The sequence below is a fragment of the Epilithonimonas arachidiradicis genome, assembly GCF_003610695.1.
GTDB lineage: Bacteria > Bacteroidota > Bacteroidia > Flavobacteriales > Weeksellaceae > Epilithonimonas > Epilithonimonas arachidiradicis.
In genome coordinates this window covers 230,687-288,357 of record NZ_RAQH01000002.1, presented here as the reverse complement: position 1 = coordinate 288,357, position 57,671 = coordinate 230,687, and the positions used below count along the sequence as shown (strand labels likewise).

The window sequence follows — 57,671 nt, the reverse complement described above, 5'->3', positions numbered from 1 at the left end:
TTCGGGCATCGTAAAGGTTAATTTCAAAGCACCTTTGATCGAGAAGTATGAATTGATCGACTCGCCTTACATCGAAACAAAAAAAGGAATCTATCTGGAGTTTTTTGACAAAAAATCCAAAGATCCCGGAAAAATATGGGCTAAGTATGCCAAATATAACGAGAAAAAAGATTTTTATTTTGCTAAAGGCAGGGTGAAAATCATCACGACCGAAGGACAAACCTTTGTAACGGAGACCATCAATTGGGATAAAAAAAGCCAAAAAATGTACACCAAAGACACGGTATTTGTGTCTGATAAAGACGGGAACATTTTGGTTGGATCTCACGGCATGGTTGCTAAAGATGACTTTACGGAATATACCTTCTTCAATAATTCGGGAAGTTTCAATTCTACAAATCTCCCTGCAACCAGCAAGTAAATGGGACAGCAAACTTTTTTTGCAATCGGTCTGATGTCCGGAACAAGCCTTGACGGATTGGATATTTGCTACGCAAAATTTACCAGGAAAGAATCAACCTGGAATTTCGAAATTCTAAAATGTAACACACTTCCCTATTCTTCTGAGCTTGAAAATATCTTGAGAAATGCTATTTATCTTTCCAGTGAAGAACTTTTGAAACTGAATTCGGAGTACGGATTCTATCTTGGTGACCAAGTTTCTGAATTTATTTCAAAACATCATATTTCTGAACTCGACCTGATCGCTTCGCACGGACACACTGTTTTTCATCAGCCTCAGAAGCTTTTTACTTTACAGATCGGCGACGGAAGAGCCATCAAATCAAAAATCAATAAAACCGTTATCTACGATTTCCGAAGTCAGGATGTCATTTTGGGTGGAAACGCCGCACCTTTGGTACCGATTGGAGATGAACTATTATTTTCAGAATTTGATGCGTGTCTTAATCTCGGCGGATTTTCTAATATTTCATTGAATCGGGATGGAGAAAGAATCGCTTTCGATATTTGCCCTGTCAATATTCTTCTCAATGATTTCGCTCTCCAGTTAGGAAAGAAATATGATGAGAACGGCGATCTGGCAAAAGCAGGAATGGTTGATGAAAGGCTTTTAGACGAATTAAACCAATTAAGTTTTTATTCCGAAAAGCATCCGAAATCTCTTGGAGTGGAATGGATTAATAACAACATTCAACCATTAATCCAAAATCAAAAAGTCGAAGATTTGCTGGCGACTTTTACAGAACATTCAGCCTTTCAGATTGCTAAAATTTTGGATGAGTACGAAATCCAGAATGTGTTAATAACAGGTGGTGGAGCTTATAACAGTTATCTTATAGAAAAGATAAAAGCAAAGACCAAAACCGAAATCCACATTCCCGAAAAGGAAATTATTGAATATAAGGAAGCTTTGATTTTTGCTTTTATGGGTGTTTTGAGATCACTTGGTCTCAACAATATTTTGTCGTCCGCAACAGGAAGTTCAGGAGATCATTCTTCCGGATTGATTTGCTGATTACAATTGCTCGATCTTATCAGTCAAAGAATTGATAAAATTCTGAAGCGGTTTTTCTACCATCATTTTGATAAACGGATTGAATTTCCCTTCGAATAATAACTGAACTTCAGTCTGATTATCGCTCACAGGATTCATTGTTCCGGTTAAAGCAAAATCAAGACTGGAGCTTGCAGACTTCAGAACAACTTCTTTATCAGAAACATTATCTATTTTAAGTGCAATTTCCGGCATCCCTTTCAGCCCGAATTTGAAACCGTCTTCTCTCGCTTCAAAATTCTGGAGACTGTCCGGCATCAGATCTTTGTAATCCTGAGGATTTTTAAGCATCCCTGCCAATTCTGATGAAGATTTATTTACAATTATTTTTCGTCCTTCTAAATTCATTTTTATATTTTTGTATTAATATTAAAAGCCTTACAAATGTATAAAGTTTTTATCAATGAGAAAAAATTAATTTTGAGTTCTGAGCCTCAAAACAGTCCTAAAACACTGAATTACGATGGAACGCATAGCTTTGATTTCGCCATTGATCTGCTTGAAAATACTGCATCGCAAGGCTTGAATATTTATCATAATGACATTGATCAACTCTGGGCAGATTTTGGCAATTATTTTAAGAAGATTGACGCAGCCGGCGGAATTGTTATGAATCTGGAAAACAAAATCCTATTCATCCACAGGTTGGGAAAATGGGATTTGCCAAAAGGCAAAATTGAGCCCGGCGAATCCAGAGAAGTGGCTGCTGTAAGGGAAGTTGAAGAAGAATGCGGGATTTTTGATCTCCAGCTCAAAGATTTCATTAATTCCACCTACCATATTTATACAGACAGAGACGGCAAAAAAATCCTAAAGACAACCTATTGGTTCGAAATGTTTTATGCAGGAACCGAAACACCAATTCCTCAGATAGAAGAAGGTATCAATGAGGTTGGCTGGAAAAACGAAGAACAAATCGAATCTGAGATTTTACCTTCGACATTTCAAAATATCAAGTTGATTCTGAACGATTTCAAAAGTAAAAATCCTCAATAATTTGAGGATTTTGTGTTATATATAATCAATGATTTTTTCGAGCGCAATTCCGCGTGAAGCTTTCAGAAGAATATTATCTTTTTTAATGGGATTAGCTTTTAAAACCTCTATCAGTTCTGATGTATTTTCAAAAGCATTTCCGGTTTGATTGACTTTTTTAAAATTCGGCCCAACCGTTATGATCTCATCAAAGCCACAAGACTTAGCAAAATCCAGAATATTCTGATGCTCTTTCAGGCTTTCGTCGCCCAATTCCAACATATCACCAATGATAATCAGTTTACTTCCTTCGAAGGTTTTAAAATTCTCCAGAGAAACCTGCATACTGCTTGGATTGGCATTATACGTATCCAAAACCAAAGTTATATTATCTTTTTTCTGGATCTGAGAACGCATATTGGAAGGGAAATAATTTTCTATCGCATTCTTGATTTCAAAAATATCTAGACCGAAATGAAGCCCTAAAGCCACAGCTGCAGAGATGTTATCATAGTTATACTTCCCCGTAAGATTGGAAAATATATCTGTTCCATTATAATCAACACCAACAAAATGATCTTTGAAAACCGGTTCAAAATTATAATCAGAATCCGGAGTTCCGAAGGTTATTTTATCATGATAATCTTCAGTTTTTTCTACCTGGATCTTATCATTATGATTCACCAAGATCTTCTGCTGATTTTCCTTAAGATAATTATAAAGTTCGGATTTGCCTTTGATCACACCTTCAAATCCGCCAAAACCTTCGAGATGGGCTTTACCAAAATTAGTAATATAACCGATGTTGGGTTTTGCAATTTTGCAAAGGGATTCAATCTCTTTCTGATGATTGGCGCCCATTTCTATGACAGCAATCTCGTGTTCCTCTCTTATTGAAAGCAGTGTCAATGGAACACCAATGTGATTGTTAAGATTCCCAAAAGTATATTGAACTTTGAATTTTTCTGCCAGGACATTGCTAATCAACTCCTTAGTTGTAGTTTTCCCGTTACTTCCAGTTAATCCAATAAATGGAATTGTTAATTGATCTCTATGGAAGATTGCGAGATTTTGCAGGAATTCTAAAGTAGAAGAAACATAAAAAATATTGTTTTCCGGATCAGAATATTTTTCATCTTCGATAATGACAGCCAGAGCGCCATTTTCAATGGCTTCTTTTGCTTTTTCTGCAGCATTATAACTTTCTCCAGAGAAAGCAAAAAACAGACTCCCTTTTTCAATCTTTCTGCTATCTATAACCACATTTTTGCTCTGCAAAAAAACCGGATAAAACTCATTGATATTCATAGATCAAAAATATTAAAATGCTACAATATAAAAACAAAAAAACAGCAGAAAAATCTGCTGTTTTTTAATTTATAATATTTATATATGATATTATCTTTTTGTTCTTCCGGATTTGCTGTTCTTCGCATCTTGTGCAACACGGAAACCGATCCAACCATAACCTTTCATTTGGTTTTTGAATCTTCTTTGTCCCGGATCCAACCAATATGCTGAATCTAACCAAGAACCTCCTTTCACCACTCTACTGTAATCATTGATTTGAGAAGTTGCTTTGTTTTTATCTTTTTGCAAAACTACATTTCCGTTTTTATCTACGATAAATGTTGGTTTCACAGAGTTGTACATATTAAAATCTGCACTATCGCTAGGAGGCGTTCCACCGGCATCCAAAGATGACTGGTAGTCACCGTCTCTATAGTTTCTGTTATCTTCTACAACTTTTCTTTCAAACTCCCCAGGCAAGCCTTTGTAAACCAGACGTCCGTCAGCAAGCGTATCATATTTGATCTCTGTATTTCCTACTTTTTTATAAGAACCATCTTGGTTCTTAACAGCCTGAACCACAACATTACCTCTATAGTAATTGAAATCACTGAATTCTTCATCAATCATTGGTCTGTAGATGTCAGCTACCCACTCTGCAACGTTACCATACATCCCGTAGATCCCTAGATCATTAGAAGGATATTGTTTAACGTCAGCAGTTGTAGGAGATCCGTCGTTTTTCCAACCTGCAACCCCAGAGTAATCTCCACGGCCCATTTTGAAGTTTTCCAGATACATTCCTCTGTTTCTACCTTTTGTACCTTTGATTTTATCGATCTGAGTATTTTTACCAAGATAGTTGTTATACTCTCTTTCTTTTTGAAGTCCTAAAGCTGCGAATTCCCATTCAACCTCTGTTGGAAGTCTGAATTTTTCCACAACTCCCGAAGCTGCATTTCTGTTAGCTGCTGCTATTCTTTCGTTAGAAGTTTTGATGCCACTTCTCTGTTGAAGCTTTTTCTTATCAACATAAGCATCCATCTCCGCATCATTGGATTTGAACTTATCCATATTGAAAGTTGCTCCAGCAGTAGCTGCCTTGTCTGCTGTGTAAACATCCTTAGAAATAACACCTTGTCTCATCAAAGCCTTTTCATTCGCTCTGTCTGTCAACCAGTCACAGTATTTTGTAGCCTGTAACCAAGAAACACCTACAACCGGATAATAATCATACTCAGGTGATCTAAAGTAGGTCTCGGCATAGTCGTTACGAGATAATTTGTTATTCCAAACCAATGTGTCTGGCAAAGCACCAGTATAGATATGTTTGAAGCTTGGATCTGAAGAAGGGAAAACAAACTTAAGCCAAGTCGTATATTCTCTATATTCAGAGTTTGTAATTTCTGTATCTCCAATGAAGAAAGAACTTACCTGCATTCTTCTTGGCGTGTTATTCCAATCATGCATCACATTGTCTTCCACCAATCCCATAGTAAAAGTACCACCTTCTACATAGACCATTCCTGGCCAAGCTTTTGGCTTTTGCTGCTTACCAGAGAAGAACCACCCGTCTTTTTCATTGGGCTTCCATCCGGTTTTGCTCACAAAGCCTTTTGTGCCACCACCTTTCTTCGAGTTTCCTCCGCCGCCACAGCTTACCAATAGTAATGTGGTGCTTAAAGTGATTATCGAAAACAACCTAATTTTTTTCATAATTTATATAGAAATTTTCAAAGTACAAAGAAAAAGTAAATTCTTTAATTAATCAAATATTGTTTACCTTTTTTTGATAAAACGAGATTAAATTAATTTTATTATATACCATTTTTTTAAAAAAATCGTTTATTTTGTAATCTTAATAAATAACATTGATGAAATTCAAATTTTATATTATCTCATTCTGTCTTTTTTCGATCTTAAACTTTGCTCAAAAAACCGTTTTGAACTGGGAAGGTACAAAGGAAATGGATTATGGTTTAGAAAAAGTAACATATCCTTATTTTACAAATTATAATTATCTGGTTGATGCTAATTCAATCTATGCTAATATAAATATAAAGACAGATAATCAAGTCCAATTAGATCAGTTTCAGTGGCAAGAATTATCCGGAAAGGATATCCACGATCTTAAAATCAATTCTATCTCATCCAATCCTTCTGTCAACATCAGTTATTATTATAACGAAACTGACAAGGCTCAAAGTGCTAATCTAAGAGTTGAAGCTGTAAAAGTTGAAAATAATAAAATCTACAAGCTAATTTCTTTCAATATCAGCCAAACTAATATTAAAAACTCTGTTTTAAAAGGTAATAATAGGCTTGGTACATCTGATAACCCTCTCAAATCAGGGACTTTTTATAAAATAAAAGTTGATAAATCCGGAATATTTAAAATCACCAAACAGTTTCTGCAACAAAACGGTATCAATCCAGCGGGTATCAACCCGAAGAATTTCCGAATCTATGGAAACGGGGGATTAATGCTTCCAGAGGTGAATTATGACAGCCGTTATGATGCATTGCAAGAAAACGCAATACAGGTGGTTGGTGAAGAAGACGGTATCTGGAATGATAATGATTATGCGTTATTCTATGCACAAGGGCCTAACGGTTATAACCTTTTCGACAAAAGCAATGGCAGAGGAAAAAAAAGAACAGAATATAGAAGAATTGACACTCCAAACAATTTAGTCAATATCTATGACGACTATGCTTATTATTTTATAAATTTTGATAACGGTCCAGGAAAAAGAGTTCAAATTATAGACAACAACCTTCCCTCGGAACTGATTACACGTTATGATGATTATCAGGTCATCAATGAAGAAAAATTTAATCTTGTTAAACTTGGAAGAACATGGACGGGAGATATCATTTCAGGAAGTAAGGAAATAACATTTAATACAAGATCGGCTATACAACCTGACGACGCTATACGTTTCAGAACGCAGGTTATCGCCTTCAATGCTCAATCAGGAAAAGTTACCATTGATGTTAATGGATCAAAACGTGATCAAGGTCTGGCTAGCAATTCAGAAAGCTATGTTCCGCTAAGGCACGAAGGTGTGCTATTTACTCAAACAGGAAATAATATAAAATTCAATTATACAACGGATATAAGCGGTAATCCGAATGCTACTTTTTATTTTGATTATGCGGAAGTACAGTACAAGGAAGATTTAAGTTTTAATAATACTCAGATGAATTTCCGTGATTTTGATATTATTACAGGATCTGGAGAATTATATGGTTTTTCTGTAAAAAATGCAGCTGAGATTGAGCAAATTTGGGATGTGTCCGATATTACCAATGCAAAAAGAGTGACAAATAAAAACACTCAAAACTCAACTTTCAACTTCGGATATATAGCTAACAGTGAAAATTTTAACAATGAATTTACAGCATTCAAAAATTCAGCAGCTTTTGAACCAAGTTTCGTGGGAAGAATCGAAAATCAAGATCTCGCTTCTCTTACCGGTGTTCAATATCTTATGATTGCACAACAATCCTATCTGTCCCAAGCACAAAGACTGGCAGATTATCACATGTCAAAAAATCATTATAACGTAAAAGTCATTGATGTTAATAAAATCTATAATGAATTCAGCAGCGGTAGCAAAGATATTACTGCAATCAGAGATTTTATAACAAAGTTGAATAACCCGGCTGGTAGTTTAAAATATGTTTTTTTACTAGGAGACACGTCATATGATTTCAAAAATAGAGTTGCAAACAATACAGATATTATCCCAAGTTATCAAAGCGAATATAGTGCTGATGTGAAGGCATCCTATGTGACAGATGATTATTTTGTAATGACTACGAAACCACAAGCCTCTACTGATTTAACTCAAATCCTACCCAATATTCCCATAGGAAGGTTACCCGCAGATAATGTTCAGGAAGCTAAAATAATGATTGATAAAACGTTAGCATACTACAATGCGCTTCCCGGACAATCAAATCCTTTTGGTGAATGGAGAATGAAGTTAGATTTTGTTGCCGATGATGATTTTGAAGGAAGTGGTCCAAATGGCGTTGAACCTCCATTTCATTATCTTGTAGATTATACCATTAATCAAAATTTCACAAGTAGCAATAAACCGGAGTATAACATACGAAAACTATATCTTGACGCTTTCCCTGCTGTTACAAGTGCTGGAGGTCAAAGATATCCTCAAATCAACCAAGCAATTACCAATGATGTAGGTAATTCCTTATACCTATTTTATTTTGGTCACGGAGGAATCAATGGCTGGGCCCAGGAAAGAGTCTTAACATCTACAGAAGTACAGGGTTTTAATAATTTCACAGCTGTTTATAGTAGATTTCCGCTCGTATCCACTATAACTTGCGAGTTCACTCTTTGGGATGAGCCAGGAACAAACTCCACAGGTGAACAAATGATAAAACATACAACTGGAGGAGCGGCAACCATGATAACTTCAAGCCGCGCTATCTCCGTAGATTATGGAAGAAAATTTACACCATTATTTACTGATAAATTATTTGCATTAACTGGTGACAGTTTTTCGAGTTTAGGTGACGCATACCTTGCTGCAAAACAACAATACAATCCTACCTATAATCCATCAAGTCCTCTTGCGGCTGTTCCGGACCATTTAAGAGTTAATTTTTTAGGCGATCCTGCCATGAAAATGAGTAGACCGAAAAGACTACTAACAATTGACAATATAGAAACGCCCGTTCCAGACCAGATAAGAGCACTAGATTTTGTTAAGGTAACAGGTAAAGTGCTGAAGGCGGACGGCTCAACTACCGACAATACATTTAATGGTCGTGTAGTGATTAATATTTTTGATAAGAAAATTGAAAAAACAACTTTAAATAATGACAATGTTTCACAATTGACTAATAAGATGAAATATTTTGAGGAGCCAAGCGCCATCGTAAAAGCTTCTGGTAAGGTTGAAAATGGAATTTACACGGTTGAATTTTATGTACCGAAAGATATCAATTATACAGTAGGCGAAGGAAGAATGCTTGCTTACGCAGAGAACTTCGTAAATGCTAAAGAAAATGCTTATGATGTTTTCACAAACAAAGTACAGAAAGTCGGAGATATTAATCCAGCGGGAATAAATGATGCAGAGCCTCCTGTAGCCAATCTTTATATGAACAATACTAATTTTGCCAATGGCGGTATCACTGACCAAAATCCAATGTTATTAGCTTGTATTAAAGATAATATAGGTATTAACTCCACGGGAGCAGGAATCGGTCATGATATAACAGTTGTTTTGGATGGAGATATCATTAATACAACTGCTTTAAATGATTACTTCTCTTCCGGCGAAAATAACGGATGTACATTCACAGGACTACAAGACTATCAAATAGGTTCTGTCACATTCCCTTTCAGAAATTTAGCACCCGGAGAACATCAATTGGTTTTTAAAGTTTGGGATATCAACAATAATTCAACAAGCTCTACGTTAAACTTTGTAGTAAAAGATGAATCGGAAAAGAAACTGGCTGTAAACAGACTTCTTAATTGGCCAAATCCATTTACTAATAAAACCTATGTTCAGTTTGAGCATAATTGTGATGATATCTTGGATGTCAATGTTCAGATCTATACAATTACAGGAAAGATCGTCAGAACATTATCGACAAGCATCTCGGCAGAGCCATTTTTAGAAGGCTTCAGAACACCGAGACAGGCCATAGAATGGGACGGCAAAGACGATTTTGGAGATACCGTTGCAAAAGGTACTTATATTTTTAAGATATTTGCACGCAGCCAAAATCAGGAAAAATGCTCCGGAAGTGCAACAGCTGTAGAGAAAATGGTGTTATTAAAATAAAAAAATTAATATATTGGTAAACTTTTACCTTAAAAGAAAAACAATGAATTTAACAAAAAGATTATTTTTAGGATTAGGAATCGGTGTGAGTGCCTTTGCCTTTTCTCAAAGCAATGTTCAGCCTGTATTGACAGGCGCTCCATTCTTGAGAATATCTCCGGATGCAAGAGCAGGTGGTATGGGAGATCAGGGTGTTGTGACGTCTACAGATGTTTTCTCACAGTTTTGGAATGCTGCAAAATATCCTTTCGCAAAAGTTTCTTCGGGTGTAGGCGTTAACTACACACCATATATGAGCAAGCTTACAAGTGATGTATTTTTACTCTACGGATCTTTCTATACTTTCTTAGGAGACGAGGAACGTTCTACTTTGAGTGCGAGTATCTATTATTTCAATATGGGTGATGTTGACTTGACAGATTTTGTAGGTAATGAAGTCATCCAGGGTGGAACTGCAAAACCAAACGAATTCTCAATCGACCTTGCTTATGGTTTGAAATTAACGGACAACTACTCTATGGCTGTTACCGGTAGATTCATCAGATCAGACATTGGCGGTGGCTTCAACTCCAATAGCACATTGAAAGCGGCGAACACCTTCGCAGTAGATGTTTCCGGATATTATATGTCGCCGAAGCACGAGAGTATCAGTGGATACGAAGGTCGTGTAAAAGCGGGGTGGGCTGTTCAGAATCTTGGTCCTAGGCTAGACTATACAGGTGATGAAGAATCAAGATCTTATCTTCCTACGATGGCGAGACTAGGTTTGGGTTACGATTTATTAATTGATGATCAGAACCGTTTCAGTCTGAGTGGTGAAGCTTCAAAGATTTTAGTTCCTGGACCGGATGATACAGGTAACGTTCCAAACGTTGGTGTAATGGAAGGAATCGGGAAATCATTCAGTAATAAGAAAAGTATCATGTTCAGTGGAGCTGCGGAGTATTCTTATGATGAGACTTTTGCTTTGAGAGCAGGTTATTTTACAGAAGCACCGGAACAAGGTGCTAGACAATATGCAACCGTTGGTGTTGGATTCAAATATGCTTCTTTTGGCTTGGATCTTTCTTATCTGATCAACACATCTAAAATTAATTCTGCTTTGGATAACACCTTAAGATTTGGATTAACCTGGAATATTGGTAGCGAAACCTACAATGCACAAGATTATTAATATTTTATTTATTAACTATAATTTTAAAATGCCTCTATTCCAAAAGAGGCATTTTTATTTTTAAATTTGTAGTATGAACTACCGCGCCGAGCTCAAAAAATTCCTGACCAGCCAATACATCTACTCCGGAGTACGGATTGCTCTCGCGATTGTGATTCCCAGCATCATACTGGCACAGTTGGGCTTACTAAAGGAATTTTTTCTCTTCCCGCTCGGAACCAGTTTCGTAGGTCTAACTGATCAGCAAGGTCCGTTTATTAGACGGCGTAATACATTGATCATTTCTGTCTTCACGTTTTCCTTCGTGGCGCTTATTGCCAGTATGCTAAAAGATTTCCCAGTGGCTGTCTATCTGGAAATTATCATTTTTGGCTTTTTCTTTTCGATGGTCGGTGTTTACGGACAGCGATTGGCTGTTTTTGGAAGTATTGCATTGGTTGTCTTAAGTATCTTTATCGATGGACATCTCACTGGCGACAATATCTTCAAGGGTTCATTCATATTCTTTCTGGGTTGTCTTTGGTTTTTCATTGTGTTTATGATTGTCACCAGGCTCCAGCCTTATAAGCTGGCAAGTCAGGTGGTAGGTGAAAATTACATTGAATTGGCTGATTATCTCAGAATCAAAGCTAAATATTATGGCAAAAATCCGGATTTTGACGCCCTTCTCAATCAGCTGATTACGCAACAGGTCAAGATCAAAAACCATCAGGAAGACACCCGCGAAATTGTTTTCCGTACAAGGCAGATCGTCAACGAGTCCACAACGCAGAGCCGGATTCTGATGCTGATGTTTCTTAATTCCATCGATCTTTACGATAAATTGCTGACCTCCGAAAATGATTACAAACGGATGCATGAAGTCTTTGGCGAAACGGCCTTACTCAGAAACATCCACAATTACCTGATGAGAATGGCAGACGAAATTACCAATCTTGGCATTGCACTGCAAGGTGGTTTGGATTTCAAACCGTTAATCCATTTTGATGAAGAACTTAAGAATCTTTATGACGATTTTTTTGAACTCAGGGCTGAGATGTTTTCTCCGGAAAGGTTGGAAGATTTTATGATGATGCGCCAGGTACTGATGAGAATCACCGAAATCACGGACGAGGTGACAACCATTTTCAAAGTTAATGCGCAGGATGTGAAATTAGCCAAAAGTCTTTCCACAGGCTTGGATTATACCAAATTCTTACCAAAAGAGGAAAAACTAAACCACAAAGTGCTGATGTCTAATTTCTCTCTCAATTCAGGGCATTTCCGGCATGCCGTCCGCGTTACCATTGCTTTACTGATCGGTTATATCGTTTCAAGATTTGCAATCTTGGGAATCGGACATTCGTATTGGATTCTTATTACGATTATTGCTATCCTAAAACCGGCCTACTCCACAACCAAACACCGGAATCTATTGAGACTCTACGGAACTGTAGCCGGCGCCATTATCGCATATATTCTATTGCATTTCATCAGCGAGCCAACGGCGCTTCTGGTAATTTTGCTGGCCAGTATGATTATGTGTTTTAGCTTGTTGAAGTTCCATTATTCCTGGGCAGTTCTTTTTATGACGGTTTACATTTTCTTATCTTTCAATTTTTTGAATCCGGGTAATGTCAATCTTATCTTCAAGGACAGACTTCTTGACACGATTATTGGCGGAGCTGTGACGTTGCTGGTAGCTTATTTTATTCTTCCGGTTTGGGAACATACCCAGAATCTGGCACTGATGAAAAAATCCTCTAAAAGCAACCTTGACTATTTCAGATTGGTGATGAATCATTTTCTGAAAAAGGACGAAGTGGACGATCAGGACTTCAGGCTCAAAAGAAAAAATGCCATTATCGACCTTGCCAATCTTTCGGATAATTTTCAACGGATGATTTCTGATCCCAAAAATCAGCAAAGAAAGCTGGAAACGGTTCATCAGTTCGTTACCACCACGCATCTGATTACGGCTTATACCGCATCCTTATCACAGTATGCGAAGTCTGACCATCAGTTTCCGGAAATTGACTTTGAGAATTGGAAAATCAAGATTTCTGCCGAGATGCTGAGAACATCTTCCCTGCTCTACCAGAAGGATCTGGACGAACAGATCAAAACCGAAAGCCACATCAAGCCGGAAGATCACGTTTTGGATCTCTTGGAAAAAAGACGAGCAGAAATTGAACAACAGGAAATCTCCAACGAAAGAAAACCCTTCACCGTGAGCCACCTGACAGAAATTAAAAACATCAAGGAACTACTGGAACTGATCTATGACGTAGCCAAAGATCAGCGGAAAATCATCGAAGAATATTTGATTCATCAGGCCAAAACAAATGCTTAAAAAAGCAACTTGTCATTTCAAGTTGCTTTGTGATATTAGTAAAAACATTTTTATTTTTTTATGATCTTGAAGGTCTGCAGAATTCCATTCTCTAATTTTATATTGACCAAATAGATTCCTGAAGCCAGTGCTGAAACGTCCATCTGATGACTTTTTGGTTGAATCGAGCTTAATAATGTTTGTCCGGTCAAACTTAGTATTGATATTTCCTTGATTTGTTTTTTAGAAGAAACATTCAAAGTATGGTGTACAGGATTAGGATAAAGACTGATAGATTCTGTTTCTATATCATCAACACCTAATTTGCTACAATCGGAAATAAAGGACCAATTGCCCTCCAATCCTGGATCTTCTTCCCAAGTTGTTGTAATCCAAGATTCTTTATTGTCCAAGCTTTGGAAAGTAGGATTCGTCGCCCATCCTTGGATGCGCTGAAAATTGGTTATAAAAATGTTTTGCCCCGTTTTGGACCAGACTTGTAATGTGAGCCAATATCTTGTATTTTCATCTTTATTAACGGGGATTTCCAAACCACTATCAGGAATTGTCAGGCTAGCCCAAAAGGTTGGATAAATTACAAAATCCTCACTATGTCTAGTGACTTCTGTAGGAACAAGATTTTCATAAGACGCAATCACATCTCCTGGAGAGTTGTTGTTATCTTTTCGAACTTCAATAGAGAATTTTTCAAAATCATCGTTTTCTGCCAATGGCAACAACAGAAATTTCAAAGATTTCAGCTTAAAGGCTTCCGAATCTTTAGGTACAAAAAAATCATCTGCTGTCAAGTATCCAGTATCTCCACTTACAGAACAAGCTGCCCAAAATGGACCTTGGTAATCCTGGTTACAGCCATAAGCTGGTTCCGCAGGAATATCGCCACATCTAATGTATTTTTTAACCAAATCATTATTGGTACCACATTGGTCATCTGCATGTACATAGTATCTTACAACTTCATCTTTGGTAGCCGTCCATTTGATTGTATCATACCCCGATGCATATACCGTTGTTCCTTCTTCATCTGAAATAGTAATGTAGGACGTTTTAGTAGTTGTATTTTCTGAATAAATAATAAACGTATATTCAACCCCGGCAGTAACATTTACATTAGAGTAAGATCCATACATAACCGCTGTATGGATCTGCTCATTTCTCCCTTGGCAACTTGGAGTGAAGAGTTCCTCAGGAAAATAATATCCGGCAGCTAAGCAACCAGCTCCATCAGTTTTAGATTTAGCAATTTGGTTATACGAGATTCGGCTTTCGAAGTTTTTTGATTGTTGCGAGTAGCTCAATTGATAAATAAATACCAATAATAAAAAAACAATTTTTTTCATGTCATAATAAATTTTGTTGATTGGTAACAAATGTTGAAAAAAACAATAATGTCTCCAAATATTTGGATACACTATAAATGCTCAACGATTATTTTGAGATACTCATTCAACACTCACCCAAACGTAAAAACCTATTTATCAAAATATTACAAATCAGACAAATACTTATTTAAATCAGTTTTACTGTTGGTTAATCCTAATTTTTTTCTAAGACGTGTGCGGATATTTTCTACGGATCTAAGTGAGGATTTGGTAATATTCATAATCTCTTTTGTGGAGAGATTGAGTTTTATCAACGCACAAATCCGCTTATCCATTAGGCTCAGATCCGGATGTTTAGCATTGAGTTTTTCATAAAAAGATTCGTAAACATTAGAAAACCGAAGTTCAAACTCTTCCCAGTTATTGTGAACCAAATTATGATTCATCATATTAATTACAAGATTAACAGATTGTTTCACGTTGCTTTCTCCTGCGGTCGATTGGATTTTTTTAAGATCGTCTACCAAAACATGAAACAACTCTTTCTGTTCCGCTTCCTTGATCGTTTTGATTGTAAGTTCCTTATTCCGTTTTTCCAATTCTTGTTTCAATTGGATTTCTTTGTATTCCTTCAGCTCATGTTCTAGTTTGATTTTCAATAACCGACTTTTGTAACGAATCATGAAAATCGATAAAATCAACAGCAGAATAACCAGAATGCAAATGGTAAGAATCAGCGTGAATTTTTTTTGATTATAATCCAGTTTTTGTTGTTGCGATTTGATTTTGCTGGCATATTCCAGCTTCGTTTTTTCTACATTAACCGCTTTTTCCTCGATTTTGAGACTATCACGCACACTATCATAAGATGAAAAATATTTAGCTGAGTTTTCGTAATCTTTTTTTAGCAGGTAAGCTTTATACAATGCTTCTAACACGTTTTTCTGTGCAAAGGTGTTTGTTGTAGACTCATATTTTTCGGCTTCGTGCGCGTAGAAAACAGCTTGATTAGCATCGCCAATTTTCCGATAAAAATGGGATGAAACAAGATATATCCAACTTTTTGTTGAGTCATCTGTGGTTTTGTTTATAGATGATCTTGCCTTGTCTAGAAAAATTTTGGCTTTTTCATAATCTTGCAGATGGATATAAGCTTCTCCGATATTGGTATTGAGTATGATCAGCAGTTTTTCATCTGGCTTTTTTTTGAGATACGCAGCGGCTTCCTGGTAATATTTCAAAGCCAATTTCGGAGTGCCATATTGGAAATTCAATCGACCAATATTGATTTTGGTTTGCGCCATGTAATAATAATCTTTCACACTATTATAGTGTTTCCAAAGCTTATTAAAATATAGTAAAGCCAAATTTTTGTCATTGAGTCTGGCGTACAAAATCGCCAATTTGGTCTCCAATTTATACCTCCTCGGTTCTGACGAATTTTTGTAAAAATCATATTCTTTTAGAAGCGCATTGGCAAAAAGATCTACTGCATCTACAGCCGAATAAATCTCTGCCGTTTGTCTGTAATATTTAACCCAAGCTGTATCTGTATTGATTTTTTTTGTAGATTCCTCGGCAACACCAATATAATAATTCATTCGTTCCACATCTTCGAATTTTATTTTCGAAGCTATTTTCAAACTCAAATCAACTGTTTGTTGCTTACTTTTGCTCAAAACCAAACTATCTAATAATCTGGAAATATTCTTTTGAGCAACGAAAAAAAATGGAAACAAAAAAAATAATATAAGCAGACTCTTTCTCGGGACTATCATTCTCATTAATATAATTAGAACATAAAAATACACCAAATTACCGCAGTAATTTTCACAATCTGAACCCTAATTCATAATCAATCCACAATGGCTAAACAGTAATCCTCGAAAAAAGAAACTCTTGCCTTGAAGAAATCTTCATTTTCGATGTCATAAACTCTGCTTTTCGCCGTGAATGCTTCCTTCAGTTCAAAAGGCAAAACATCGTAATGCTTTTTCAGTGACCAGTGTTTACTGTGATGGATTTTGTAAAGCGCTTCTTTCACGCACCAGATCGCAGTCAGGTAATCCACTTCCTCATTATTGTCGATAAAAAGATCCTCATGAAGAATGAATTTGTGGCGGATTTTTTTAATTTTCTCCTTGCGTTTTTCCAGGTCGATTCCAACCTTTTTTTTAGAAATTGCCAAAGCGACCAATGGATAAGAATGACTGATGGAAATATGGAAATCCTGTGGAAAAAGATAAGGCTCCCCATTCTCTCTATACAGGATTTTGTGGTTGGGCAGAACGGTTTTCAATAATTTCCTCACCATAAGAACTTCGGCAATTTTATTGGGATGATAACCGAGAATCTTATGTTGGTTTTCCGGTTCCAACAATTCATTAGAATCAAGTACCTCGTTCTCATCATATTCCCACATCAGAACTTTTGCAACATCATCGGAAAGGTCTTTATAAAAAGGCATTAATAATTATTTTGAGTCCTTAAAATTAATAAAAAAACATAAGCAGGAAATTACAAACCTGATTTCCAGAACTTAAAAATGCCTTAAAAATGATGCTTTAAGATTATTTTAACACTTATCCGATGTAAATTTGCAGTATCAAAATGAGAAATGTAATTGTATATATTCTAATGTTTATCTTTCTGCTTTTTACAGCAGAGAATAAGCAGACGCTTGATTTCCAGCCAGATTTTGGGAATCAGAATATATCTCTGCACATACTATCGTTTGCTAAAAAACATCACCTCAACCATTCTCTAGAAAAAGCATCTTTGCAGCAAATGAGTGACTCTCTGGACTCTCCCGAGGAAATGACTCTTAATTTTTCCGATGTTCTCAATTTTATAGCAATTGCTGCAACTTTCGGGATTGGTTATCTTCTACACCTATATTTTAGACGCAGAAACTTAAAATTCTACGAGGCGAAAGGGATTTTTCCGTCCGTTAAAAGGTTCATCTTACTGCGCACAATCCGTATTTAAACTTCGATTTTTCAACAACTGCATTACCCTTATTCCAAAGTGGTAACAATCACCGTTGCTTGAAATTCCCAAACTCAACATTCTGAGTAATCATTAGTTATAATTTAATTCTAGAATTCAATTTCCAGAGCTTATCTTCTAATAGTTATTCATCCTATACTCTATAAAAAAATAAAATTTATTGAAAATGAAACCGACAACGTTGGTAAATCGCTTTACAAAAACATCAAAAATTATGAAAAACAAAATTGTTATCAGTCTTCTTCTCAGTAGCTTTTTGCTGGCGTTCAGCTGCAAAGACAAAAAGGAAGAAAAGGAAGAAGCTGTTATCTATCCCACCACTTCACCGGTAAAAATGGATACGGTCATTACTAAAGAATTTGTATCCCAGATACGCTCTCAAAAAAATATCGAAATCCGTGCACAGGAAAAAGGATTTCTGGAAAAAGTCTTTGTAGACGAAGGTCAGCACGTGCAGGCCGGACAGGTTTTGTTCCGAATTATGCCTCAACTTTATCAGGCTGATGTTCTAAAAGCTAAAGCTGAAGTGGCACAAGCAGAAATTGAATTACAAAACTCTAGCACATTAGCCAATAACAATGTTGTTTCCATTAATGAAAAAAGAATGGCTAAAGCTAAATTAGACGCAGCAAAAGCTGAATTGAACTTAGCTCAAACGCATTTATCTTTCACTACAATCAAAGCACCTTTTTCCGGAATTATTGATCGCCTTCCTCTTAAATTAGGAAGTTTAGTAGATGAAGGCGACCTATTGACAAGTCTTTCTGATAATGGAGGAATCTATGCTTACTTCAACGTTTCCGAACCGGAATATCTTAACTATCAGATGCATTCAGCAGAACGTGGCAATAATCTCGTTTCCTTGGTAATGGCCAACGGCGAAACCTTTCCGGACAAAGGAATCATTGAAACCATTGAAGGTGAATTCGACAACGAAACGGGAAACATCGCTTTCCGAGCAAAATTCCCGAATTCAAACCAATTATTGAGAAATGGAGAAACTGGAAAAATCCAAATGACCCTTCCGCTTAAAAATGCCTTGATTATTCCTCAAAAAGCAACTTACGAAATCCAGGATCAGAAATATGTTTTTGTAGTTGGAAAAGATGGGGTTGCCAGATCAAAAAATATCAAGGTTGCTTACGAACTTCCTGATATCTATGTTGTTTCTGAAGGACTTAATCCTGATGACAAAATCTTGTTAGAAGGGGTACAAAAAGTAAAAGACGACCAGAAAGTGGAGACCAAATTCCAAGACCCGAAAAAAGTCCTGAGCTCATTAAAATTACAAGCAAACTAAAACTTAAGGATTAATTGTTAGTGGTTAATTATCAATCTGTTTGTGAAAATATACTATGTTTTCATTAATCATTAACAATTCATAATTAATAATTAAAAAATTATGTTTAAGAAATTCATTCGCAGACCTGTTCTGTCGATCGTGATCTCCTTGATCATCGTATTTATGGGAGTCTTGTCTTTGGTAAAACTTCCTATCACGCAATTCCCTTCTATTTCTCCACCAAAAGTGAACATCACTGCGGAATATCCAGGAGCTAATAACGAGTTGCTAATTAAATCTGTTGTAATTCCGTTGGAACGCGGACTAAATGGTGTTCCGGGAATGAAATATTTGACTTCCGACGCCGGAAACGACGGTGAATGTTCGATCCAAATCGTTTTTGATTTGGGAACTGACCCGAATGTTGCTGCTGTTAACGTTCAAAACCGTGTGTCGTCTGTTGTTAACAAATTACCTCCGTTGGTAGTTCGTGAAGGTGTGAAAATCACGCGTGAAGAACCGAATATGCTAATGTATATCAACCTTTACAGTGATGACCCGAAAGCGGACCAAAAATTCCTTTTCAACTATGCGGATATCAACGTAATGTCGGAATTGAGAAGGGTTAGCGGTGTTGGTTTTGCCGACATCTTAGGTACTCGTGAATATGCAATGCGTATTTGGTTAAAGCCTGATAGAATGACAGCTTACGGAATTTCAGCTGACGAAGTGATGGAATCTTTGAATGCGCAAAGTTTGGAAGCTTCTCCAGGAAAAACGGGAGAAAGTTCAGGAAAACGTTCTCAGTCATTTGAATATATTTTGAAATATCCAGGTCGTTTCAATAACGAAAAAGACTATGGCAATATCATTCTGAAAGCTAAAACAGATGGCGAATTTGTAAGACTGAAAGATGTTGCTGATATAGAATTCGGTTCATCAATGTATGACATCTACTCTACTTTGAATGGAAAACCATCAGCCGCAATCACATTGAAACAATCTTACGGTTCTAATGCAAGTGACGTAATCAAGAATGTAAAAGTGTTGATGTCTGATTTGCAGAAAACCTTCCCAAAAGGAATGCATTACGAAATCAGTTATGACGTTTCCAGATTCCTGGATGCATCGATTGAGAAAGTAGTTCATACATTATTCGAAGCGTTTATATTAGTAGCAATCGTGGTTTTCTTATTCTTGGGAGATTGGCGTTCTACCTTGATTCCAACAATTGCAGTTCCGGTTTCTTTGGTAGGAACATTTGCAGTAATGTCCGCCTTCGGAATTACTTTGAACTTGATTTCACTCTTTGCCTTGGTAATGGCAATTGGGATTGTCGTTGATGATGCGATTGTAGTGATAGAAGCCGTCCACGCCAAGATGGAAGAAAAACATCTGTCGCCACTCAAGGCAACGGAAGAAGCAATGCACGAAATTAGTGGGGCAATTATCGCAATCACTTTAGTAATGGCTTCGGTTTTCATTCCGGTTGCTTTTATGTCCGGTCCGGTTGGGGTTTTCTATCGTCAGTTTTCGATTACGATGGTTTCATCCATTATTTTATCCGGAGTTGTCGCTTTGACATTGACACCTGCTTTGTGTGCATTAATCCTGAAAAACAACCACGGAAAAGAAAAAAAGAAAACTCCGGTTACAAGATTTTTGGATGGTTTTAATAACTTATTTACAGTTGGAGCAGGAAAATACCACAACTTATTAACTAAAGTTGTTACGAGAAAAATGGTAACACTTCCGTTATTAGTTCTTTTCTGTATCGGAACATTTTTCTTGAGTAACAAATTACCTTCCGGATTTATTCCAAGTGAAGACCAAGGGATGATTTATGCAATTATCCAAACGCCTCCGGGTTCAACTTTAGAAAGAACCAATCAGATTGCATTACAACTTCAAAAAGCGTCTGAAGATATTGATGGGGTTTCGTCTGTTTCATCTTTGGCAGGTTATGAGATTCTGACTGAGGGTACAGGTTCTAACTCTGGAACTTGTTTGATTAACCTTAAAAATTGGGACGAAAGAAAAGAATCAGCCACGGAAATCATTGAACAATTAGAACAAAAAGCCAAGGAAATACCTGGAGCAAACATCGAATTCTTCCAACCACCTTCAATTCCCGGTTATGGAGCTGCAGGAGGGTTTGAATTAAGACTTCTTGACAAAGCTGGAAGTGGTGATTATCACAAGATGGAACAAGTCAGCAATGATTTTGTGAAAGAATTGAAAAAACGTCCGGAATTGGGTTCTGCTTTCACATTCTATTCTTCGAGTTTCCCTCAGTATATGTTGAAAGTGGATAACGATTTAGCAGAACAAAAAGGTGTGACAATAGAGAAAGCAATGGACAACCTTTCTACTTTGATTGGTTCCAATTACGAAACAAGTTTCATCCGATTCGACAGACCTTATAAGGTGATTGTTCAGGCCGGTCCCCAATATCGTGCTTTGCCAAGTGATTTATTGAAGCTTTACGTGAAAAATGATAAAGACCAAATGGTTCCTTATTCAGATTTTATGCATCTTGAAAAAGTGTATGGATTGTCAGAAATCACAAGACATAATATGTACAACTCTTCCGAAGTGAGCGGAACACCGGCTCCCGGATATAGTTCAGGAGACGCCATTAAAGCCATTCAGGAAGTTGCTGATAAAACTTTGCCTAGAGGTTTCGGAATCGACTGGGCAGGGATTTCTAAAGACGAAGTTTCCAGAGGTAATGAAGCAATTTACATTTTCTTGGTTTGTCTTGGCTTCGTTTATCTGATTCTTTCTGCACAATACGAAAGTTTCATCTTGCCGCTTCCAATTATTTTGTCTTTACCAACAGGGATTTTCGGAGCATTTTTATGTTTAACACTTTTCGGATTAGAAAATAATATCTATGCACAGGTGGCAATGGTAATGCTCATAGGATTACTCGGAAAGAACGCTGTATTGATTGTCGAATTTGCAGTTCAGAAAAAAGCAGAAGAAGGACTTTCTACAAAAGAAGCGGCGTTACAAGGAGCATCTTTAAGATTCCGTCCGATTTTGATGACCTCGTTCGCATTCATCGCCGGATTGATTCCTTTGGCTTTGGCAACAGGACCTGGAGCCGTTGGTAACAGAACCATCGGAACCGCAGCTGCAGGAGGAATGCTCATCGGAACTATTTTCGGATTAATGATAATTCCAGGATTGTATTACATTTTTGCCAACATTGCAGCTAAGTCCAAACTGACTTACTATGAAGAAGAAAATCCTTTAACTGAACAAACTGAACCTTACCAACACGATGGAAAATTTGAAGATAAATAAAAATATAATAGCTGGAGCATTCATTTCATTAGCATTGATTGGATGTAAAGCACCAATGGCGACCAAAATTCAGGATAGAGTAAAAGAAACAATCCCTCAGAACTTTGAAAACCAAGCCGTTTCCGAAAACAACTCGGGAATTACACCCTGGAAACAATTTTTTACAGATCCGAATCTTGTGAATCTGATTGATGAAGCTTTGAAAAACAATCAGGAATTAATGATTACGCTTCAGCAAATCGAAATTGCGAAAAGCGATGTTATGTACAAGAACGGAAAGCTAAGTCCGACGGTTGCAGCAAGATTAGGAGCCGGAATAGAAAAAGTTGGCCGCTACACAAGCACAGGAGCTGGTGATGCTTCAACTGATATAACCGATGGAAAAGAAGTTCCTGAAAACCTGACCAATTTTGAAGGCGGATTAGTTGCCAACTGGGAAGTTGATATCTGGCATAAATTGAGAACCGAAAAACAGGCTGCTGTTGCGCATTATCTGTCAACGGTCGAAGGAAAGAATTTTGTTCTTTCAAGTTTGATTGCAGAAGTGGCTGATAATTATTACGAATTATTGTCGCTGGACAATCAACTGGATATCATCCATCAGTATATGGATTTGCAGAAAAAAGCGCTTGAAGTTGCCAAAATCCAAAAACAGGCAATGGCTGCAACGGAATTGGCCGTTAAAAAATTCGAAGCTGAACTGGCAAAATCCAATGCGACAGAATACGACTTGAAACAGCAAATCACGGAAAAGGAAAACCAAATCAATGCTTTGCTTGGTCGTTATCCGCAACCGATTGTGAGAACCAAAGAAAGCTTTATGTCGATTGTTCCGCAAACGGTTTACACAGGGATTCCGTCTCAGTTATTAGCAAATCGTCCAGATATTAAGCAAGCTGAATTGGAATTACAATCTGCCAAATTGGATGTAGAAGCAGCAAGAAAAGAATTCTATCCAAGCTTGGAAATCAACGCTGCTCTTGGTTTAGAAGCTTTCAAGCCCAATTATCTTGTGAAAATGCCGGAATCAATTGCATACAGCCTAGTTGGAGAACTGGCTGGTCCGCTGATTAACAAAAGTGCTATTCAAGCGCAGTTCAAATCAGCTGATGCGAAACAAATCCAGGCTTTGTACGAATATGACAAAACCATTTTGAGCGCTTATCTTGATATTACCAATCAAATGTCGGCAATCAAAAACCTTGACCAATATTACGAAATGAAATCGCAGGAAGTCCAGGCACTTGACCAGGGAATCGATATTGCCAATCAGCTATTCAGAAATATGAGAGCCGATTATCTCGAAGTTCTGATGAATCAGCGTGATGCATTGGACGCAAAAATGGAACTCATCGAAGCTAAAGAAAGACAGCTAAGCACAGTTGTCAACATCTACAAAAGCTTAGGTGGCGGCTGGAAATAAACATTCATTATTCTCTCTATACGCGATGCTCTCGGATTTTTTTTCGGGAGCATTTTTTTTGCGACATATTCAATATTGGAAATGAAAAAGATATTTTTTTGAAAAAATATTTACATAAATTTACTGGTTTATAAGCAATCAGACCTATTTCGTTTTGAAATTAATTTTAGCAATTTTTCTCGCATTCGGTACAATCATCAAAGCACAAAATAGCCGAGATGCGGAAACTTTGTTCTTAGAATGCAAGGATTTACTTTATAAAAAACCTTCGGAATCTGCTGTTATTTCAGAATTTCTTTCCAAAAACAGTTCGGATGATAATGATAAAATAAAAGCGCTTTTACTTCTTGCCGAAAGTTATCTATTAAGAGGCGATTACAATTCTGCGAGTGAAAAATTATTTCAATGTCTGGAACTTTCAAAAAAATCCAGTCGTCCGGAAAATGAATTTCAAATCAACTTTCTACTGGCAAGACTTTGTGATGAATTGGGAATTGATTTTTCTCAATTATATCTTATCAAAGATGAAAAGGAAATCACTCAGAATTATTATGAAAAAGCGATAAAATCTTATTCAAATTCTAATTGGAATCAGACTATTAAGAATTTAAAGTTATTCGAAAAGCAAAAAAATAAATCTTTTCCGGAGCTTAGCAATTTCTATTACGCGCTTTCCTATTCTAATCTTGGAAAGTTGGATTCAGCACAATATTTCTCACATAAAATTCAGAATGACACACCTTATTATTTTTATGCAAAGGCTAAAATTCCATCTTCAGGAAAAGAATTTGATAAGAATATTGATTATCTCGAACTTTTAAAACCAATTGAAAAGAAAGCTCAGGATATTTGGTTGCGAGAAGAGATTTATCAATTGGCAATCAACAATTACGAATCCAAAGACCAGGAAAAATATCGGGAATTCTGTCAACTTCAAACCGCTTTGCAGGATTCTTTGAAGTCTGTAAAAGAAAATGCCAGAATTTTTTTTCTTACCAAAATCAGTCAGAAACAGGATGAAATTTTAGAATCCAAATCTGAACAGCAGAAAAGAATTATTTATTTTATTTCGATTGCGATTTTACTTGTATTGATTATTGGTTATTTCATCAATCGGAAATTAAATCAAAAACAAAACGAGTACGAAAAAGCAATAAAAGAAGCGGAAGAAAGAGAAAAATTCATTGCGGAAAACAAAGCGCAGGAAAGTGCCGGAAAAATTGTAATTCCTGATAAAACCATTAGTTTTTTGCTGGAAAAACTGGAAAAATTCGAGTCAAACAATGACTATCTTGACCCAGCGATTTCACTCAATCTTTTGGCTGAAAATCTAAATACAAATACTAAATATCTATCCGAAATCATCAATACTTATAAGAATAAAAATTTCCACACTTATATCAATGAATTGAGAATCAATTATATCATCAATCAACTAAGAAATAATCCTGTCTATTTAAAATATAAAGTTAGTCATCTGGCTGAAGAAGCTGGATTTTCTTCACATAGTTTGTTTTCTACTGTATTCAAACAGGTTACGGGACATTCGCCTGCCTCATTTATCAAAACCATTAAAAGTGAATAAAATGAGAGCATTGAGAATTTTTTTGGTGATGATTTTATCCATTTCAACAAGTTTGGTTTTTGCTCAGGAAGGCAATAAAGAACTTGACAGTCTGATAAGTTCTGCTAATTCATTTATTTTCAAAAATCCACAGAAAACCATTGATATTGGAAAGGACATTTTGAAGAAAAAAAACATTGAATCTTCTTACAAAATCTCGTCTTATATCTTGATTTCCAACGGCTATTCTGGTTTGAATGATTATCAAAAATCCATTGAATTCGCTTTGAAAGCCAACGAATTATCTGAACAAACTAAAGATATTGCCAACCAAATCAGGACTTTGGGGCTCATTGGAAATCAATACATTAGGATAGAAATGCGTGACGAAGCCTGGCATTATCTGGATAAAGCAGACAAGCTTTCGCAGTCGGTTTCTTTGCCTGGGTCTAAAAAATATTTGATTGGAAATATCAATCTCCTGAAAGGGTTTCTGTACAAAAGAAGTCTGGATTGTGGTTATGCGATTAAGCATTTTGACAAAGCGATTAACGAGTTCAAAAAAGACAAAGACAACGGATTTGCGAAAGCGAATCTCGGGCAGGCTTATAACCAGAAAGCTTATTGCTACCTCAACATCAACAAAGATTCTGCCCAGGTCAGTTTTGAAAATGGATTAGCCGACGCCAGAAAAAATGGTGCAAAATCTCTGGAATGTAATGCGTTGATTGGTTTATCTGAAATCAAAAGCTCCAGAAAAGATTTTAATAGTTCTAATGAAACTTTGTTATCTGCACTTCCTCTTTCTAAAGAAGCTCAGCAAATCGAAATGGAAAGTCGAATTTACAAACTCTTGGCAGAAAATTTCATCGAGCTTAATGACTTTGAAAATCATCAGAAATACCAAAAACTATTTGATTCGACTCAATCCAAATTTGCGCTGGAAGATGTAAAATCTCTGAATGAATTAATTCAAAAACGAAACGAATTCAAGCAGAAAAATTTTGAATCCGAACAAAAAAAATCTGTGATTATCATTTATGTTCTTCTTGGTATTTTAATTTTATCAGGTTTGACCTTATCTTATTTTCTAGTAAAAAAGTCGAAAAAAATCAATCAAAACATCAAAAATAAAATTTCTTAATCTAAAATTAATTCAGTAAAAATAATCTGATTTTCAATTAATTAAAATTAAAAAACTTTTGTTTTCTTGAAATTTTCGGATATCTAATAGCATATCTCTACGCATTCTGAAATTAAGGCTCTAATTTTACTTAAAAGAAATTATTTATATGAAGAGTAAATTTATCCTTGCGGCATTATTGGTATCATTTTTAGAAATCAATGCTCAGCAGACGCCAGTCTTTAAAATGGTCAAAGACATCAATCCGACGGGCGATTCTTTTCCGGAAAATCTCATCAAAGTAGATTCAAAAATATATTTTTCTGCAGATGACGGCGAACACGGAAAAGAACTTTGGGTCACAGACGGTACGGAAACCAAACTGGTCAAAGACATCAATCCAGGAAGCAATGGTTCTGATATTTATAACTTTAAAGTTCTGAATGGAAAACTTTTTTTTACCGCGACTGATGAAGCTAACGGAAACGAGCTTTGGACGTCAGACGGGACAGAAGCTGGAACAGTCCTTGTAAAAGATATGTATCCGGGTAGCGGTGGTTCTTATGCTTTTGAATTCGTGGAGTTCAACAATGCTTTATACTTTAGGTCAGAAGATGGTGTTCACGGAACCGAGCTTTGGAAAACCGACGGAACAACGGAAGGAACCGTAATGGTGACAGATTTGCGCGAAGGTGAATTTGGTTCTAATCCTTCTTATTTTACAGTTCTCAATGATAAACTTTACTTCAACGCGCTAGATGGATTTGATTTTGATAACGGTCAGCACGGCTTTGAACTTTGGGTAACAGACGGCACTGCGGCCGGAACGCAAATGGTAAAAGATATCCATGCAGAAAGTTCCAATCCTTCTAACCTGAAAGCGTTTGGCAATAAAATCTATTTCAATGCCGATGATGGCACAAACGGCATCGAACTTTGGGCTACAGACGGAACCAGCGCCGGAACTTATATGGTTAAAAATATCAATACTGGTGGTAATGGAAACGCTATTCCTGCAGATTTTATTGACTTTAATGGAAAGTTATTTTTCACAGCATATAGTAGCGACACAGGAAGAGAAATATGGACGACAGACGGTACCGAAGCTGGTACTAAAATCCTGAAAGATGTTTACGAAGGAACTGAAAATGGCGTAATTCCACAGTTTAAATATATCATTTATAACAACAAGTTATTTATGACATTAAGAGATGCTGAGCACGGCGGAGAGATCTGGTCAACCGACGGAACACCGGAAGGTACTCAATTATTTATAGATGTTTTGCCAGGTCCTGGCGATTCTATGGGCATTACTATTTCGCCAATGTTTTTCCAGGTGATGGGTGGTAAGCTATACTTCCGAGCTGTCAATAGTGAAGAATATTATCAGTTATGGAAATCCGACGGAACATTGGCGGGAACTCAAAAGATAATGGCTGACCCACAGAATCCGTCACAGGATGCCCTAAGTTACACTCCTTATTTTACGGCGATGGGAGACAAATTATATTTCACGGCAAAATATAATGACAGCGGTTATGAACTATGGAGTGTAGCTGCTGATGAGGCAATGGCTGTAACGGATATTAGTAAAAATCAATTTTCAGTGTATCCAAACCCGGTTGCTGATGTCATCCATATTTCCGGAGATTCTCAGATTTCTTCTGTTCAGGTTTATGATTATTCCGGGAAATTATTATTAAGTAATCCTGCCAATTCGAAAAAGCTTCAACTTGATGTTTCTTCTTTACCAAAAGGGAATTATGTGGTTAAAGTTTTATCTGAGCAGAAAAGCAGTTCGTATAAAATCATCAAAAAGTAATATTTTCAATTTCAAATTTAACCCGGGAGTTTTTACTTCCGGGTTTTATTTTTAAATAAATTCATAAAATATACCAATTGGTATATAATTTGTTTATCTTTGCATCGTCAATTCAGATTTAAAATGTCAAAAGCAGAAAAAACAAGACAGTTCATTATTGAACAAACCGCAGAACTTTTCAATAAGAAAGGTTATGCCGGTACGTCTCTGTCAGACATTACAACTGCAACCGGATTAACAAAAGGCAGCATTTATGGTAACTTCGAAAATAAAGACGAGGTGGCAAAAGAAGTTTATCTCTACAATTCCAAAAGGTTGCAAACCAGCTTTATCAATCAGCTGAACAACGAAATGACAGCGCGTGAAAAACTATTCACAATTATAGATTATTACAGAAAGACTTGGGAAATCAATTTCTCTCGTGGTGGCTGTCCTCACTTGAATACAGCTGTAGAAGCAGACGATACAATGCCTTTTCTTAAAGCGGAAGTGGCTAAGAATTTTGAAAATTGGGGCAACCAATGGAGTCGAATTTTAGAAAAAGGGAAAACTCAAAAAGAAATCGTAGAAACTGCAGATTCTTTACAATATGCTTTTCAATTTATTGCTTTGATAGAAGGCGGAATCCTGCTTTCAAAAACAATGAACAACAAAACTTATCTTTTCAATGCATTAGAAAGAATCGAAACAATCATCGATAACGAATTAATCAAATAATTTTTTTTAATTAAAAATATACCAATCGGTATTAAACATCATTATGAAAACATCCAACAACACGGTATTAATCTCAGGCGGTTCAGCCGGAATCGGATTAGAAATCGCAAAATTATTATCAGAAAAAGGTAATAAGGTCATCATCACAGGCAGAAATGAAGCACGTTTACAGCAAGCCGCTTCGCAACTGAAAAATGTCAGCACCATCGTTTCGGACGTCAGTAATGCAGAAGATGTAGACAATCTGGTCAGCCAAATCAAATCCGAATTTCCAGATTTGAATATGGTCATCAACAATGCCGGTCGCGCGCTCGTTTACGACATTACAGAAGAAAACGTCAACGCTTTCGAAAAAGCAGAAGACGAAATGCTAACCAATTATCTCTCTATCATCCGATTAAACGAAAAACTACTCCCGATTCTGAAAACTAACGACAATCCAACCATCGTGAACGTATCTTCTGTCGTAGCCTTCGTTCCGGGCGCTTTGGCGACCTATTCTGCGAGCAAAGCCGCCTTGCATTCTTACACCAGATATTTACGTTTAGCTTTAAAAAATGCTAACGTCAAAGTTTTTGAACTGATGCCACCTTTGGTAGACACCGAATTCTCCGCGCCAATTGGTGGAAAAAACGGCGTTCCAGCGTCCTTTGTTGCCGAGCAGTTGATTGCCGGATTGGAACAGGATAACTACGAAATCCGCGTTGGGCAGACGGAAGATATCTACAGATTATATTTGTCATCACCCGAAGATGCTTTGCTGGCAATGAATCAAAGAAGAACGCAGGAAGTTGGTGAGTAGATTAAGTCTTATGGGACTCTCGAAGAATCCGCTCTTGACAGTCTGCGAAAGTAATACTCAATCAAATTAAGTAAATAATATTATGGATAGACTAGCACATTTGCAATCATTAACGGGAAAAGAATTCAAAGATTCACCCTCGCCGTTTATGCGCTGGCTGAAACCGATTGTCCTATCCGCGGAAAAAGGTCATTTGGAATTCCAGTACACTATTCGTCCGGAATGGTTGAACCCGATCGGGAATCTCCACGGCGGTGTGACAGCTGCAATAATTGATGACGTTTTGGGAGCCACAATGTTTTCTCTTAATGAACCTACTTTTTACACGACGATTAATAATGTTATCGATTATTTCTCCATCGGGAAAGAAGGCGAAAATATCATTGCCGAAACACACATCACCAAATTAGGGAAACAATTCATCAACGCCACTTGCGAAATCTGGAATGCAGACAAAACCAGACTGATTGCAAAAGGCACATCCAACTTATTCAAAACACAAATCACAAGATAATGAAACGAGTCGTAATTACAGGAATGGGAGCCGTAACGCCTTTGGGAAATGATGTTGAAACCTTCTGGAATAATATTCTAAAAGGTGAAAGTGGCGCTGACAAAATCACTCATTTTGACCCGGAAAAATTCAAAGTTCAGTTTGCTGCCGAGGTAAAAAATTTTGCGCCTGAAAAATATCTGGACAGAAACGAAATCAAGCGCAGTGACCTTTTCACACAATATGCTATTTATGCAGCCGCTCAGGCGATGGAAGATTCCGGATTGAATTTTAAGGACTTCGATCCTTTTGACATTGGCGTCATTTGGGGAACCGGGCAAGGCGGAATGGAAACTTTTGAAAATGAAGTCACAGACTATGTTTCAGGAGATGGAACACCGAGATTCAGTCCGTTTTTTGTTCCGAAACTGATTGCCAATATGGCTTCCGGAATGATTTCTATGAAATACGGATTGCGAGGAATTAATTATACCACGGTTTCAGCTTGTGCAACTTCTAATACTGCTTTTATGGATGCCTTCAATTACATCCGCTGGGGAAAAGCAAAAGTGATTGTGAGTGGTGGCTCGGAAGCGCCAATTACGCCAGCTTCATTAGGTGGGTTTTCATCAATGAAAGCAATGTCCACAAGAAATGATAATCCGAAAGTTGCGAGCCGGCCTTATGATGTGGAACGTGATGGTTTTATAATGGGCGAAGGCGCAGGCTCATTAGTTTTGGAAGAATATGAACACGCCAAAGCCCGAGGTGCAAAAATCTACGCGGAACTAATTGGCGCAGCAATGACAGCCGACGCTTATCATATGACTGCACCTCATCCGGAAGGAATTGGCGCGGCAAAATCTATGGAACTGGCATTGGAAGACGCCAACATTCAGTCCGATCAAGTCGATTATCTGAATCCGCACGCTACTTCTACTCCACTCGGAGATTTAGCAGAGCTGAACGCTATTAATAAAGTTTTTAAAGGAAGCCAGAATCTTGACATCAGCGCCACCAAATCGATGACAGGCCATTTGTTGGGAGCCGCTGGTGCTGTAGAAGCAATTATTTGCATCAAAGCAATTCAGGAGAATATAATCCCTGCAACAATAAATGTTTCAAAGCTGGATGAGAATATTCCGGAAGGCATTAATATCGTTACCGAAAATAAAGAGAAACCAATCAATATCGCAATGAGCAATGCATTTGGTTTTGGTGGGCATAACTCGACGGTTATTTTTAGGAAGATTTAAATTTAAGAAAAACACTTCGACTCCGCTCAGTGTGACATTTCGAATACTAAATTTTCTAATTTTGGCAATGTCAGTTTGAGGCTCTCGAAGACATAAAAAATCAAAAAAAGGCTTAGTAAAAACTAAGCCTCTCGTATATATTTGAAAACGGTACTATTTCTGTGTGTGATTGATATCGTTTCTGTGTTCCATAATTTCCAGATTGGCATCTACGAAATAAGCACTTCCGAATCCGTTCACATAAGCACCTTTTACAGGATGTAGTGCAATTAGAATAAAATCAGTCATTTCATTCAAAACATCTACGATTTTTCCGTGTCTTTCTTTTAGTTTACCAACGATGTTATTCCAATCATCAGAATCTCTTTCGATTTGAGAAGTAGAAACTTCAACTGTCAATCTTTCTCTTGCATAGATTTGTTTCGTAGCAGACTCATCCTCGATGAACATTGCAGACACTTTCCTACCCTCAGCAAGATTTTTGGTGTGCTTAGCCATAAAAGAAACCAAAATATAGAATTTGTTATCGATTTCTACGAATGGTGCATAACTAGCGTTCGGTGTTCCTTCTGCATCTACAGTTGCCAAAGTTACACTTAACGTTTTAGCAATTAATTCTTTTACTTTTGGAGCAACTGGTTTAGCCTGTCTCTTTGCTTCTTCTGTATGTTCACTCATAATATATTTTTTTGATGTCACAAAAATAGTTATTTAGATTTAAACTAAATAAATTTTTGTTATGCAACTTATCATATCAATTAAGTTTAAGCAGCATTATTTGTATCTAAATTATTAATCGTAATTTTGCAACTTATTATCGTTGAATTTAAACTTATTCATTTACATATGAGTACTACAACACAATACGTTCCTTACAAAGTGAAGGATATTTCCCTGGCAGAATGGGGAAGAAAAGAAATTACTCTTGCAGAAGCAGAAATGCCTGGTTTGATGGCTATCCGTGAAGAATACGGACCGTCTCAACCGTTAAAAGGTGCAAGAATCGCTGGATGTCTTCACATGACGATCCAAACGGCTGTGCTTATCGAGACTTTGGTAGCTTTAGGAGCTGAAGTGACTTGGTCTTCTTGTAATATTTTCTCTACACAGGATCATGCTGCTGCTGCAATCGCCGCCGCAGGAATTCCGGTTTACGCTTGGAAAGGTCTAAACGAAGAAGAATTTGATTGGTGTATAGAGCAGACTATTTTCTTTGGTGAAGACAGAAAGCCATTGAATATGATCTTGGATGACGGTGGTGATTTAACGAATATGGTTTTTGATAAATACCCTGAACTTACTGCCGGAATCAAAGGACTTTCTGAAGAAACTACAACAGGAGTTCACAGATTGTACGAAAGAATGAAGAACGGAACTTTGGTAATGCCTGCAATCAACGTAAACGATTCAGTTACTAAATCTAAATTCGACAATAAATACGGATGTAAAGAATCTGCAGTAGATGCTGTAAGAAGAGCTACAGACGTAATGTTGGCTGGAAAAAGAGTGGTAGTTTGCGGATACGGAGACGTAGGTAAAGGTACTGCTGCATCTTTCAGAGGAGCCGGTTCTATCGTTACAGTTACGGAAATCGATCCAATTTGTGCGTTACAAGCTGCAATGGACGGTTATGAAGTGAAAAGATTGGATACTGTCGTTGATAACGCAGATATCATCATTACTACAACAGGTAACTTCAACATCGTAAGAGGCGAGCATTTCCTTAAAATGAAAGACAAAGCGATCGTTTGTAACATCGGACACTTCGATAACGAAATCGATATGGCTTGGTTGAACAAAAACTACGGTTCTACTAAATCTGAAGTGAAGCCTCAAGTTGACATCTATACTATTGAAGGTAAGGAAGTTATCATTCTTGCTGAAGGTAGATTGGTAAATCTTGGTTGCGCAACCGGTCACCCATCTTTCGTAATGTCTAACTCTTTCTCTAACCAGACTTTGGCTCAGATCGAACTTTGGAATAATTCTGAAGCTTACGGAAACGAAGTTTATATGTTGCCAAAACATTTAGATGAAAAAGTAGCTGCTCTTCACCTTAAGAAATTAAGCGTAGAATTGGAAACTCTTTCTCCTGAACAAGCTGAGTATATCGGTGTTGATGTGAAAGGTCCTTTCAAACCTGAGTATTACAGATACTAAGAATTGTCATCCTGAGTTTGTCGAAGGATCTCAACATAATATAAACTCTCCATTTTTGGGGAGTTTTTTTGTTTCTCTGATAAAAAAATTAAAGGATATTCTGGTTCAAAGCGAAGAAAAAGAATGACCATTAATGATAATAAGCTTTCAAAAATAGCCCATTAATTAGTAACTTGCCACTTCAAAAAATTTCAAAAAAAATGGAATATTCACAACTGGAGCCAAAAGTGATATGGAAGAATTTCGCAGCACTCAATTCGGTTCCGAGACCATCAAAAAAGGAAGAAAAAGTTATACAATTCATAAAAGAATTCGGGGAAAAACTGGGATTACCTACAACGGTTGACGAAGTTGGAAATGTCATCATCACAAAACCTGCAACTCAGGGAATGGAGAACCGAACGCCCATCATAATGCAATCGCACCTTGATATGGTTTGCCAAAAAAATAACGATGTCGATTTTGATTTTGAAACTCAGGGAATCCAAATGTATGTGGACGGCGATTGGGTAAGAGCAAAGGGAACAACTTTGGGCGCTGACAACGGTTTGGGCGTTGCTACGATTATGTCAATTTTAGAAAGCAACGACATAGCACACCCGGAATTGGAAGCACTTTTTACGATTGATGAAGAAACCGGAATGACTGGTGCTTTAGCTTTGAAACCAGGGCAATTGAAAGGTGAAATTCTTTTAAATCTTGATACCGAAGAAGACGACGAAATCGATATTGGTTGTGCTGGTGGTGTGGATGTAACAGCTTCTGCTAAATTTGATTTGGAGGATGCAAAAGACGAAACTTTCAAAATTGAAATCAAAGGTTTGCAAGGTGGACATTCCGGAATGGATATTCACAAAGGTCTTGGAAACTCAAATAAATTATTGGGAAGATTCTTGTTTTTAGGATTAGACAATCAAATCCAGTTAATTTCTATCGATGGTGGAAGTTTGAGAAATGCTATTCCAAGAGAAGCGAAAGCAATTATTTCAGTTAACAATTCAGAAGATTTTTCTTCAAAAATTGAGCAATTGAAATCTGATATTTTGGAAGAATTCGCTTCATTAGAAAAAGATTTAGTTATCAATATTGAAAAAATAGATTCATCAGAGAAAGCAATTTCTGTTGAAAATTCGAAGAAAATAGTTTTTGCAATCAATGCAGCGCACAATGGCGTTTACCGAATGAGTCCGGATGTTGAAGGCTTGGTGGAAGCATCAAACAACGTCGCTAGAGTTGAACTGAAAAATGGAGAAGTCAAGATTTTAAACTTAACCCGTTCATCTGTAGAATCTACAAAATGGGAAGTAGCGAATCAATTGAAATCGGCATTCGAAAGTAATTCTTTGAAAACGGAATTCGGAGGCTCATATCCAGGCTGGAAACCAAAACCAGAAGCAGAAATCATCAAGGTAATGACAGAACTTTATGAAAACAATTTCGGAGAAAAACCTTTAGTTGTCGCTTGCCACGCTGGTCTTGAATGTGGAATCATTGGTGCCAATTACCCAAAAATGGAAATGGTGAGTTTTGGACCAACCATCAAAGGCGCACATTCTCCAGACGAAAGAGCCAATATACCATCTGTTCAAAAATTCTGGACATACACGCAGGATATTTTGAGGAATATTCCAATCAAGAATTAATAATTCAATTTTAAATCCAACAAAATTTTGTTGGATTTATTATTTAAATTACTTTTGATTAAAATCCTAAACATAATTCATCACAATTCTTATACATTCATTAAAAAATTCACTAAATTGGCTCGAAATTTAATACCTAGTATATGAAGAAAGAGCTTTTACGAATTGGTATTTTGTGTAGTGTTTTTGGATTCACCCTATCCGCCAATGCACAGGAATACATTGACAAGAAAATTACCGAAAAAAACAGGAATATTAGTTTAGTCACATTTAAGAGTGACGCAAACTTAAAATCGGCTTCAAAAACTGATTTATTTAAAGAGATTTTACAGCTTCCTGCTGGTACAGAACTTAGACTTGCTAAATCGGAGAAAGATGCTAAAGGCAGCTTTCTGGATGAAAAATATCAATTATACTACAACAACGTCAAAGTTGAATTTGGAAATTACAATCTGCATTACAAAAACGGAAATCTTATAAGTATGAATGGTGAGATTTTCGACACGAAGAATGTCAGTATTTCACCAAAAATATCTTCACAATCTGCATTAGACAGAGCAATTCAAAATGTTGGAGCGCAGAAATATATGTGGGATGATGCGGAGAGCAATGTAGATAATTATAAAAAGCCAGCTGGAGAATTGGTTTTGCTTCCACTACAACAGGTAGACGAAAGTTACAAACTGGCTCTAGCTTATAAATTTGATGTTTTCGCTTCACAGCCAATGAGTAGAGCTTATATCTATGTAGATGCAACAAACGGTCAGATTTTATTATCAGATGCGATCATCAAGCACGCTAACGGAAGCAAGCATAATGTTTTAAAAAACGAACTCGATACTGACAAAATCGTTTCTGAAGTTAAGGATTCTGAACTTAAAAATACTATTTCAAAACTGGCAACTGGCAACGCTGCTACGCGTTACAGTGGAACACAATCTATTGAAACCTCTCTGAATACCGCAGGAACTAATTATATCTTGTATGATACTACAAGAGGTAGTGGCGTAAGAACCTATAATGCAAAAAAAAGTACAGCGATTGCAGGTGCTGTGGATTTCACAGACGCAGATAATGATTGGACTGCTACGGAATTTGACAATTCTACTTGGGATAATGCTGCTTTGGATGCCCATTTTGGCGTAGAAAAAACTTATGATTATTTTAAAAATGTTCATAACAGGAATAGTTATGACAACAATGGTTCACTTCTGAGAAGCTATGTGCATTATGGAAGTAATATCAATAATGCTTATTGGTCTGGTTCTTATATGCTTTATGGCGATGGTGACAGAACAAGCAATTTCAATGTTTTGACAGCATTTGACGTTACGGCTCACGAATTGGGTCACGGCGTCTGTTCTGCATCCGCAGCCCTGGCATACCAAAGAGAATCCGGAGCCATGAACGAAGGTCTTTCTGATATTTGGGGAGCAGTAGTAGAAGAAACTTATCTCCCTAACAAACAAGCTTTCACCATTGGTGAAGATATTACCTTATATGCACCTTATTATTTAAGGTCGATGAGCAATCCTAAATCTGCAGGGCAGCCAGACACATATAAAGGTATCAACTGGCAACCGGCAACAGTTGCAGAAGGCTGTGCTACTCCAGGACAAGATACCAACGACTATTGTGGTGTCCACACAAACAGTGGTGTTCTTAACCACTGGTATTATGTATTAGTGCAAGGAAAAACGGGAACCAATGACATTGGAAAATCATACAGTGTAACAGGAATCGGATTTGAAAAAGCATCTAAAATTGTTTATCGTCTGGAAACAGCTTTCTTATCTCCCAATTCCACTTACATGAATGCAAGAGATTTCGGTATCCAGGCCGCAACAGAACTATACGGAGCGGGTTCAGCTGAAGCAATAGCGACTCAGGATGCTTTCTACGCTGTTGGCTTAGGTGCAAAATATAATCCAAACGGACCAGATACAACGGTACCTACTACCCCACTCAATCTAGCCGCTACTTCTACTACGAATGTTTCTACTTATTTGACTTGGGATGCCTCTACGGATAATTTTGCATTAGACGGCTATAATGTTTATAAAGACAACGTCTTGCTGGGAACAACATATAAAACATCGTACTATGTTACAGGATTATCAGCATCTACAACCTATAATTTCAAGGTTGAGGCTAAAGATGAAGCTGGTAACAAATCCGCCTTCAGCAACACAGTTCCAGTTACTACATTGGCCACAGGCAATATTTATTGTACTTCGCAGGCTTCTAATACAAGCTTTATGAAAATACAAAACGTGAAACTTAATACAATTGATAATGCAAGTACAGGAAGCACAGGCTATGAAGACTTTTCTTATTTGTCGACTGATGTTACTAAAGGAAGTACTTATACAATAACCATTACACCATTTTGGTCTGGAACTGTTTATCCGCTAAGATATAGATTGTATATAGACTATAACAACAATGGCGTGTTTACGGATGCAGGAGAAACTGCTTGGTCACAGACTACAGCATCTTCTGCAGCAACAGTTACCGGAACATTTACAATTCCTGCCACCGCAGCAACAGGTAGAGTTAGAGTAAGAGTTCAGGCCGCGTACAACCAGACACCAACTTCCTGTTCCACAATCACTTATGGACAGGTAGAAGATTATTCTATTGATATCCAAGACGTGTTAGCTGTTTCTGATGTCAACTCTTTTAACCAGACTATGATTTATCCTAATCCTGTGAAAGATGTAATTAATATCAAAGCAAAGGAAACCGGAGAATCAACGTACAAAATCTATAATGTAGCAGGTCAATCTGTAGCGAACGGAAAATCTATCGAAAACAAGATCGATGTTAACCAACTGCCTACTGGTAATTATGTGATTGAACTGGTGAATAAAAAAGGAGAAAAATCCACTCAAAAATTCATTAAAAAATAATCGCAAATCCCAGCTTCTTAATAACAAAAGCTCCCAAATTTGGGAGCTTTTATTTTACAATAATTATTTTTATTAATGTCCAGAATGACCGTCCGGTCCGTGAGCGTGGCCGTGTGCCAGCTCTTCTTCTGTTGCAGGACGTGCATTAAGGATTTCCACATCAAAAAACAATGGTCGTCCGGCCATAGGATGGTTAAGATCCACAACTACAGCTTCTGGAGTTACTTCCAAAACTACCGCTTGGAAATTATTCCCCTGGTTGTCAGACAACGGCAAGATAGCCCCAACCGGTGGCAGTTCCTGGCCTTGGAACATATCAACGGGCAATTGTGTAACAGCCTGTGGATCTCTTTCTCCGTAACCCTCATTTGGTGCGATTTCGAAAGAAGTTGTGTCGCCAATAGCCAGATTTTTGATTTCCTCTTCAAATTTTGGAATCATCATTCCTACGCCATAAAGAAAAGTCAAAGGATTTTCTACAGAAGTTTCTTCTACAAAAAGCTTCTCTCCATTCTCATCATTCGTATGCAGAACATATTTTAAAGTTACAACCTGATTTTTGTCTAATGCCATTTTTAATTATTTAAGTTATTTACATCATCAATTATGATGTATCGTGAACAAAATTAAGCTTTTGAAAATTAAGAGCTGATGATTTACAACAAAACTTGTTTTTTAATATTTTCTTTTCGAAAAAAAATCTGGAACTTAGCAGAATGGCAAAACTCAAAACTCAATATTTCTGTCAGAACTGTGGCGCACAATATTCCCAGTGGCACGGGCAATGCAAAACCTGTGGCGAATGGAATACGCTTGTGGAAGAAATTGTAGAAAAATCAACAAAATCTGTTGTAACAAAATCCAAATCTTCCATTATTAATATCATCGAAGTTGAAACCAATGAAGAACCAAGAATCAAAACACCTTCCGAAGAACTGGACCGCGTTTTGGGTGGCGGCATTGTTCTGGGCTCGGTCACATTAATTGGTGGCGAACCCGGAATTGGAAAATCAACACTCCTTCTTCAGTTGGCTTTGAAGATGAAGAAAAAAATTCTTTATGTTTCTGGGGAAGAAAGCGCATCACAAATCAAGATGAGAGCCGACCGATTAGCCGAAGTCAAAAATCCAAATTGTTTCCTGTTTACTGAAACGAATGTTGAAAAAATCTTGCACGAAGCCAAAAAACTTCAGCCGGATTTTATGATTATCGATTCCATACAGACGCTTCAATCCCAATTGATAGAAAGTTCGCCCGGAACGGTTTCACAAATCAGGGAATGTTCCAACGAGATTATCAAATTTGCCAAAGGAAATAACATTCCTGTGTTCTTGGTTGGTCACATTACCAAAGATGGACAAATTGCCGGACCAAAAGTTTTGGAGCATATGGTAGATGTGGTCCTGAATTTCGATGGCGATAGAAATCATCTATTCAGATTACTTCGAGCGAATAAAAACCGTTTTGGATCTACTGCGGAAATCGGGATTTATGAAATGATTTCGCAAGGTTTGAAAGAAATTAAAAATCCATCCGAAGTTTTAATCACTAAAAAATTCGAAGAACTATCCGGTAACTCTGTAGCAGTGACTTTGGAAGGTAATCGTCCAATGTTATTGGAAATCCAGGCGTTGGTTTCTACGGCGGTTTACGGAACGCCACAAAGAAGTTCGACAGGATTTGATTCCAAAAGGCTCAACATGCTATTGGCCGTTTTGGAAAAAAGAGCAGGTTTCCAACTTGGTGCGAAAGATGTTTTCCTTAATATTACAGGCGGAATTAAAACAGACGATCCAGCTTTGGACTTAGCAGTTGTGGCCTCCATTTTGTCGAGTAATGAAGATATTGCCATTTCTGAACAATATTGCTTTGCAGGAGAAATTGGACTGAGTGGCGAGATCCGTCCCGTCGCCCAAATTGAACAAAGAATTACTGAAGCTGAAAAATTGGGTTACGAAAAGATTTTTGTCTCAAATCTGAATAAAATTCCTAAGCGCAAATTCGGAATCAAAATTGAAGAAATCAGTAAAATTGAAGATTTTGTAGAATTATTATTCTAAATTTATTTCTGAAAGTTATAACCCAAATCAGTTTACATTGAATTATCTCGCTCATTCTATTCTATCCTATACCGACGGACAAATCGTTGGAAATATGATCGCAGATTTTATCAAAAACAATGAGCGGGAAAATTTTCCATTAGAAATCCAGGAAGGTATCAGGCTGCACAGATTCATCGATACGTTTACAGATTCTCACCCGGCTGTTTCGGAAGCCAAGAAGATCTTCAGTCCTTTGGTGAGATTATATTCGGGTGCTTTTGTTGATGTGGCTTTTGATTATTTTGTAGCGCATTATTATCCTGAGAACGAACTGAAACAGCATTCTTCGAAAATCTACAAAACCCTGTGGCAAAATGAAAAATGGCTGCCTGAAAGTTATAAAAGAATGCTGGTGAGAATGGAGCAAGATGATTGGCTTACGAACTACAGAACAGATCGCGGCATCCAATTCAGTATGCAGAATGTTCTGAACAAAGCCAAATATCTGGACAAAGATATCCCGGTTTTTGATGTATTCCTGAAAAACAAACAACACTTACAACTCTGCTTTGATCAATTCTTCCCCGAAATTTTGATCGTTACCCAACAAGATTTTAAATTATAATACGAGTCATTACGTATTTCTTACCAATTTGCTACTAAACTGTTCATAAAATAACCAATTGTATTAATTATATTTGAATTTTTAATACTTTTGGGGTTCGGTTTGAGCTGTGGATTTTCAAAAAAAATTATTAATATTCTCTCTTTTATTTTCGTTTCTATCGGAAGCGGATGCGCAGCAATATACCCCTAAAAAAATCGACAGTTTAATTGCCGCAACTTTCCGCTTGGCAGATCGCAACGAGGCACTTAAAATCAGTAACAAGACCTATAAAGCTTCTGAAGAAATAGGTTATTATCTTGGAAAAGCCAAATCTTTGAAGTCTGATATCAGTTCTTACCTTGGGCTCGGTGAACAAGAAAAAGTCCTGGTATCTGCTGATATGCTGTATGATCTTGCTAAAAAAGAAAACGATGACTATCATTGTTCACAAGCCTACATTGCCAAAACAATAGCCTACGCTTATCTTGGCTTTTTCGAAAAAGCTTTGAAAACCAGTGAAAAGGCAGAACAGTTTAGCAAAAAAATAAAAGACAACGATGATCTTTACAGCTCACTTGGCCAGATCTATGCAGGCAGATCGGAAATCCTTAATCTACAATATGCCGAGCCGCAAAGTACCTTGAAGTATGATTTGCAAAGCATCGAGTATTTTAAGAAAATCAAAAACAAAACTAAGCGGAACAATTGGCTTTCATCACAATATTCAAGTATTGGCAACACATATATCGATCTTGATGATTACAAGCCAGCGCTTTATTACAACCGAAAAGCTTATGAACTCGGCAAACAGGAAAATGACTCAATCAACCAGGCTTTTGGATTGTTCGGATTGGCTAACACATATTTGGAGATGAATCAAAGCGACAGCTCTATCCACTATTACAAACGAGCTTTGCCCATCTTCGAAAAAGCAAATGACATCTACCGTCTACAGTATATCTACGACGATTTAGCGCTTATCTATGAGCAGATGGGAGATGATAAAATCTACTCTTATTACACCAAAAAATCGAGAGAACTGGCTGACATCATTCGTAAGAAAGAGAGACTGGAAACCAACAAAGTTTCGAATAGCATCATAGAAGAAGAAAAAGAAAGCTGGTATCAGAATCTGTATATCTTTATCGGAAGTATTGTCCTGCTTGCCGTGGTATTCTTCTTTTTTACCATTAAGTATTTTAAAAGCTATAAAGAAGAAAAGGAGCAAAAGGAAAACATAGAGGATGATCTGATTGAAAAAGAAGAGGAACTGAACAATCTGGAACTGAAAGTGAACGATGCTTTTGCTGAACTTTTGGAATTGGCCAAAAGCAACGATTCATCTTTCCTCAGCCGATTCAAAGAAGTTTATCCTTTTTTCTATAATAAATTAATTACCAATTATCCGGAACTTACAACCGGGCAATTACAATTCTGTGCATTACTAAAACTTAATTTCACAACAAAGGAAATTGCACATTACAACAATATCTCTGTCCGAAGTGTTGAAACCAGAAAAAACAGATTGAGGAAACAACTCGGCATCTCCTCTGATATCGATCTCAATAAGTGGATGATGGATTTTTAAAAACTGTTAAAACACAATACTCAAAATATTATCAATCAGCTATTTGTAAATCTGGCGTATTAATGTAGTAGCTTGTTTTTTGCAAGATATACTGCTAAATAACAATCTTTGCCTCGCAAAACAATAACAAAATTATTCGTTCCTTAGATTCTGAAGGCACACAAGATGAACCATAAACGCTGTTGACAATAACAGATTCCTATCAGCCAAATTTTTCATTGAATTATATCAAAATGCTGATAATTACGCTCTGGGTTTTCTGGGGCTTTTTTATTTTTAGTCTTCCATCAAATTACTTCAAAATATTCCAGCGCGGAATGACAGCAATTAGCCCAATACCAACAAACAGGAATAAAACAGTAATATCAGAATACAGATAAGTACTCAGGAAGTAATTATGCAGGCTGAAGTGAAGCAATACAAAAACAGGAAAAAGAACAACACCTAACTTTCTAAAGAATAGAATCAACAGCCAACTGAAAAGAACCAGAAAATCAACACCCAGAGTGTAGTAGAAAAATCCTCTTGGGATATTAAGCGACTGATGCTGGGAATATTCGGCTAGATCGGTATTGATACTTAAAATAAAGACCAAGAGTATAAGTCCGAAAATGATGTAATAATCCTTATTATTTTTATAACTTCTATCCACTGAATTCATCGCATAAAAGTACAAAAAAAGAGCTTACAAAATAAGCTCTTTCCTATAGAAATCTCTATTAACTAACTATATGCTAACCGCATTGATAAGACGGTTTTTGTCACTGATGTACTCCTCCATAGAGATCATACTTTCAGTTCTCATCACATCCTGGATGTCATCAATCTGATAGATGATTCTTTTAGCATCTTCCGTATTTTTTGCTTTCATTTTACAGAAGATATTATATTTTCCAGATGTTACGCTTGCTTCTACGACATTCGGGATCAAAGCTAACTGCTTCAGAACCTCTTGTGTATGATTTGACTTTGTAAGTAAAATACCGATAAACGCTGTGAAATTGTAGTCTAGCTTACCGTAATCGATGTTAAGAGAAGAACCTAAGATAATCCCGGCATCTTCCATTTTTTTAACTCTTACGTGGATTGTCCCTGCAGAAACGTCCATTTGTTTAGCAATTTCTGTAAAAGGCATTCTTGTATTTTCAACTAAGAAATCAAGGATCTTTTTATCGATATCGTCTAATTGATAGTTCATTGTATGATTTTATTGTTTATTTAAAATATATCTAATTTTTTTGCAAATTTAAAAAAAATTATTTAAATAAAAACCAATATTAAAAGATTAACACCTTTTAACAAAATCTTCAATTCACTATGATAATTATCATTTATTAGGCTTGTTTTTTACAGAATCAATTTTATTTGTCTCTATAGAGATTGTGTCAGATTTTAACTTTTCTCGCTTTTTGAACAATCCTCGGAAAGTATTGAAACTTTTACTATAAACCACACCTACACCATAACTTTGGTTAGCGCCTGCTCCGCCCGCAGTTGTCAGAAGTCCGATATTGGAAGGCTTGGAATAAGCTCTCAGCAACCTGCTGCCATTGTTATTTCTACTCCAGTCATACTCCACGATTCCTTCTACAGAAAGATAATTAGAATTGGTATTTTCAGTTCTGGAAATAGGAACTCCTAATCCGGTTTTGAAATTAATTCTCGGAGACAAGGCCAGACTCACATTGGTATTAGCTCTATCCGAAGTATTAGAGTTGGGGTCCCCGCTGATGTAATCCAGATTGATTTGGAACGCACTACTGATGGTATTAAGAACCGACCCTAATTGCTTGAATGCCATACTATAACCCGTACTAACTGCCGTTTGAGAAACATCAAATTTTAATCCTCCGGAATTAACGACGTTAAAATTGTTAAGAACTAAGACAGATCCAAACTGGATAATACGTTCATCCTCATTACTCATCTTGGTTGCCAGAGTTTCCCTCACCTGCGATGAGCCATCTGGTGCTGCGACACCAAAAGAGATCTCGGGCTTAGTCAATGTTCCGGCAATTTTTGTGGTCAGAACCACATTAATTGGCTGTGTAAGACTCATTCCAAGATATTCTCCTGCGTTGGTCACCGTTCTTGTATAATTGGCAGTGATATCAAGATCGGGCGTCATTGGACTTCCGCTCCATTGGATACTGCTGTTTCTGGCGATCTGGAAGGTTCTATTCAAAATCGATTTGGAAACGAAAGTTCCGTTATCAACAGTGTACGTACCGTCCATTGTAATATTACCGCTTCTTGCCATTTTGAATTTCAAATGACGCGCATCGCCTCTTACAGAGATATTACCGACATCATCACCAACCAAAACGTTTACCAGAGAGCCTTTATCAATGGTTACATCAAAGTCAATCAACATATTAGCACCTGATCTTTTCTTTTTCTCAACAGAGATCTTACCTTCATCATCACGCTTTAAGAATCTCAGAATCTTGAATTCCTCGACATTAGCTGTGGAGGCACTATTGAAAGTAAATGTACTGTTGTTCAAAACTCTGAGACCATCATTGGGCGTAGAAATTTCCAGGCCGGAAACCGGACCGCTGACATAGACATCGCCTTCTCCGGTAACCCTTCCCCAGAAAAGATCATTATCATCCTGAGTTGAATTAAGTACCAAAAGATTATCCGCACGCATAATCAGGTTGACACCCAGAGAAGACAACGTTTCAAACTGAATGGAACCAGAAATATTACCTTTAGAATTCTCTCTTCCGTCTTTGATTCCGATGTTATTTAACAGGGCTAAACCTTTTGACAGATTAATAACAGTATCATCAAAAGAGTAATCGACACCGGTGAACATCAGCTTTAGCCCAAATCCTTTCAAAGCAATATCACCACTGTAATCTATATCATTCATCGGGCCTGAGATTTTAAGATCTCCAGTGGCTTTTCCCCGGAAGTTTCCAAAAATCTCTTTCACAAATTGCTGGGCAAAGCCAAGATCGAATTCATTCATTTTAGCATCCAAAGCCAAAACCATAGATTCTCCTGTGTTATCTACAGTTCCTGCAACATCCAACGTATTCTGGCCTAACAGTTCAGAGGATAATGCCTGGATGCTTACGTCAAAAACATTAGGTTTTTCGCTTTTGGTAATTCTTGTTTCAAGATTTCCCATCGCTTTACCATTCATGAAAATATCATTGACATCCAAGTCAACCAAAGGTTCCAGATTGTTTCCGGATTTCTTAACCTGAATGGTTCCGTTGGCGGTTCCTTTGATATCCAAGGCATTTTTATCCTTACTAAAAGCCAGAAGCTTAGAAATATCCAGGTTTTTAACCTCAGCATCAGCCGTGAATTCTTTTCCGGATTTGAACTCCGCATTCTTTACCAGCAGTTCACTTTCATCGGAATAGATTCTCAGATTTTCTATAATGAAGTCTTTTTCCTTCTTCCTATATGTAATCGAATGATTGAGTTCCGGGCTTGTGTCTACGCTCCACGCTACATCATTCAGCTTAACAGTAGTCGGTTCAAAACGGAACACATAATCCTGGGCAGCATTGGTCGTCTGATTGATGTTAACCGCATATTCCTTCATCTGTTTTGAGGTTTCGTCTTCCAAACTTCCCAGTTTGAAAACTGTTCCGATGTGTAAAACCTGCATATTCTCATTATTGGCCGTCAATTTCACATCTTGCAAAACATTATTGCCATATTGACCTCTTTTGATACTTGCCAGCAATTGCTGATTAAGATCCGCCGTATTGACTCTCAAACTAAGACTGTCAACCATTGCGCTGTCCTTCACTTTATTAAGATTTGGCTGATAAGTTGCATCGGTTTCCGCCAAGAATTGTTCAGCTTCGGTCAACTCTTTTTTGCCGGTCATCACATATTTGATTTGAGCAGCGTCAGCATTTAGGATTAAATCATTGGTTGCTCCGACATAATTTCCAGCGACTTTGGCACCATTAGGCAATTCCAAATCCGGAACAAAGAATGACACCAAACCTTGCTTCACATCAAAATCAAAGTCGAAACTCTGACCGTTGTAAGTTTTCTTCGGAGGATTACCAACTAAGATTTTATTGACACTATTCATCACCATATTTCCGATATCTTCCAAATCAAACCTACCAGAAATTCTTCCCGTAACAGCTCCAGGCGCATCTACTGAAACAATTCTGTTTCCATTTTCGAAGTAAGCCTTGATTTTAGAATCCGGGATTTGTAATTTCTGAGAACTTGAATTGAGAGTCAATCCTTTGATACTGGTATCGAGATTAACGTCATTCAGATTGGTCATAGAAACTTTCCCAACAAGATGACCGCTGACAGAATTGGTATCACCAGCCGAAATACCGAAATATTTCAGATTAACATATTGAATATTAGCATCAAAATCCGCAAATAATCTTTTGGTACTGAAGTCCACAATTCCTTTGAAATTCCCTTTGACATTCGCATCGTTGGCGTTAACATTTCCTGTGAATCTCCTTTTGTTCAGAACACCATCGATTGCAATATTATTAAGGCTTTTACCCATCAAATCGATATGATTGACATCTGAAGTGGTTTTCACATACATTGTATTGACATCAAAACCTTCACCCTGAACATTGAATTTTCCTGAAATCAATCCAACTTGTTTATTTTTGGTCAAAGCGGTTACATTCAAATCTTTGACATCTACGTAGCCTCTGTATTTTGGACGTTTTGTACTGTAATCAACAAGATTGAAGTCTTTCATCTTCGCCTGTCCAATTCCTGTAATGACATTTCCGGTTGCGAAAATCTGCTTTGGATTCACTTTTACGGAACCATTATATTTTAACCTTCCAAAATCATCCGCAATATTCCCCAACTTCGAAGAAATGAATTTCGGAAGCGAGGCTTTCAGACCTTTGTAAGTGAAGTCTGCAGAAACATCTTTACTTTCAATGAAAAACTTCTTGTCCAAAACACTAGAAATAGTCATCTTTTTGGTATTCAGATTGATTTCCTGGGAACGAATTAAGAAATTATTCAAAGTAAAATCATTTAACGGTCCGTTCATCGTTCCTGAGATATTGATTGGCGTATAATTGTCCCAATCCGGAACGAAATAACTCAAATCATAACCACTGATCTGGCTTCCCGGAACCATTCTCAAATCCCAATTCACCTTATTTCCAAAATCTGCAAATTTGGTCTTTGGGTCAAGATTCAGAATCGCTTCACCTTGCAAAAGAGAATAATTGGTATTGAAGGTCAGATTCCCTAACTTCAAATGTTTTTTAGTCAGTTCAAAATTGGTAGAAAAAGTATCGACGATATGTTCTTTGCCGTAGCGTTTTGTGATAAAATTGAAATTTCTGATATCCGCAAAAACATCAGCACCTTCTACTTTTAGAGAAGTGACATTCAGGTTGACGTTTCTTGCATCCAGCCATCTTCCAGCTTCGCCCGGACTATTTTCATTGACGATACTTGCAATCCCATTGATGATATCGAATTTCATTCCCATTTTAAAAGGTTTTCTTTTCGGATCACGTGGTTTTTCATCATCAAAATTATCCACATACCGGATAAAATTACTGATGCTATCACCTTTATAAGTAATCACCCGGATGGTTGGCTCAATGATTGTCGCTTGATTGAATTTTATATCTCTCGTATTGAAAGCCAAAGCAAACCAGTCAGAAGCCACGCGCATCTCTTTTGCTTTGACAAATTCGTAGCCTTTGTAATCTTTCAAGTGCAGACCTTTGATGGTCACATCACCGAAAAAATTGACATCGATGTCATCGATAGACATTCCCATTTTCAGGTCTTTGTTCAGAAAGTCGATGGCTTGGTTGGCAATGTATCTTTTGGTAATAGGAAGGTTGATAATAATCAATATCAAAGCTACCAACGCAATAATGCCGTAAGAAACGGTGCTGAGAATTCTTAGAAAAAGAGGACGTTTTTTCTGGCTGGCAGGCTTGTCAGTATGTGGTTCTTCGTTATTTGTATTTTTATTTTCTAACTTTGCCATCTATTATGAGTGCATCAATTATTTTAGGTATAGAATCTTCTTGTGACGACACTTCTGCAGCCGTTATCAGCGGTAGCAAAATCCTTTCCAATGTGGCTGCCAATCAGGAAATCCATAACGAATATGGTGGCGTTGTCCCCGAGTTGGCTTCCAGAGCGCATCAGCAAAACATCATCCCTGTCGTAGAAAAAGCATTCTCGAAAGCAAATATACAACAAAATGAGATTTGCGCGATTGGTTTTACCAGAGGTCCGGGACTTTTGGGTTCACTGTTGGTAGGAACCTCTTTTGCGAAATCTCTGGCAATGAGTTTGGACGTTCCGCTGATAGAAGTCAATCATTTACAGGCTCATATTTTGGCACATTTTATTGATGATGCCAATCCTACGCCGCCCACTTTTCCGTTTTTATGTTTGACGGTTTCCGGTGGTCATACAATGATAGTTTTGGTTAAAGATTATTTCGATATGGAAATTATTGGGAAAACCATTGACGATGCTGCAGGTGAAGCGTTTGACAAAATCGGAAAAATCTTCGACCTCGATTATCCTGCCGGGCCAATTGTGGATAGATTAGCAAAAGAAGGAAATCCCGACGCTTTCAAATTCAACAAACCGAAAATGGAAGGTTATGATTATTCTTTCAGTGGGATTAAAACTTCGGTTTTATATTTTATTCAGAAAGAGGTGAGAAAGAATCCAGATTTCATCAAGGATAATATCAATGATCTTTGTGCTTCTGTTCAAAAATCGATCATCGAAATCCTGATGGATAAACTGGAAAAAGCGGCGAAAGAACTCAATATAAACGATATTGCGATTGCCGGCGGTGTTTCTGCCAATTCCGGACTTAGAAACGCAATGGAAGACAATCGTGAAAAACTCGGCTGGAAGATCTTCATCCCAAAATTCGAATACACGACAGACAATGCCGCAATGATTGCAATGGTTGCCAAACTGAAATACGAACGTGGCGAGTTTACGGATATTAGGACGACAGCTACAGCGAAATATGATTTGTAAATTCAGTTTATTTTCATCAATCTAAAGTTGCAGTTATGGACATTGAAAAAGCAAAATATATTATTAATTATTTTTCACATCTCCTTAATCGGGAAGAACAAATTGCAATAAAACATACAAATTCGTGTATAATCCGAGGAGATGATTTCGATAAACCTCAAATAAGAAACATCTATTTGAAACACGGATGGATTACTGAAGACCAAGAGATACTACAACTTTTGCTAAATGGTTATGATAACTTTCAAATTCAAGTAGCAAAAAGAATTTTAGAACAAAATCCCGACAAAATATTTTTAAATAATTGTCCTGAGTGTGGAAAATTAGCAAGAACACCTTTGGCAAAACAATGCAGATTCTGTGGGCATAACTGGCATAAATAAGAAATATGGTTTGTAGAAATATTCTTTCCTAATTTCTTATATTTCAAAAAACATCTCAAATTATGAAATCAATCCTTACTATTTTTGGAATCTTTTTAAATACTCTAATTTATTCCAAATGTGGAAATAGTGGAATAAATGTATTTCCCACTAAAACAGAAATTAATAAAAATTCAATTTTCCTAATTGAAGGTTTTGCATCAAGCCAAAAAATTATCACTTTATTAAATAAAGATTACAAAGTATATCTGCAAAGCGGAAATCAAAAAATTAATCTAAAGGTAACTGAAACACTAGTTGGAGATTTTCAGTTGACTCAAGCCGTTTTAAAACCTGAATTTCCATTAGAAATTGGCAAAGAATATATTTTGAAAATTGACAATCTTCCGAAATACGAAACAATAAATAAATTCTACAATTATAATATTTCATCAAAACCTATAATTTACAAAGTTACCCCCGATGTAGATATTGAGAAACCTATTATTACTAAGAAACCTTATGAATTAAAAAAGTCTTATATTTCTTACGGATGCGGACCAGAGGTAAACGTCATTTTTTCATTTCTTGCTAATGATTCTTCACAATTGTTAGTCAAAACCAAATTCAAAAACTTAGTAACAAATAACATCACAACATATTATATATTGCCAAAAGACAATAAGTTATCGGTTGGTCACGGTATGTGTTCAGGTGCATTCAAGTACGATAATAATATGGCTTATGAAGTAGAATTTAATTTTATGGACTCTTCTGGCAATATTACCAAGTGGGACAATGAAGGAATTAAATTTACAAAACCTACTGAAGCAAATCTGGACGATGAGGAAGAATAATTAAATATTTTCCCAAATGCTACCGCAATTATTAACAACACCTGCGACACACTCACACTAGCCAAATAAATCACTATGAAACTACTACTAGAAGAAAAAATCCTCGAAAAACAAGCCAAAAAAAAATCTAAATATTATTGGATTTTGGAAGCCATCACCGGTAAAACTGAAGCTTCGGTAGAATCTGAGGATTTTGATTTAATCAGTTCCGAGACAGGTTATCTTCAGGATATCAAAGAGGAAATTTTGGAAACCATCAATTCTGAAAATGTTTTCAGCTTTGCTTACGAGCCAAAAGAAGGCGACTATCTTTCGATCAAAAACAACCTGAGAAAACAGGAATATCTCAATCTGATTTTTATTAACAACACTTGGGTAGAAGAAATCTATATGTGTTCTTTACGCGAATGTGACACAGATATTTACACGACGATGAAAACCGGCGTTGCTTTAATCAGCGAGAATGAAATCGCGTTTCAAAACATCAAATAAAAATAATCCACCAATTAACTTTAAGCATTGAATTTTAAAGTTTAAAACTTATTTTTGTATCAAAATAAAAAAGTTATGGCTTCAGGATTCTTTGCAATCTTAGACGATATCGGTGCGTTGATGGACGACATCGCAGTAACCAGCAAATTAGCAACTAAAAAAACTGCCGGAATCCTCGGAGATGACCTTGCAGTAAATGCAGAAAAAGCAACCGGATTTTTATCGTCTCGCGAGATTCCTGTTCTTTGGGCAATTACCAAAGGTTCTTTTATCAATAAGCTGATTATCATCCCAATTATATTTTTACTCAAATGGCTTTATGAGCCAGCAATCACTTATATTTTGATTATTGGTGGAATTTATTTGGCTTACGAAGGTGTTGAAAAAATCATCGAATTTCTTTTTCACAGAAATAAAAAAGGACACGAGGTTGTAGAAGAAAGCACTTTACCAGAAGAAGATGAGAAATCAGAAAAATCAAAAATCAGTTCGGCCATCAAAACCGATTTTATTTTGTCTTTGGAAATTGTGATTATCGCATTAGGAACCGTAATTGAGAAACAACATCCTCTTTTGACTCAGATTCTGAGTGTTTCTTTCGTTGCAATCATAGCAACAGTAGGCGTTTACGGAATTGTTGCTTTGATTGTCAGAATGGATGATGCCGGTTTTTTCCTAATGAAAAAGTCAGGGAACAAAGGATTTTTCTCAGGTCTTGGACAAGTTTTGATTAAGGCTTTACCAATTGTCATCAAAATTCTTGGCGTTGTTGGAACTATTGCTTTGTTGTTGGTTTCCGGGGAAATTTTTCTTCATAATATCGATTATATACACCATTTGCTTCCGGAAAATATCTTTTCGAAATTCGGATTGGGGATCGTTTTTGGTCTGGCTGCGGTTTTATTGGCAACAATTGGCAAGAAAATAATTTCAATTGTAAAACCTGCTAAAAAATAAACAATGTGAAATAGCAAAACCACATAGACACAATAGCTGTAAGAATTTTGAAATAGAAAAGTAAAAATGGCTATTTAGACTTTTTTATCCCGAAAAAACTTATGTGCCTATGTGGTTCAATATAAAATCAATATAAAATGAAACTTTTCTTTGGACAGATTTTCCCTGATTTAATGATTGATTCTGATGAACAACAGCACATCACAAAAGTTCTCAGAATGCGAGAAGGCGAAGAGATTTTCGTAACCGACGGCAATGGAAATCTGGCAAAAGGAAATCTTGTTTTCGAAGGTAAAAAAGTATCATTAGACGTTTCCGAAATCAAAGAAAATCTTCCTGATTTTTCTCCAAAACTTCATATCGCGATTGCACCAACGAAGAACATTGACCGAATCGAATTTTTTGTTGAAAAAGCTGTGGAAATGGGCATCTCAGAAATCAGTTTTATCCTTACAGAAAAAACCGAACGTAAGAATATCAGTATTGATAAACTGAGGAAACAAGCTATTTCTGCTTCGAAGCAAAGTCTTAGATTTCATTTTCCAAAAGTTAATGATTTGACCAAATTTTCTGACTTTATGAAAAACCTAAACCCAGAAAATACTTTTGTGGCACATTGTAACGAAAATCTGGAAAGAATTAATCTGAATGCGCTTCGACCGTTCGACTCCGCTCAGGATGACACGCGTGACAATGCCATCAACCAACAATCAACAACAAGCAACCAAATTACTTTCCTGATTGGGCCAGAAGGCGATTTTTCTGATAAAGAAATTCAGATTTTAGCGGAGAAAGGCATCAAAGCTGTTTCATTAGGAAATCAAAGATTACGAACTGAAACTGCCGGAATTTTTGTTGCTGCTTGGAATTATGATAAAATGTTTTGATTATAATTAAAGCTTTAAAATTTATAATTCCTTTCAAATATTTGAGAGGAATTTTTATATTTATTAAGTAAAATTTTCAAAATGAAAGACTTATTCATTAAGCGATTTCTCTATTATAAAGAATTGGGTGACAAATCGTTCGCTCAGCTTTCTGAAGAACAATTGTTTTGGCAATACAACGAGGAAAGTAATTCTATCGCAATTATCATCAATCACGTTGCTGGAAATATGTTGTCTCGCTGGACTAATTTCTTTACCGAAGATGGCGAAAAAGATTGGCGAAACCGAGATTCGGAATTTATCAATTCTTTCAAAACAAAAGCTGAAATTCTGCAATATTGGGAAAAAGGCTGGAATTGTCTTTTCGAAGCTTTAAACCAAATCACGAACGAAAATATCAACTCTACAATTTATATCAGAGGCGAAGCGCATTCGGTCTTGGATGCGATTTTTCGTCAGTTAGCGCATTATCCTTATCACATTGGACAAATTGTATACATTGCTAAAATGATGAAAAATAATGATTGGAAAACGCTTTCGATTGCCCGAAATAAGTCGGCAGATTTCAATCAGGAGATGCATTCAAAATTTGGTTCGAATCAGGAAAATTCTTCGTCGGTCTGCTTTGCAAAAAGTAACGAAGTGAGAGATGATTATAAACTTTGATTTTAATTGAACACAAAGCTCGCAAAGAATTTGCTAATTTCTTGAAAATATCTTTAAGTTCACAAAGGCATAAAACTCAGCAAAGAAAAATATCTAATAAGCAAAGCGGCTTTGTGAACTTTATGAGTATAAATAAAAAACATTCTGAACTTTGTGTTCAAAAAACATGAGAAATATTAATCCAAGCATTTGGGAAACCGAAACTTTTTACAGAAAACGTGACATTACAATCATTGGTTCAGGATTTACAGGACTTTGGGCTGCGATTTCTATCAAAGAAAAATATCCCGAAAAATCGGTTTTAATTATTGAACGAAATTCTGTTCCAACTGGCGCATCAACCCGAAATGCTGGTTTTGCTTGTTTTGGAAGTTTGACAGAGATTATTTCCGATTCCGAAAAAATGGGTTGGGAGAAAACTTTGGATTTGGTTAAAATGAGATTCGAAGGTTTACAGAAGATTCAGAATTATTTTACTCAAGATGAAATTGATTTTGAAATGTGTGGCGGTTACGAGATTTTGAATACTGAATCAGCTTTGGACAAACTGGATGATGTGAATGAAAAATTAGCTCCAATCATAAAAACCGAAAATACGTTCAGAATCACGAATGAAAAAATCGAAGAATTTGGATTAGGAAAATCAGACTATTTGGTTGAGAATCTTTGTGAAGGAAGTCTACATTCGGGAAAATTATTGAACAAACTTTTAGAAAAATGCCACGAATTGAAAGTCGAATTTCTTTTCGGAACAGAAGTAGAATCAGTTTCAGAAGCTGAGAATGAAATCAAAATAACAATTGATGATAATCTTATTCTAAAATGTGATAAAGTCATTTATTGCACGAATGCTTTCAGTACAAAGTTTTTAGAATCAGAAGAAATCATCCCTGCAAGAGGACAAATTATTCTGACTGAACCTATCGAGAATCTTAAACTAAAAGGTACTTTTCATTACGATGAAGGTTTTTATTACTTCCGAAATTTAGGAAATCAAATTCTTTTAGGCGGTGCTAGAAATCAGGATTTTGAAACTGAAAAAACAACCAATTTTGAAACCACAGATTTTTTGCAAAATCATTTGAAACAATTTCTAAAAGAAGTTATTTTGCCTAATCAAGATTTTAAAATAGCAATGCGATGGTCAGGAATTATGGCAATGGGAATAGAAAAAACACCGATTGTGAAACAAATCTCCGAAAAACAATTTTGTGCAATAAGACTTTCGGGAATGGGTGTTGCGCTGGCTCCGAAGATTGGGGAAATTGTTTGTGAATTAATTACTTAAAATTATTTTGGTCTTTTCTTAGTATCCTGAAGTCCATTGAAAACTGCTTTTACTAAGATTGTATCTACGGAAACTTGATAGAAAACAATATAGGGAAATTTACGCATCGTCAATCCTCTAAAATCTTTATAATAGATTTGAAAATATGGATTTTGTCTTATTCTTTGAATGGTTTGCCCATAATCTTCAACAAATTTTTGAGCTACTTTGTTAGATACTTCTCTTTTGTAATAAGACGCAGCTTCTCTTACATTCGATTTTGCAACAGGAGAAACAATGACTTTAAATGCCATATTCTTTCTTTAACTCTGCTACAAAACTGTCATTATCTTCATAATCCGACAACGCAAAATCATCTTGGTTATCCAATATTTTCTTTTGCTCGTCAGACAGCTCAAAAGTATCTTGCTTTTTCTCGTACTTTGCTCCAATAAGCTCTAAGAATTCTCGAAAAAAAGAATCTTTATTATCCGGTATAGAAACATTATAAATTGTCATAATGAGTATTTTATAATCAAATATACTAAGATTATTGATTCTCTCTCAAATACTTTTCCAAAATCATATCACCACTTGGAATCGAGTTTTTTGCCCAGCGGATTTTCATCTGTAGCAATTTTTCTTCGGACAATTTATAATCGATATCAGATTTTAGCAATTTTTGTTTAAGTTCATACATACAAATGGCGGCCGCAACAGACACGTTGAAACTTTTTGTAAATCCAAACATTGGAATTGCTAAAGTTTCATCAGCAAAGTCCAATAATTCATCCGTTGTTCCCTCCCACTCTGTTCCGAAAACTAAAGCCAAAGGTTCTTCGATTTTATAATCTGGGAGCATTTTCGCATTGTTTTCGGCTGAAACAGCGACTATCTTATAACCTCGGTTTTTGATGTTCTGAAGAGATTCTATTGTTCTTGGCATTTTCTCCACCTCAACCCAAGTATCAGCGCCTTTTGTGACTTTTAGATTCGGTTCAAAGAAATTCTCTTTTTCCATCGCCACCACTTTATGAAATCCACAAGCTTCCACAGAACGAACAATGGCAGCCGCATTTCTGAACTGGTAAATGTCTTCCATTACCGGCAGAACAAAATCTGAACTTTCTTTGGAGTAATGTTCGATTTTTTGGAAACGTTCCGCAGTTAGGAATTGTTGGAGATATTCGTAGGTAGATTCTAAGTTCAAGGTTTTGGATTTAAATTGATGGTTGCAAATTTCGGGATTTTTCTTTGTATAAATTGTAAATTTTTAACGCAAAGTCCGCAAAGATTTTTTTGAAATTATGGAAAATATTTTAAGGTTCGCAAAGACGTAAAACTCATCAAAGTAAGACAAATAATTATGATAAATTATATTTTTTAGACAAATGTTGAATAAAGGCGTCAGCGCGTAAGTGATTGCAGCGGCATCCTTTTTCTGGATTGGCAAAAGCTTGGCAGAAAAAGATATAGCGGAAAGCACGGCCCGCTTGTAAGATTGGCTTTTTGCAAAAAGCCAATCTTACAAAGGGATACGCCCCAATAAAAAAAGCGGTAAAAATTACCGCTTTAGATGTTTATTTCTTTTTGTTTCTAGCTTGTTCCTGTAAACGCTGTTGCTCTTGCGCTTTCTCCATCATCTCTCTCATCCGTTTCTGGAAAGTTCCTTCTTTCTTCGGTTCTTTCTTTTTGTTTTCCTGGATCTGAGCGTGGATTTTCTTCTCATCTAAGATGAAATATTTAATCACCAAGATAATCACGATGTTAATCGCATTGGATACAAAATAATACCAAGATAAACCTGATGCAGAACTGTTAAGGAAGAACAAGAACGTGATTGGGAAGATGTACATCAAGACTTTCATATTCGGCATCCCTTCCTGTTGTGGCTGCTGAATGTTTCCTGAAGTCATAATCGTGTAAATCAAAATCACAATGGTACAAGCCAAAGCAAATACACTCAGGTGATTTCCCAGCAACGGAATGTTGGTTCCCCAACTGATGATATCGTCATAAGCTGTCAAATCCGGAACGAACCAGAAGCTTTTCCCTCTAAGGTCTAACATATTCGGGAAGAAACGGAAAAGTGCGTAGAACAACGGAATCTGAACCAACGCCGGTAAACATCCTGCCATTTGATTCACGCCGGCTTTCCGGTAGACCGCCATTGTTTCCTGTTGCTTTTTCATCGGGTCCGCATCCTTGAATTTAGCATTCACCTCATCAATTTCCGGACGAATCACCTTCATCATCGCACTTAGTTTGTGCTGTTTGAACATTACCGGAGACAAAATCAGTTTCACGATAATGGTCATCCAGAAAATCGCCCAGCCTGCTGCCAATCCCCAAGACGATAACAAATTGTACATCGGCATAAATACGTGGCGGTTCAGCGAGCCGATGAAAGACCAGCCTAACGGCAGAATCTCGTCAAAGTTTTTGTCGTAAGACTTCAGCAAGTCCATATCTAGTGGCATAAAATACCAGGTAAAATCCTGATTCAATTCATTGCCAGCCAAATTAACCTGTCCGTCATAATTGAATTTCTTCAAAAACTCCCCTTCTGGGATCGCTTCCTGATTACCTTTTGATTTGGTCAATCCATTTTTAGCTTCAAGAACTGCTGCGAAAAACTGTTGCTTTACACCAATCCAATTCAGGGTTTCGTCCGGCTCATCCATATCGGAACGGGCATCGTAATCGTAGTCTTTATAATTGTTGAACGCATAAGCAAACTCGGTGTGAGTCTCTTCCTGCGAACGTCCTTTTTCTGCACCTCTTACATTGTAATTCCAGACAAAATTAGCTTTTCCATCATTAACGATATTAGCTAAACCTTGTGTTTTTACCTGAAAATCTAACGTATATTTTGGCTTAAGTGTATAAACGAATTGTACAACAGCATTTCCAATTTTTGAACTCAAAGTCACAGAATTCCCGGAAACTTGTGGTGCAAAAACTAAATCTTTTGTATTGA

The 57,671-nt window shown here is 36.7% G+C and carries 46 protein-coding genes (2 of these 46 running past the window's edge); 31 read left to right on the top strand and 15 right to left on the bottom strand.

The annotated features are described in order from the left end of the window. On the top strand, positions 1-421 hold the 3' portion of the coding sequence (gene lptC / locus BXY58_RS05285) for an LPS export ABC transporter periplasmic protein LptC (protein WP_229728405.1). Its footprint begins 110 nt before the window's first position; only the last 421 of its 531 coding nucleotides appear in the window; its start codon lies beyond the left edge, outside the window; the stop codon is at positions 419-421. Beyond that, entirely contained in the window at positions 422-1,477 is a 1,056-nt protein-coding gene (locus BXY58_RS05280) for an anhydro-N-acetylmuramic acid kinase (protein WP_120212779.1), read from the top strand. On the opposite strand, the gene BXY58_RS05275 is transcribed toward BXY58_RS05280, so the two are convergent. Further along, the gene (locus BXY58_RS05275) at positions 1,478-1,864 is read right to left on the bottom strand and encodes an SRPBCC family protein (RefSeq protein ID WP_120212778.1); all 387 of its coding nucleotides are present in this window, start codon (positions 1,862-1,864) and stop codon (positions 1,478-1,480) included. Between the two features lie 36 nt (positions 1,865-1,900). Between BXY58_RS05275 and BXY58_RS05270 the strand changes: the two genes are divergently transcribed. Beyond that, positions 1,901-2,512: an NUDIX hydrolase gene (locus BXY58_RS05270; protein WP_120212777.1), complete on the top strand. Its 612-nt coding sequence runs from the start codon at positions 1,901-1,903 to the stop codon at positions 2,510-2,512. A gap of 15 nt (positions 2,513-2,527) precedes the next feature. Here the strand turns inward: BXY58_RS05270 and BXY58_RS05265 are convergent, their stop codons facing one another. Together BXY58_RS05265 and gldJ are read right to left on the bottom strand one after the other, a co-directional pair. After that, positions 2,528-3,799, bottom strand: coding sequence for a UDP-N-acetylmuramoyl-tripeptide--D-alanyl-D-alanine ligase (locus BXY58_RS05265; protein WP_120212776.1), 1,272 nt, complete (start codon positions 3,797-3,799; stop codon positions 2,528-2,530). A 90-nt stretch (positions 3,800-3,889) separates the two neighbouring features. Beyond that, positions 3,890-5,497: a gliding motility lipoprotein GldJ gene (gene gldJ, locus BXY58_RS05260; protein ID WP_120212775.1), complete on the bottom strand. Its 1,608-nt coding sequence runs from the start codon at positions 5,495-5,497 to the stop codon at positions 3,890-3,892. 158 nt (positions 5,498-5,655) lie between these two features. Between gldJ and porU the strand changes: the two genes are divergently transcribed. From porU to BXY58_RS05245, 3 genes are all read left to right on the top strand, one after another. Beyond that, a complete protein-coding gene (gene porU / locus BXY58_RS05255; protein WP_120212774.1) occupies positions 5,656-9,612 on the top strand; it encodes a type IX secretion system sortase PorU in 3,957 nt (1,318 codons plus the stop codon). A gap of 43 nt (positions 9,613-9,655) precedes the next feature. Continuing rightward, complete coding sequence (gene porV, locus BXY58_RS05250) at positions 9,656-10,786, top strand: type IX secretion system outer membrane channel protein PorV (protein ID WP_120212773.1); 1,131 nt, start codon at positions 9,656-9,658, stop codon at positions 10,784-10,786. 73 nt (positions 10,787-10,859) lie between these two features. Continuing rightward, positions 10,860-13,118: an FUSC family protein gene (locus BXY58_RS05245; RefSeq protein ID WP_120212772.1), complete on the top strand. Its 2,259-nt coding sequence runs from the start codon at positions 10,860-10,862 to the stop codon at positions 13,116-13,118. 50 nt (positions 13,119-13,168) lie between these two features. Here the strand turns inward: BXY58_RS05245 and BXY58_RS05240 are convergent, their stop codons facing one another. The 3 genes from BXY58_RS05240 to BXY58_RS05230 form a co-directional block, all read right to left on the bottom strand. After that, positions 13,169-14,458, bottom strand: a complete 1,290-nt coding sequence (locus tag BXY58_RS05240; protein ID WP_120212771.1) for a T9SS type A sorting domain-containing protein — start codon at positions 14,456-14,458, stop codon at positions 13,169-13,171. A gap of 146 nt (positions 14,459-14,604) precedes the next feature. Further along, complete coding sequence (locus BXY58_RS05235; protein WP_147366810.1) at positions 14,605-16,179, bottom strand: hypothetical protein; 1,575 nt, start codon at positions 16,177-16,179, stop codon at positions 14,605-14,607. 116 nt (positions 16,180-16,295) lie between these two features. Continuing rightward, positions 16,296-16,907, bottom strand: a complete 612-nt coding sequence (locus tag BXY58_RS05230) for a 4'-phosphopantetheinyl transferase family protein (RefSeq protein ID WP_120212769.1) — start codon at positions 16,905-16,907, stop codon at positions 16,296-16,298. 143 nt (positions 16,908-17,050) lie between these two features. Between BXY58_RS05230 and BXY58_RS05225 the strand changes: the two genes are divergently transcribed. From BXY58_RS05225 to fabF, 11 genes are all read left to right on the top strand, one after another. Continuing rightward, positions 17,051-17,428 carry a hypothetical protein gene (locus BXY58_RS05225; RefSeq protein ID WP_120212768.1) on the top strand — a complete coding sequence of 126 codons (378 nt, stop codon included), beginning with the start codon at positions 17,051-17,053 and terminating at the stop codon, positions 17,426-17,428. A gap of 235 nt (positions 17,429-17,663) precedes the next feature. Next, complete coding sequence (locus BXY58_RS05220; RefSeq protein ID WP_120212767.1) at positions 17,664-18,749, top strand: efflux RND transporter periplasmic adaptor subunit; 1,086 nt, start codon at positions 17,664-17,666, stop codon at positions 18,747-18,749. Between the two features lie 102 nt (positions 18,750-18,851). Then, positions 18,852-22,043, top strand: coding sequence for an efflux RND transporter permease subunit (locus BXY58_RS05215; protein ID WP_120212766.1), 3,192 nt, complete (start codon positions 18,852-18,854; stop codon positions 22,041-22,043). After that, a complete protein-coding gene (locus BXY58_RS05210) occupies positions 22,021-23,466 on the top strand; it encodes a TolC family protein (RefSeq protein ID WP_120212765.1) in 1,446 nt (481 codons plus the stop codon). The genes BXY58_RS05215 and BXY58_RS05210 overlap by 23 nt, the downstream gene beginning before the upstream one ends. 154 nt (positions 23,467-23,620) lie before the next feature. Further along, entirely contained in the window at positions 23,621-25,051 is a 1,431-nt protein-coding gene (locus tag BXY58_RS05205; RefSeq protein WP_170144196.1) for a helix-turn-helix domain-containing protein, read from the top strand. 1 nt (position 25,052) lies between these two features. Further along, on the top strand, positions 25,053-26,174 hold the full coding sequence (locus tag BXY58_RS05200; RefSeq protein ID WP_120212763.1) for a hypothetical protein: 1,122 nt from the start codon (positions 25,053-25,055) through the stop codon (positions 26,172-26,174). Between the two features lie 148 nt (positions 26,175-26,322). Continuing rightward, the gene (locus BXY58_RS05195; protein ID WP_120212762.1) at positions 26,323-27,975 is read left to right on the top strand and encodes an ELWxxDGT repeat protein; all 1,653 of its coding nucleotides are present in this window, start codon (positions 26,323-26,325) and stop codon (positions 27,973-27,975) included. Between the two features lie 123 nt (positions 27,976-28,098). After that, positions 28,099-28,692, top strand: coding sequence for a TetR/AcrR family transcriptional regulator (locus BXY58_RS05190; RefSeq protein ID WP_120212761.1), 594 nt, complete (start codon positions 28,099-28,101; stop codon positions 28,690-28,692). Positions 28,693-28,735: 43 nt separating this feature from the next. Further along, a complete protein-coding gene (locus BXY58_RS05185; protein ID WP_120212760.1) occupies positions 28,736-29,494 on the top strand; it encodes an SDR family oxidoreductase in 759 nt (252 codons plus the stop codon). A gap of 82 nt (positions 29,495-29,576) precedes the next feature. Continuing rightward, positions 29,577-30,008, top strand: coding sequence for a PaaI family thioesterase (locus tag BXY58_RS05180; protein WP_120212759.1), 432 nt, complete (start codon positions 29,577-29,579; stop codon positions 30,006-30,008). Next, positions 30,008-31,243, top strand: a complete 1,236-nt coding sequence (gene fabF, locus BXY58_RS05175) for a beta-ketoacyl-ACP synthase II (protein WP_120212758.1) — start codon at positions 30,008-30,010, stop codon at positions 31,241-31,243. Before BXY58_RS05180 ends, fabF begins: the two co-directional genes overlap by 1 nt. Before the next feature lie 153 nt (positions 31,244-31,396). Here fabF and BXY58_RS05170 read toward each other — a convergent pair whose 3' ends face one another. After that, on the bottom strand, positions 31,397-31,921 hold the full coding sequence (locus BXY58_RS05170) for a HugZ family pyridoxamine 5'-phosphate oxidase (RefSeq protein ID WP_120212757.1): 525 nt from the start codon (positions 31,919-31,921) through the stop codon (positions 31,397-31,399). A gap of 168 nt (positions 31,922-32,089) precedes the next feature. On the opposite strand from BXY58_RS05170, the gene ahcY reads away from it, so the two are divergent. From ahcY to BXY58_RS05155, 3 genes are all read left to right on the top strand, one after another. Further along, positions 32,090-33,403: an adenosylhomocysteinase gene (gene ahcY / locus BXY58_RS05165; protein WP_120212756.1), complete on the top strand. Its 1,314-nt coding sequence runs from the start codon at positions 32,090-32,092 to the stop codon at positions 33,401-33,403. A 200-nt stretch (positions 33,404-33,603) separates the two neighbouring features. Next, a complete protein-coding gene (locus BXY58_RS05160) occupies positions 33,604-35,046 on the top strand; it encodes an aminoacyl-histidine dipeptidase (protein ID WP_120212755.1) in 1,443 nt (480 codons plus the stop codon). Between the two features lie 143 nt (positions 35,047-35,189). Further along, on the top strand, positions 35,190-37,958 hold the full coding sequence (locus BXY58_RS05155) for a M4 family metallopeptidase (RefSeq protein ID WP_120212754.1): 2,769 nt from the start codon (positions 35,190-35,192) through the stop codon (positions 37,956-37,958). A gap of 72 nt (positions 37,959-38,030) precedes the next feature. On the opposite strand, the gene BXY58_RS05150 is transcribed toward BXY58_RS05155, so the two are convergent. After that, complete coding sequence (locus BXY58_RS05150; protein ID WP_120212753.1) at positions 38,031-38,531, bottom strand: FKBP-type peptidyl-prolyl cis-trans isomerase; 501 nt, start codon at positions 38,529-38,531, stop codon at positions 38,031-38,033. A gap of 143 nt (positions 38,532-38,674) precedes the next feature. Between BXY58_RS05150 and radA the strand changes: the two genes are divergently transcribed. The 3 genes from radA to BXY58_RS05135 all read left to right on the top strand — a co-directional run bounded on the left by radA (position 38,675) and on the right by BXY58_RS05135 (position 42,195). After that, positions 38,675-40,018, top strand: a complete 1,344-nt coding sequence (gene radA / locus BXY58_RS05145) for a DNA repair protein RadA (protein WP_120212880.1) — start codon at positions 38,675-38,677, stop codon at positions 40,016-40,018. Between the two features lie 37 nt (positions 40,019-40,055). Continuing rightward, positions 40,056-40,625 (top strand): acyl carrier protein phosphodiesterase, encoded by a 570-nt coding sequence (locus BXY58_RS05140; protein ID WP_120212752.1) that lies wholly within the window; start codon positions 40,056-40,058, stop codon positions 40,623-40,625. A 109-nt stretch (positions 40,626-40,734) separates the two neighbouring features. After that, positions 40,735-42,195 carry a tetratricopeptide repeat protein gene (locus tag BXY58_RS05135; protein WP_120212751.1) on the top strand — a complete coding sequence of 487 codons (1,461 nt, stop codon included), beginning with the start codon at positions 40,735-40,737 and terminating at the stop codon, positions 42,193-42,195. A gap of 292 nt (positions 42,196-42,487) precedes the next feature. Here BXY58_RS05135 and BXY58_RS05130 read toward each other — a convergent pair whose 3' ends face one another. The 3 genes from BXY58_RS05130 to BXY58_RS05120 all read right to left on the bottom strand — a co-directional run bounded on the left by BXY58_RS05130 (position 42,488) and on the right by BXY58_RS05120 (position 48,181). Continuing rightward, positions 42,488-42,856: a hypothetical protein gene (locus BXY58_RS05130; protein ID WP_120212750.1), complete on the bottom strand. Its 369-nt coding sequence runs from the start codon at positions 42,854-42,856 to the stop codon at positions 42,488-42,490. Positions 42,857-42,922: 66 nt separating this feature from the next. Then, positions 42,923-43,393: an Lrp/AsnC family transcriptional regulator gene (locus tag BXY58_RS05125; RefSeq protein ID WP_027384579.1), complete on the bottom strand. Its 471-nt coding sequence runs from the start codon at positions 43,391-43,393 to the stop codon at positions 42,923-42,925. Positions 43,394-43,522: 129 nt separating this feature from the next. Then, positions 43,523-48,181, bottom strand: coding sequence for a translocation/assembly module TamB domain-containing protein (locus BXY58_RS05120; RefSeq protein ID WP_120212749.1), 4,659 nt, complete (start codon positions 48,179-48,181; stop codon positions 43,523-43,525). A 5-nt stretch (positions 48,182-48,186) separates the two neighbouring features. Between BXY58_RS05120 and tsaD the strand changes: the two genes are divergently transcribed. The 8 genes from tsaD (at position 48,187) to BXY58_RS05080 (ending at position 54,712) form a co-directional block, all read left to right on the top strand. Next, complete coding sequence (gene tsaD, locus BXY58_RS05115) at positions 48,187-49,203, top strand: tRNA (adenosine(37)-N6)-threonylcarbamoyltransferase complex transferase subunit TsaD (protein ID WP_120212748.1); 1,017 nt, start codon at positions 48,187-48,189, stop codon at positions 49,201-49,203. Between the two features lie 35 nt (positions 49,204-49,238). Beyond that, entirely contained in the window at positions 49,239-49,586 is a 348-nt protein-coding gene (locus BXY58_RS05110) for a hypothetical protein (RefSeq protein ID WP_120212747.1), read from the top strand. A 62-nt stretch (positions 49,587-49,648) separates the two neighbouring features. Continuing rightward, positions 49,649-50,422: a hypothetical protein gene (locus BXY58_RS05105; protein WP_120212746.1), complete on the top strand. Its 774-nt coding sequence runs from the start codon at positions 49,649-49,651 to the stop codon at positions 50,420-50,422. A 75-nt stretch (positions 50,423-50,497) separates the two neighbouring features. Beyond that, positions 50,498-50,914, top strand: coding sequence for a hypothetical protein (locus BXY58_RS05100; RefSeq protein WP_120212745.1), 417 nt, complete (start codon positions 50,498-50,500; stop codon positions 50,912-50,914). A 75-nt stretch (positions 50,915-50,989) separates the two neighbouring features. After that, positions 50,990-51,871, top strand: a complete 882-nt coding sequence (locus tag BXY58_RS05095; RefSeq protein WP_120212744.1) for a DUF808 family protein — start codon at positions 50,990-50,992, stop codon at positions 51,869-51,871. A 137-nt stretch (positions 51,872-52,008) separates the two neighbouring features. Further along, complete coding sequence (locus tag BXY58_RS05090; RefSeq protein WP_120212743.1) at positions 52,009-52,758, top strand: RsmE family RNA methyltransferase; 750 nt, start codon at positions 52,009-52,011, stop codon at positions 52,756-52,758. A gap of 81 nt (positions 52,759-52,839) precedes the next feature. Then, positions 52,840-53,424: a DUF1572 family protein gene (locus BXY58_RS05085; RefSeq protein ID WP_120212742.1), complete on the top strand. Its 585-nt coding sequence runs from the start codon at positions 52,840-52,842 to the stop codon at positions 53,422-53,424. A gap of 166 nt (positions 53,425-53,590) precedes the next feature. Beyond that, on the top strand, positions 53,591-54,712 hold the full coding sequence (locus BXY58_RS05080; RefSeq protein WP_120212741.1) for an NAD(P)/FAD-dependent oxidoreductase: 1,122 nt from the start codon (positions 53,591-53,593) through the stop codon (positions 54,710-54,712). A gap of 2 nt (positions 54,713-54,714) precedes the next feature. Here BXY58_RS05080 and BXY58_RS05075 read toward each other — a convergent pair whose 3' ends face one another. From BXY58_RS05075 to yidC, 4 genes are all read right to left on the bottom strand, one after another. Next, a complete protein-coding gene (locus BXY58_RS05075; RefSeq protein WP_120212740.1) occupies positions 54,715-55,005 on the bottom strand; it encodes a type II toxin-antitoxin system RelE/ParE family toxin in 291 nt (96 codons plus the stop codon). After that, positions 54,995-55,210, bottom strand: coding sequence for a hypothetical protein (locus BXY58_RS05070; protein ID WP_120212739.1), 216 nt, complete (start codon positions 55,208-55,210; stop codon positions 54,995-54,997). The genes BXY58_RS05075 and BXY58_RS05070 overlap by 11 nt, the downstream gene beginning before the upstream one ends. Positions 55,211-55,241: 31 nt before the next feature. After that, complete coding sequence (locus BXY58_RS05065; RefSeq protein ID WP_120212738.1) at positions 55,242-55,901, bottom strand: TrmH family RNA methyltransferase; 660 nt, start codon at positions 55,899-55,901, stop codon at positions 55,242-55,244. A gap of 370 nt (positions 55,902-56,271) precedes the next feature. Beyond that, positions 56,272-57,671: the 3' portion of a membrane protein insertase YidC gene (yidC, locus tag BXY58_RS05060; protein ID WP_120212737.1), read on the bottom strand. Its footprint extends 388 nt past the window's final position; 1,400 of the gene's 1,788 nt are visible here — the last part of the coding sequence; the start codon falls outside the window, past its right edge; it ends in the stop codon at positions 56,272-56,274.

Bases quoted from the DNA above. Each gene is read 5' to 3' on its own strand.
- BXY58_RS05125 (WP_027384579.1), bottom strand. From the start codon at position 43,393: ATGAACTATCAATTAGACGATATCGATAAAAAGATCCTTGATTTCTTA.
- fabF (WP_120212758.1), top strand. From the start codon at position 30,008: ATGAAACGAGTCGTAATTACAGGAATGGGAGCCGTAACGCCTTTGGGA.
- BXY58_RS05170 (WP_120212757.1), bottom strand. From the start codon at position 31,921: ATGAGTGAACATACAGAAGAAGCAAAGAGACAGGCTAAACCAGTTGCT.
- gldJ (WP_120212775.1), bottom strand. From the start codon at position 5,497: ATGAAAAAAATTAGGTTGTTTTCGATAATCACTTTAAGCACCACATTA.
- BXY58_RS05130 (WP_120212750.1), bottom strand. From the start codon at position 42,856: ATGAATTCAGTGGATAGAAGTTATAAAAATAATAAGGATTATTACATC.
- tsaD (WP_120212748.1), top strand. From the start codon at position 48,187: ATGAGTGCATCAATTATTTTAGGTATAGAATCTTCTTGTGACGACACT.
- BXY58_RS05200 (WP_120212763.1), top strand. From the start codon at position 25,053: ATGAGAGCATTGAGAATTTTTTTGGTGATGATTTTATCCATTTCAACA.
- BXY58_RS05230 (WP_120212769.1), bottom strand. From the start codon at position 16,907: ATGCCTTTTTATAAAGACCTTTCCGATGATGTTGCAAAAGTTCTGATG.
- BXY58_RS05155 (WP_120212754.1), top strand. From the start codon at position 35,190: ATGAAGAAAGAGCTTTTACGAATTGGTATTTTGTGTAGTGTTTTTGGA.
- BXY58_RS05240 (WP_120212771.1), bottom strand. From the start codon at position 14,458: ATGAAAAAAATTGTTTTTTTATTATTGGTATTTATTTATCAATTGAGC.
- ahcY (WP_120212756.1), top strand. From the start codon at position 32,090: ATGAGTACTACAACACAATACGTTCCTTACAAAGTGAAGGATATTTCC.
- BXY58_RS05180 (WP_120212759.1), top strand. From the start codon at position 29,577: ATGGATAGACTAGCACATTTGCAATCATTAACGGGAAAAGAATTCAAA.
- BXY58_RS05225 (WP_120212768.1), top strand. From the start codon at position 17,051: ATGAGAAATGTAATTGTATATATTCTAATGTTTATCTTTCTGCTTTTT.
- BXY58_RS05095 (WP_120212744.1), top strand. From the start codon at position 50,990: ATGGCTTCAGGATTCTTTGCAATCTTAGACGATATCGGTGCGTTGATG.
- BXY58_RS05210 (WP_120212765.1), top strand. From the start codon at position 22,021: ATGGAAAATTTGAAGATAAATAAAAATATAATAGCTGGAGCATTCATT.
- porV (WP_120212773.1), top strand. From the start codon at position 9,656: ATGAATTTAACAAAAAGATTATTTTTAGGATTAGGAATCGGTGTGAGT.
- BXY58_RS05185 (WP_120212760.1), top strand. From the start codon at position 28,736: ATGAAAACATCCAACAACACGGTATTAATCTCAGGCGGTTCAGCCGGA.
- radA (WP_120212880.1), top strand. From the start codon at position 38,675: ATGGCAAAACTCAAAACTCAATATTTCTGTCAGAACTGTGGCGCACAA.
- BXY58_RS05105 (WP_120212746.1), top strand. From the start codon at position 49,649: ATGAAATCAATCCTTACTATTTTTGGAATCTTTTTAAATACTCTAATT.
- BXY58_RS05220 (WP_120212767.1), top strand. From the start codon at position 17,664: ATGAAAAACAAAATTGTTATCAGTCTTCTTCTCAGTAGCTTTTTGCTG.
- BXY58_RS05275 (WP_120212778.1), bottom strand. From the start codon at position 1,864: ATGAATTTAGAAGGACGAAAAATAATTGTAAATAAATCTTCATCAGAA.
- BXY58_RS05085 (WP_120212742.1), top strand. From the start codon at position 52,840: ATGAAAGACTTATTCATTAAGCGATTTCTCTATTATAAAGAATTGGGT.
- BXY58_RS05110 (WP_120212747.1), top strand. From the start codon at position 49,239: ATGGACATTGAAAAAGCAAAATATATTATTAATTATTTTTCACATCTC.
- BXY58_RS05245 (WP_120212772.1), top strand. From the start codon at position 10,860: ATGAACTACCGCGCCGAGCTCAAAAAATTCCTGACCAGCCAATACATC.
- BXY58_RS05150 (WP_120212753.1), bottom strand. From the start codon at position 38,531: ATGGCATTAGACAAAAATCAGGTTGTAACTTTAAAATATGTTCTGCAT.
- BXY58_RS05190 (WP_120212761.1), top strand. From the start codon at position 28,099: ATGTCAAAAGCAGAAAAAACAAGACAGTTCATTATTGAACAAACCGCA.
- BXY58_RS05080 (WP_120212741.1), top strand. From the start codon at position 53,591: ATGAGAAATATTAATCCAAGCATTTGGGAAACCGAAACTTTTTACAGA.
- BXY58_RS05160 (WP_120212755.1), top strand. From the start codon at position 33,604: ATGGAATATTCACAACTGGAGCCAAAAGTGATATGGAAGAATTTCGCA.
- porU (WP_120212774.1), top strand. From the start codon at position 5,656: ATGAAATTCAAATTTTATATTATCTCATTCTGTCTTTTTTCGATCTTA.
- BXY58_RS05075 (WP_120212740.1), bottom strand. From the start codon at position 55,005: ATGGCATTTAAAGTCATTGTTTCTCCTGTTGCAAAATCGAATGTAAGA.
- BXY58_RS05270 (WP_120212777.1), top strand. From the start codon at position 1,901: ATGTATAAAGTTTTTATCAATGAGAAAAAATTAATTTTGAGTTCTGAG.
- BXY58_RS05195 (WP_120212762.1), top strand. From the start codon at position 26,323: ATGAAGAGTAAATTTATCCTTGCGGCATTATTGGTATCATTTTTAGAA.
- BXY58_RS05265 (WP_120212776.1), bottom strand. From the start codon at position 3,799: ATGAATATCAATGAGTTTTATCCGGTTTTTTTGCAGAGCAAAAATGTG.
- BXY58_RS05090 (WP_120212743.1), top strand. From the start codon at position 52,009: ATGAAACTTTTCTTTGGACAGATTTTCCCTGATTTAATGATTGATTCT.
- BXY58_RS05280 (WP_120212779.1), top strand. From the start codon at position 422: ATGGGACAGCAAACTTTTTTTGCAATCGGTCTGATGTCCGGAACAAGC.
- BXY58_RS05215 (WP_120212766.1), top strand. From the start codon at position 18,852: ATGTTTAAGAAATTCATTCGCAGACCTGTTCTGTCGATCGTGATCTCC.
- BXY58_RS05100 (WP_120212745.1), top strand. From the start codon at position 50,498: ATGAAACTACTACTAGAAGAAAAAATCCTCGAAAAACAAGCCAAAAAA.
- BXY58_RS05070 (WP_120212739.1), bottom strand. From the start codon at position 55,210: ATGACAATTTATAATGTTTCTATACCGGATAATAAAGATTCTTTTTTT.
- BXY58_RS05120 (WP_120212749.1), bottom strand. From the start codon at position 48,181: ATGGCAAAGTTAGAAAATAAAAATACAAATAACGAAGAACCACATACT.